This is a genomic window from Limosilactobacillus agrestimuris (assembly GCF_943193105.1).
In the GTDB taxonomy this organism is placed as follows: domain Bacteria; phylum Bacillota; class Bacilli; order Lactobacillales; family Lactobacillaceae; genus Limosilactobacillus; species Limosilactobacillus agrestimuris.
This window is the reverse complement of sequence record NZ_CALPCW010000004.1, coordinates 57672-114291: the sequence shown is the minus strand read 5'-3', so window position 1 is coordinate 114291 and position 56620 is coordinate 57672. Positions and strand designations below refer to the sequence as shown.

Here is a 56620-nt window from a genome sequence, read left to right as displayed (position 1 = left end):
GCAATTAATGACTTAGTAACTGATTAAGCAGTTAGCTAGCATTATGGTAAAATAAAGGTGAAATCTATTAAGGGTTAACTTAATTGTTGGAGGTGTCAATTATGAGTTACCAAAAGATTCTTGTTGGGATTGATGGTTCAAAACAATCAGAAATGGCTTTTACTAAGGCCGTCGATATTGCAAAGAAAAATAGTGCAGCTTTATATTTACTTAGTGTAATCAATGGGGAGCGCTACCCAACAACCAGTCCAAGTGGCTTTGGTTTTGTTGACAAGAGTATTTATGATTCTGCAATTCAAGCGATGAACAAACGCTTAGCTGAAGACAAACAAAAGGCCGAAAAAGCCGGGGTTAAGGAAGTTCACACTGACGTTGAGATTGGAAATGCAAAGGTTGAATTAGCCGAGAAGTTCCCAAAGAATAACGGAATCGATCTAGTTGTAATTGGCGCTACTGGCCTAAACGCAATTGGACGGTTAATTGTTGGGTCTACTGCAGCCTATACCGTTCGGGTCGCTCCATGTGATGTAACGGTAGTAAAAACCGATTTAGATAATAAAAAGTTGGATATTAAAGAAAGTAGTTACCCAGAAATTTAACAGGACGCTGCTTGAAGTAAAAGACTCCAAAGTCCAGTTTTTCGGACCTTGGAGCCTTTTTAGTAAATACTTATTTTAGTAAAGAAATATAGAAAATGAAGAAATTTACATTTTGTATAACGTATGTTCGGCAAAATATGCTAATTGGAACAGATCGTGGTAAAATATGACAGTCGATACTTTATTATTACTGATTCGACGTAAGGAGTATTTAACGATGCGGTTTCAATTAAAACACGTATTATTAGCAATTATTGGATTATTAGTGATTGTAATTGGTATAAATTGGTGGCATCAAGCACACCATTTTAACCGAAATGTTACTGTTAACGGGATTAATGTTGGTGGCTTGACGACTAAGCAAGCTTTTCAGAAGGTTAAAGCAGCTAAGAACACCAATCGTGTTTATCTAAATGGTGATTTGATTTATGATGGCCCAGATAGTGGTTCATCATTAACTGCAACAGATGAAGCAAAGATGAAGAATGTTTTTCATCAGCAATTTTCGTTTTTCCCTTCACGGAAAGTTTATTCGTTACAAATTAAGCCAACTAAGCAGGATCTCAGCCAATATGATGCCAAAAAAGCAATTGTTCAAACGACACTTCAACGGATGAATAAGGGCCGTCAAGCACCGGTTGATGCCTATGCGGAATTACGTAATGGTAAAGTAACAGTCCATAAGGGACAACGGGGAACGAGAATTGATGAGCAACACGTTCTCAAACAACTAAGTTCTCAGGCCTCTAATAGTAAAATTTCTCTTAGTGCCAAACAACAGCAACCACTTTCAACGAATAGTAAAACAGTTCAAAATGAAAAGAAACAGTTGCAAAAGTTAATCGGAAAAAAGGTTAACTATCAGGTTGAGAAGCAGACTTATCATTTAACAACGGCTGATGTGATCACCAGTGCTACCTATAAAGATGGTCAATACCACTATGATACCTCTGCGGTTGATAAAAAAATTAAGCAAATTAATCAAAAACAGGCAACACTAGGAAAAGCATTCAAGTTTAAAACCCCTGAGGGTAAAGAAATAACAACTACTAAAGATGGTAGTTACGGGTGGAAAATTAGCGCAGAACGTGCCGGAAAGACTTTAGTTGATGCGATTGCAGCTGGTAAATCTTCGGTTAATGCGAAGACTGATATTTACGGAATTGGTTATAACCGCCGTGGAACTGGTTATGGTGTAACAGAAAATGACGGAATCGGTAATACCTATGCCGTTATTTCAATTGCTTCACAGCATGCTTGGTTCTATAAGGACGGTAAATGCGTAGATGAAGTTGATGTTGTTACCGGTAAGATGAGTAATAAGGCTGACCAAACACCAAAGGGAGTCTGGTATATTATGTACAAGCAATCACCATCAGTTTTACGCGGAACAAGTGATAATGGTTCTAAGTACAGCAGTAAGGTTCAATATTGGGCTCAATTTACTGATAGTGGTTGTGGTTTCCATGATGCTTCATGGCGGCATAACTGGTCTAAGATTGCTTACTTAAATGATGGTTCCAATGGTTGTGCAAACATGCATCCGAGCGATGCGGCAGGAGCATATAATAGCCTTGAAGTTAATGAACCGGTTATAGTTTGTTAATTAATAAAAGGGGTACGTCTCCAAGAGTATGAATAGGACGTCAAAATTCGGTTTTCCGAATTTTGGCGTCTTTTTTAAAATTTAAAAGTGCGATTTCCAAATTATCCCGTATTTATTAGATAGAGAGTTAAATCGGGAGTGAGATAAATGAAAGATAAAGTGATTTTAGGAACGGTGGTAATGCTAGTATCACTTAATACATCGTTAACTGGATTGGCTAGTCAGGTGGATGAGGCACGGAATGACGCTGAAGTTGCGGTAATTAACCAGGAAGAAGTAAGCGCGCAAAGGTTGCGCAGCCAAGGTGATGAATATACACGTGAATTTCTCATTCAGTTCCATAATGCTACCAAAAAGTATCGGCAAGCTTTTCAATTAGGGATAGCGGATCAAGCAGCAGGACAAACACATTCATTTGATAATCAGGTTGAGCAAGCTGCTTATCAGAAAGGACGAGAACAAGGAAATCAGTGGAGCAAGGAAAACGATGAACAAGAAGAACCACAAATAAAAAGTGGTGGCACAAGTAGGCATTCCCTTGACCAGGAGAAGTACCCACACCGACAACCATTACCAAATCAAGCTCGTTTTATTGCAAGAATCGCTAAGCATGCGCAACAAGTTGGAAAGGAGTTTGACCTATATCCATCCATTATTATTGCTCAAGCAGCCTTAGAAAGTAACTGGGGTTCGAGCGACTTAAGCCTTGCGCCACACCATAACCTGTTTGGAGTTAAAGGGCATTTTGGCGGTCAGGGAACATTAAAACCAACGACTGAATTTATTAATGGACGACCAAGACAAGTTCAAGATATTTTCCGTTCGTATGCTAGTGATATTCAGTCATTACGTGATTATGCTAAAACACTGCAGCAGCCTTTGTACAATCAAGTCCACCGTTCAGCGGTTAAGAATTACCGGGAAGCAACACGAGCGCTTGTCGGGCGTTATGCAACCGATCCAAATTATGATAAGAAATTAAACCAAATTATTGAGAGCTACCAGCTAACAAGATATGATGATTTGAAAAAAGATGGAAGTGAGAGCGGCCTTACTAGGGGATATCAACAATTAGGATTACCGCCTAAAAAACATGTAAAAGCTTCTTCTCATCGTACAGTTTCTGAACATAAGAAAATTTCACCAGTAATTTCGGTTATTGGAGGTGCCGCATCAGCGGGAATGCTTACGGGATTGAAAAAGATACTTATTAGTTAATAAGAGAAAAAGAAGCTCCTCAGATTGACTTCTTAGCCAATTTGAGGAGCTTGCCTTCGTATTAAATTAATTACTCAAATATTAATGCCGAATATCCTTCAAGCGTTCGTCAATCATTGCCAAAACAGTATCGACATTCCGTGGATTCTCTAGATCATATTTTTCAAGATCAATTTTCATTTTTGGACTTGCATCATAGTCCCGGTACCAATCCTTGTAAGCACTCCACATCTTGTAGTAGTAGTCTTTTAATTCGGGATTCTTATCAATTTGTTCGTAATCCCGACCGCGCTTCTTGATCCGATAAAGGATTGTTTCGAAGTCAGTTTCAGAATAAACCATTAGGTCAGGTGCCTTTTTTGGTAACCGTTCAAGATCTGCCATCATATTATCCAATAGCTTCAAGTAAACTTCTAATTCAGTATCACTGATATTTCCTTCTGCATTATTTTCACGGGTGAATAATGCATCTTCATAGATTGACCGATCTAAAACATTATTATCATCGGATAGTGCTTGCTTAATCATTGAAAAACGCTTATTAAGGAAATAAATTTGCAATAAGAACCCATATTGCTTTGGATTTGCGTAATAAAGTGGTAATACTGGGTTTTCGCCTACTGGTTCATAGTAGGCTGTTGTATGTAAATGTTCCGCAATCTTACCAGTTAAGGTGGTTTTTCCGACACCAATCATTCCTGCAGTAATTATCACCATGTTGGCCCCTCTTTACTATATTTTTAAACACAAGAATTATCTTACTACAAAATATAGTGGATTCCTAATCAAATTTTGATATATTTTGTAGTAGAATTTAATCGTTTATCAACTTGTAAGGTTCTATTAATTGAATTTACTTTACTTTTCCTGATAAACTGTTTTTGGTGAATTTTTATTTGACTAATCGAATGACAATTAGGGGGCAATGATTTGGAACAGCCAAATAAGCAAGATGTTAAAATCCAGTTAACCATTGCCAAGCAACAAGGGAAACTGGTTGAAGTGCATAATATTAAGGGAGACGAATATTTTAACGTTGGTTTTATAGTTGGACTCGATAATTATTTTTGCTTAATGATTAGTATTGATTGGGATGGTAAGATCAATGGCTTAATTGCCATCCGGATTGAAAGTATCAGTGCAGTTAATGATCAAACAGATTATTTAACAACAGTTTCGGAAAAGACCAAGGTAGCTCATGAGAACCACTATTTTGATATTTGGCGGGTGCAACAATTCTTGGATGATCATCCAGAGATCACAACCGGAAATATTCTAATAAATGTATTGAGAGATTCTGCTGATAACCACTTACCGGTAGTTATTGGGACAAAAAAATATCAAGGAGTGGATGATTTTTCGGGAATGATTCACGATTTAAATGAAATTACATTGAATCTCCATTACTTCAACGAAAAAGATTTATCTTCTATGTGGACGTATGATATCCTTATTTCCCAGATTGATTATGTGCGATCTCGGGGAACGCAAATGGCAACGACTAAACAGATATTAGAAGATGTCTTTCACCAAGATTAGTTTGCTAAATTATTTATAAATTTCTTGAAATGAGTGTGGAGGGTTAGAGAGTGAAAGCAGAATTAGTTTTAAAGGTGGTTTTACCGCCATTAATTATTTTCGCAATTTTAGTGGCATTGACTATTTGTAAAGTTATTTCCGGATGGTCAATGTATATTTTATGGATCTTAGGATTTGTGATTGCTAACTTATTAGTAACAAGGGTAACAGCGAAGTGGAGTTACCAACGACGGAAGCAACTGCGCCTTCAAGAAAAGAAAAAGGGGAAAAAGAATGAGTAAAGTCTTTTCTCTCATTAGGCGGGGTGGCTTAGTGGCCGTCCTTTTCGTGTGTGTTGGTTTACCATTGACCGCAATGCGAATTGCAGATCGTAGCCATCAAGTTACGATAAAAACGATAATCTTAATCGTAATTTCTTTACTCCTTTATTATTTTATAATCATGTGGGCTCGTCAGGAGTATCATAACCATAATCAGTTACCGATTAGGAAAAAAATTAACCTGAAACTAATTATTGGTGGTTACTTAGTGATATTAGCTAGTGAATATATTCTTGGGGTATTAGACATTGTAATTTATCACCAGGCAGAAACAGCTAATAACCAAAGCCTAATGACAATCTTAGGACGTAACCCGCTAGTAACGGTTGTCTTTGCAGTTTCAGCGGTAGTTTTAACACCGATAGCAGAAGAGTTAGTCTTTCGTGGTGTATTAATGAACTTGTTCTTTAAGCCGAATACTTTTTGGCCAAAAGTAATCTTATCTGGAGTGGTCTTTTCTGCTGGTCATATAAGTACCAATATCATTAGTTTCCTTTTGTACTGTGTAATGGGGATGACTTTAGCTTACGTTTACCGAAAGAGTGGCGATATTCGAAACTCAATGCTATTGCACGGATTAAATAACTTTGTTGCAATGTTATTAATGCTTTCACGGATTTTTTAGTTAGTTATTGAAAACGCTTACTAAAGATGATATATTATTGGTGAGGAAGGAAATGAGGTAAAAGTAAACCTCCCGTTCCAATAGGGCCGAAGGAAGTTATGGAGTAGGTTAGAAGCAACGTAAGAGTAACCGGAAAGATCTTAATTTAAATGGTGGTTACCAGGGTGCACTATCTGGGCGGTAACGAATAAAAAAGCGACTTTGCGGAAGATGAGAATCAAAAATTTGTATTTAGTAATTAAAAGTTCCAGTGCAAAGTGGCAAGACTCCTTCCGTAAGCACTATGAGGAAGTAGACGATAGGACTAATTGATCGTTCCCCTCATCAGTAAAAGTTGGGTTCCAACATTTAGTTTTCTAAGTGTTGGAACCTTTTCTTGTATCGGTTAATGATAGTTAAATTTGGTATAATTGCTATGGAGGTGGTTGGATGTTTCTTTCAACTGAGGATTACCCACAAGCACATAAAGTTCTAGGAGTTGTTAATGCAACGGCTCATTTAATGTTACCAAGTGATGCAATTGATTCGTTTGAATCGCTAGATCAATTATTTACTGAAGTTCAACAGAAATTGCGTGAACGGGCTGCAGAGAAGGATGCAGATGGAATTGTTGGTGTCCGTTTTAATACCAATGTGGCAAACGTTCAAGTGGCTCCAAAGTTTTTAGTACTAACGGGATATGGGACAATGATTCAGTTCATTGAGGATAAATAGGACTTGTAAATTAGTAAGATTCCGGTATAATAAGTTTGTTGTTATTTCTTTAATAACGATGCCCCAGTGGCGGAATTGGCAGACGCGCAACGTTCAGGTCGTTGTATGGGTTTCCATGTACAGGTTCGAATCCTGCCTGGGGCATAAAATTAGCTCGGTAAACATTGATTTACCGAGCTTTTTATTTTGACACAAAATTAATATAGAAAACCTATTTACCAAGGAGGCACCGTCATGAAGGCCTTATCCATTCGTTCAGATTACGCAGCTGAGATAATGCATGGCACGAAAACTGAAGAATACCGTACCTGGTCGACTAAGTACCGGGGTGATCTTCTGATTTGTAACACTGCAAAGAAGATCCACGGCTTTGTTCCTGGTTATGCTCTTTGTGTTGCTAAGATTATTGACGTTGAGCAACGAGAAGATGATAATGGCCGGTATTATGCTTGGAAAATAGCGCCATTTACCAAGAATGGGTCGTACTGGATAGACCCACTTCCAATTAAGGGCCAATTAGGACTTTTTAATGTGGATGATCGGTTAATTAAACGCGCCCCGTTTACAGAAATTCATAGTAGAAGTGCCAAAGAGTGGCTTGAGAAAGTAGTCGCACCACTTCGTTATTAGGAGGGAGGAAATTGCAATTTGTCATTGCTAGTCATAATCAGGATAAAATTAAAGAGCTTCAACGCATCCTGCGTGTCCGCAAAAATGACGCAATCCCGTATACAGAATTGGTTGAAAAAAAGCACTTTCCCTCTGAAGGCAACCGTTCATATACGGAGAATGCAAGTAGGAAAGCACTTTTTATTAGTAAATTTCTTCCGGAACAATTAGTAATTGCTGATGATTCTGGGTTAACTTTAACGTCCCAACCCGAAATTCTCGGGGTCCGGACTGCACGAGATTTAGTTGCTTATCCAACACCCCATGAATATGACCAACATATTATCGAGCTCGTTCAGGGTAGGGATCGCTCATTTAAAATGACAACGGTGCTTGCCTGTGCTTATCAAGGGAGGATCCTTAAAGTAGCACGTGGGGTCCTAGCTGGTCAGATTGCAAGAGCAGAAGAGGGAACAGCTGGAGAAGGATTTAGTAGAATCTTAATTCCTGAAGGTTCAAGCAAAACACTAGCACAGATGACGTTTGATGAATCTTACCCTTATTTGACACGTTCGCGAGCCGCTGAGGAACTTGATCGCTTTCTAAAAGAAGATCACAATTAAAGATAAGCAGAGGTTGATGATCATTCCTCCAAGTACCAATCGTGAGTGATGTGGATTACCAAACGTTACGAGTTTTTCTCGAAAAGCATTTGCGGTAAAAGCAAAGAGAACAATAGAAAAGATTAACCATATCAGGTTAACGAGTAGTTGAGTTTTCCAGGTAAGAAACAGCTGAATGATCTGGCATGTTAACAGAATGAAGAAAAAACACCGGGTAATAATTAAGCAATCATTAACATGTTTTTCCATCTTGGCGTGGAGACCAGTAGTGGAAGAAATTAAGAGAATAATGATCGCAAATAGGATTAACAGATTTAGCATCGGGAAGCTCCTTTCAGAATTTGATTGTAACACTGATGCGAATTCATGGGAGTGAAACGAGTACTTTGCTTGAAAAAATGGCAAAAAAAGTGTATCGTACATTACTGTGTTTACTAAAATAATGAAGAGGTGATAGCCTGTGGCTGATTTTGAAATTGGTGATCTTATTAAGGCAAAGAAGTTCGGTCCAATGGAACATGATTTTACCGGAATTGTTGAAAAAGTATACAATAACTCTGTAATGATTTCGATCCAGGATTTTGAACCCAGTGATAAGAACGGGGTTAATGAATTAAACAGCCGTGCAGTTATTCGGCAAAGTGAAGCCAAGATGATCAAGGCTGTTCCACGTACCGAAAAGAGTGATGACGAAGATGAAGACAGTAGTAAAGATGCTGACAAGAAATCTTCAAAGTCATCTGATGATAAAAAGACAACAAAAAAATCATCAAAAAAGGCTGACAAATAGTTAAATTAGCGATATACTTACTAAGTAATTGTTATTACTTAGTTCATGCGGGTATAGTTTAGTGGTAAAACTTAACCTTCCCAAGGTTGCGTCGCGAGTTCGATTCTCGTTACCCGCTTAAAAATTGGATTGAAAAATAACCTTCAAGGTAAGCCTTGAAGGTTATTTTTTTACTGAACCTCTTTGAGGACCGCGGTAAGTTGTTTTGCTGATGCTTGCATTTTGGCTAGTTCAGTAGGTGATAATTGATATTCAACTACTTGACCGATTCCTTGACGGTTAATAATTGCTGGTGAACCAAGGTAAAGGCCATTGATCCCGTATTGTCCAGTGAGGGGAGCCGAAACTGGAATGACTGTATTTTGGTTTTCAACAATCGCGCACACAATTGTTGAGAGGCATTTGGCGACTCCATAGAAAGTGGCGCCTTTATGTTGAATGATTTTTGCACCAGCCTGCCGAACTTGTTTCTCAATTTCGTCCTTTTCTTCTGGTGTTAATTGGATGATTTCATCTAATGGGCGCCCGTTAATTATGGTTTCATCAAAAGTGACAAACGAAGAATCACCGTGTTCACCAAGAACTTGTGAATCGACCGCATTTACTGAAATATTTAGACGTTGACTAAGAATTAATCGTAGGCGCATCGTATCCAGAGAGGTACCGGTACCGATAACTCGTTCTTTTGGAAAACCAGAAATTTGCTGGGTAAGTGTTGTTAAGAGATCAACCGGGTTACTAGAAATAACAAAAATACCATTGAAACCACTAGCAACGATTGACTCAACAATTCCCTTGAGAATTTTTATATTCTTATGAATTAGGTCTAAGCGACTTTCGCCAGGCTTCCGTGGAACACCAGCGGTAATAACTACGACATCCGCATCATGGGCATCTTCATAATTACCAGCAAAAACATCGGTTGGTCCAGTTAAAGGAGTAATATCAGCAAGGTCAAGCGCATCTCCAATAGCTTTATCGTGGTTTCGAGTAACAATAACGAGTTCATCAACTTCACGATTTGATTGAAGGAGGGAGAACGCAAAGGCAGAGCCGACAGCACCATCCCCAACTAAGACAACTTTATGACGATAATGGTTAATCATTATAATTCCTTCTTCTTTAATTCACGTTGTGCAGCCCAGTGATTAATTGGACCAAATTTATGGCCAACTTCAATTGGGTGTGAAATTGCAGCATAGACCGCATCTTTAGCCCGGAGAACGGCACTCTTAACGTCTGTTCCCTTGGCTAATTCAGCAGCGATAACGGCAGAGAAAGTATCACCGGTACCATTAACGTGGGTGGTATCAAAAAATGGCTTACTTAATTCAAAGTGTGAGCCATCTTCTAATAAGACAACGTCAACTACTTCTTTTTGGTTAGGGTCATTATGTTCCCCCTTAATTACCACGTTCTTTGCTCCCATTTCTTGGAGCTTCTTTGCGGCAATGAACATTTCTTTAGTGTCCTTTAATTCAATGCCAGTTAACTTTTGTGCTTCATAGAAATTAGGTGTAATCACGGTAGCAAGCGGAATGATTCGTTCACGGAAGAGCTCATATGCTGACTGTTCCAGGAGCATTGCACCGTGTTTAGTGATGATTACTGGATCAACCACCAATGGACCAAAGTCAACCTTCGTATACTGATCAGCGACAACATTGATTACGTCATCATTAGCCAGCATCCCTGTTTTGGCAGCTGAAATTTTAAAATCAGCGGATAAGGTCTTAAACTGTTGTTCAATAAAGTCCTTTGGCATTACTTGTGCTGCATCGATTCCGTAAGAATTACCGGAAACAGCTGCGGTAAGAAGGCCGTGACCATAAACACCGTCTGCGAAAAATGCGTGAAGGTCAGCGGGCATCCCTGCACTACCGTCTGAGTCATGACCAGCGATTGTTACTGCTTGTACTTGTTGGTTAATCATGTCTATCAGCAACCTTTCTATAACATGTTTGGGAAAATTGTAACATAAAAGATCGGTGGTGACTCAATAAAGGGCTTGCAAGAACAAGAATTATTGCAAGCATTTGTATTAAAATGAATTGAAAAAATTCTTGTTTACAAACGAATGAATTATGATACACTAGACAAGAAACCAATGATTGAAGAGTAGTAGTAAGAAACGGTTTATCAGCGATCCTGTGATGGTGGGAGTCAGGAATTTCGTTCTTATGAAGGCGTGCTTCATAGGTAAAACTTAATAAATGAGTGGAATTCTAATTCAATTAGAGTGGTACCGCGGGAAAATCTCGTCTCTAGTAAATATTGCTTATTTACTGGGGATTTTTTGTATAGGAGGAATTAATTTATGGACGAAAAATTACAAGTTGCCAATGCCTTAGCTGTTGCATTACCAGACTTAGAGTTAAATGAAATCGAAGAAAAAATTGAACGGCCAAAGGATTCAAATAATGGGGACTATGCCTTCCCAACATTTTTCTTAGCCAAGAGCTTACACAAGGCTCCTCAAATGATTGCTAGTGAATTAATAGAGAAAATTGATCAAAGTGGCTTTGACAAGGTTGTTGTTGCCGGCCCATACATTAACTTCTTCCTTGATAAGGCCAATGTTGGTGCTGATGTCCTTAAGTCAATTTTGAACGATCCTGAACACTATGGTGAAAGTGATCTTGGTCATAAGGCTAACGTAACAATTGACTACTCCTCACCTAACATTGCTAAGCCAATGGGGATGGGACACCTTCGTTCAACCATGATCGGTGAGGCAATTGCCCGGATCCTTGAAAAGGTTAACTACAATTTGATCCGGATTGATTACCTTGGTGATTGGGGAACTCAATTTGGTAAGATGATGGCTGCTTACGAAATGTGGGGTGACAGCCAAGAAGTCCAAGATGGCTTAAAGAACGATCCAATTAATACCCTGCTTCAACTCTATGTTCGGATTAATACCGAAGCCGATGAACACCCAGAATACACAGATGCTGGTCGTGAATGGTTTGCAAAGTTGGAACACGGTGATGAAGAAGCATGGCGTCTTTGGCACTGGTTCCGTGAAATTTCCTTGGAACGGTTCCAACGGGTTTACAAGATGCTGGATGTTAAGTTTGATTCATTTAATGGTGAAGCATTCTCAGCACAAAAGATGGAAGAACCAATCCAACTTCTCCGTGACAAGGGATTGTTAAAGAAGAGTCGTGGTGCTGAAATTGTTGATCTTGATCAATTTAACTTGCCACCATTGTTAATTATCAAGAGTAATGGAACAACTACTTACATCACCCGTGATTTGGCTACTGCCCTGTTCCGGAAGCGGATGTACGGCCATGCTAAGTCACTCTATGTTGTTGGTGCTGAACAAGAAGTATACTTCAAGCAATTACGGATGGCATTGAAGGAACTTGGCTTTAACTGGTGGGACCAAATTGAACATATTTCATTTGGGTTGATGAACTTGAATGGTCAAAAGATGTCAACTCGTAAAGGTAATGTTGTTTCTCTTGAAGACGTTCTTAATGACTCCGTTGACTTGGCACGGAAGCAAATTGCAGAAAAGAACCCTGATTTGAAGAATGCCGATGAAGTTGCTAAGCAGGTTGGTATCGGTGCCGTAATTTTCCATGATTTAAAGAATTACCGGCGGAATGCGGTTAACTTCAAGCTTGAAGACGTTGTTAAGTTTGAAGGGGAAACCGGTCCCTATGTTCAATATGCTCGGGCACGTGCTGAGAGTATTTTGAGGAAGGGCGGTATCCGTGACTTCAGTAATGTTGACTTAACTCAAGTTGGCGATGGTGCTTGGGAATTAATTAGCTTCTTGGGTCAATACGGTGAAGCTGTAAAGCGGGCTGCGCTTAACTATGATCCATCAGTAGTTGCAAAGTATGCTTTGGAACTTGCAAAGAAGTTTAACCAATACTACGCTCACAACCGGATTTTAAATGATGATCCACAACAACCAGCACGGTTGGCATTAACTCAAGCAGTTAGTCACGTTTTGAAGTCAGCATTAGCTCTCCTTGATGTTAAGGCTCCTGACGAAATGTAATAAATGTCATAGCTAGATAAAAGCAACCTAAGATTATCATCTAGGACTAATCTTAGGTTGCTTTATTATTTTAAAATTTAGTTATGCTCAACAAGAAGAAACTACGGTAAAAATATCCTGTGTTAAAATGATTTAGATTTAATGTTATTCAATATGGGGATTAATAAATGAGAAGAGAACCAGAAAAGCCTCCTTTCCGTGAACGGTTACAGGCCTGGCTAAAGCAACTTTGGCAACGGATAAAGGAAATTTTAAAAGAATTATGGCAACGTTTTATACGTTGGTTAAAACAATTTTGGCACCGGTATCAGATAACACGGTGGCTAATTGTTATTTGTTTATCACTGTTTTTAGTAACTAGCATTTACCTGACGTTTGTTGCTAAAACGGCAGATGTTAAAAATCTTGAGGATCGTTTGCAACGGCCAACCATGATTTATGACCGTAATGGTGATTCAGCAGGTAGCCTTTACTCACAAAAAGGAACCTATGTATCCTTGAATAAAATTTCACCGAACGTTCCAGCAGCGGTGATTTCTACAGAGGACCGTAATTTTTACCATGAGCACGGTTTCTCAATTAAGGGTCTCGGCCGGGCCGGATTCTTGCTAATTAAAAATAAGCTACTCCACCGGAACTATATTTCTGGTGGGGGAAGTACTTTAACGCAACAGCTAGTTAAAAATGCCTTTTTGACTCAGCAACAAAGCTTCTCCCGGAAGGCTCGTGAAATCTTTATTGCGGTAGAGGTTGAGAACCAATATAGTAAAAAGAAGATTCTAACGATGTACCTCAACAATGCTTACTTTGGTAACGGTGTATGGGGTGTTCAAGATGCGGCAAGGCGATATTTTGACTGTGATGCTGATGAATTAACCGTTCCTCAAGCAGCAACGTTAGCGGGGATGTTAACGTCACCGGGAATTTATGATCCGGTTGCCCATCCCGACGCAACGAAGCAACGACGGAACCTTGTTTTACAATTAATGGTTGAAAATCATCAACTAAGCCAATCTGCGGCAAACCAATATAAGGAAACGCCATTGGAAGTTAGGAACGGGTATGTTACACCAAATACTTACCGTTATCCGTACTATTTTGATGCTGTAATTTCTGAGGCAATTAGTAAGTACCACCTTTCAGAAAAGGAAATCATGAATAATGGTTATAAGATCTATACAACGTTAGATCAGGATCAGCAACGTTCCATGCAGCAAACTTACGAAGATGACGATAACTTCCCAAGTGATTCGGTTGACGGAACTAAAGTGCAATCAGCATCAGTAGCTATGAATCCCAAGACTGGTGGAATTACAGCAATTGTCGGTGGCCGAGGGAAGCATGTCTTCCGTGGCTTTAACCGGGGAACACAGATGCGGCGACAACCAGGTTCAACAATTAAACCATTGGTCGTTTATGCGCCAGCATTGGAACATGGCTACTTCTATGATTCAACACTTCAGGATAAAAAGCAGTCATACGGCACTAATGATTATACGCCAAAGAACTATGACGATACGTATGCCGGAAGTGTTCCAATGTATAAAGCAGTTTATGAAAGCTTGAATGCTCCAGCGGTCTGGTTGCTGAATAAGATCGGTGTTAATACTGGGTATAAGATGGCCCAGAAGTTTGACTTACCGGTTGAGAAAAGCGACAAAAACTTGGCACTTGCCCTTGGTGGAATGACTAAGGGGGTTTCTCCAGAACAAATTGCCCGGGCTTATTCGACATTTGCGAATGAAGGAAAAATGCCAGATACGCACTATATTACAAAAATTAAAGATGCTTCTGGCAAAACCATTGTTACTGCCAAACCGGCTAAGCCAAAGCGGGTTGTGACTGCTAATACTGCAAAAAACATGACCAGTATGTTAATTGGGGTGTTTGAACACGGGACCGGACAATCAGCTCGTCCAGCAGGTTATACTTTAGCCGGGAAAACAGGGACAACCGAATCTGCAGTTAAGAGTAATAGTGCCGATGATCGTGATAAGTGGATTGTTGGTTATACTCCTGATGTAGTGGTTGCTACTTGGGAAGGGTATGATGACACTAATTCATCGCATGCCCTCCAGGATATTTCAATGAAGAATGTTAATAGCCTTTACAAAGTAGAAATGGCTGGTATCTTGAAAAATACGCCAAATACGAAGTTTAATGTTCAAGATGCTCAGACGCGTGCAACTGCGAATAGTGGAAAGAGTAGTAAAGGTTGGGGCTCATTCTTGAAGAATGGTGGCGACTTAATGAATCGCTTTAACCAATCGGTAAATGATTTTGGTAATCGTGCAGGTCAGTTATGGAATGATGTTCGTTCTTTATTCTGAAAAAATGATGATTAGGCGATAGTATGATACAATCAAATTGTTGAATAAATGAAAAGAGGTTACAAAAAATGGTTAATATTTATGACACCGCTAATGAACTTAGTAATCAACTAAAAGAAACACAAGAATATCAAGGTTTGAAGAAGGCTTTTGATAACTTAAAGGCCCAAAAGGATACTTTTGATACTTTCAAGAAGTTCCAACAAATGCAAGCTAACGCTCAACAAAAGCAAATGGCTGGCCAAAAGTTAACTCAAGACGAAATTAACGCAATCCAAACAATTGCTAAGGAAATGAGTTCTAAGCCTGAAGTACAAACTTTAATGAACCAAGAACGGGCTGTTGATAACATGCTCCAACAACTCAACCGGACAATTACTAGTCCTATTCAAGACATTTACAAGGACGTTATGCCACAAGGCCCACAACTAGCTGACAAGTAACTGTTAATTTAGTTATAAAAATGAAACGGGAAGATGAATGATGACGGTCGTGTCTGAATACTCTTCCCGTTTTTTTATTCAAAGGGTGAAAAGATGAAGTTTATTCATACTGCAGATTTACATTTAGATAGTCCATTTCGGGGACTTGCTGATATGCCAACGCAGATTTGGCAAAAGATTCATCGGTCTACTTTTACAGCATTTGAACGAATTGTTGATAATGCCATTAAAGAACAAGTCGATTTTGTTTTAATTGTTGGTGACATCTATGATCGGGACCACCATAGTGCTGAAGCGGAAGATTTTTTTGTTCGTCAATGTCAACGCTTAAACGAACATCAGATTCCAGTGTACCTAAGTTACGGCAACCATGATTACCAAATAGTTAGTGAAGGGGTAACTTCACTTCCCCAGAACGTTCATGTTTTCGGCAATCAGGTTGAAACCAAAACATTAACACTTTCGAATAAAGAAACGGTATCGATTACTGGATTTAGCTATGGGAAGCGCTGGTTATCAGCTGATCAGGTAGGTAGTTTTCCAAGTAAGACAACCACTGATTGGCATATTGGGATGCTTCATGGGGCACTTGCTCAAAATAATTCCGAACAGGACCACTATGCTCCATTTACGGTAGCAGAGCTTTTACAAAAGAACTATGATTACTGGGCATTAGGTCATATTCATAAACACCAAGTACTTAATGATAATCCTCCGGTTGTTTATCCTGGTGATCCCCAAGGTCGGCATAAAAATGAGGATGGCCAACATGGTTATTACCTTGTTCAAAGTGATTCAAGTAAGCTGAAGGCAGAATTTAAGGCCATTGCACCAATTGAGTGGTGTACGGTTAACGCTAATTTAGATCACTTACAAGCTGCTGATACCATAATTGAAAGATTACAACAGCAAGTTAAGTCGGGTGAGCAGTTTAAGATGATTGCGTTAAATATTCAGCCAACTGGTGAAATGAATGCTCTAACAAAACAGTTAATTACTAACGGAACAATTTTAGAACGGCTTCAGGAACAAATTGCAGAAGAAGATTCGCCAACATGGTGGCCTTATCAAATTAACCTTCTTGAGGAGGCTAATCTTCCCAAGATGACTGATTTAGATCAAGAATATTGGGATCAAGCCGCTAAAGAAGTTTTTAATCAATCGGCAATGGTAGAGTTAGCGGGAAGATTATCAAAGTATGATTTTATTGCTGAACATTTTACAGAACCTTCAATGATTGAAGAATTGCGTCGTGAGGCTAGTCAAGAATTAGGCAAGGAGGACCATCATGAAGATTAAAAGGGTTCACATTGATGGCTTTGGAAAATGGCATGATCAAGACTTTAAATTTACTGATAATCCAGTATTGATTTACGGAGCAAATGAAGCGGGGAAGACAACCTTAGCTGCCTTTATATTGAGTATTCTTTTTGGTTTTGCGGATGGTCGCGGAAAGAATAAGTACCAACAATACCTTCCTAAGGATGGTTCAGGTTACGGCGGCTCACTGACGGTTGATGCAAACCAACACCAGTACGTTATTAAACGGGTTAAGGGAAAAAATGGTGGCAAGGTAACGATCACTAATGAAGAAGGAAAAAAGGAAAGAGCTGATTTCCTCGCCGAATTAATTGGTCCGTTAGATCGAGAACTTTATCAAGCAATTTATAGTTTTAACCAAAATAATATCTTAAATGATGAACTTGACCGGGAACAACTTGAACAACAGTTACAACGACTGGGAGCAGTTGGTAGCCAAGAGTGGCTCCAGCAAATTGCCCGTTTAGAAAAAAGCGCTGACTCACTATATAAGCCACGTGGTAGAAAATTAAGCTTAAACCGTCACTTAAAGGAATACGATGAACTCCATGAACGAGTTAATCAAGCCCAGTCGCAAAGTAGTGATTATCATCGGCTGGTCGAGGAACAGGCCAAAGGGCAGTTTAAGCTAAAGAAGCTCCAACAAGAACAACCTAAACTTAAAGACAAAGTTGAAAAAGTAGAACGCCTTCAACGGTTATGGCCTGTGTTTGAACAATGGCGTAGTCACCAGCAAAAGTCAGAGGCAGGAATAAAGTTAACAGATGAGAAAATAGTTAAGGTTCAGGAAATTCAAAGTCAAGAACGGGAACTGCGAAAACAAATTCAAACACTTGAGCCACAGTTGCTTGAACAGCAAGCAGTTATTAAGGAACTTTCTACTCCTGAAGTAAATGACTATCGACAACAAAGAGTCCACTACCAACAGTTGAAGGATCAATTGTTGACATTGCAAATTCAAGGCAATAACCAGGGAACGGATCGGCAAGCCAAATGGCAAAACGAGCTTAAGCAATTAGAAGAACGATACGGGAATTCTAATTTACTAGCACCGCTTTCTGAACGGGCTGTTAGTGAGCTTGAGGGATTGCTCAATGCTATTTCTCATGAGGCGAATAACCAAAGTCTGTTTATTCCTGGAATTGGGATTGTCCTTTTTATCATTGGACTAATTCTTCACCAGCCGCTGATATGGATTTTAGGAATAATTGCTCTTTGTGCAGCGGGTGGTTTATGGTTCAAGCAACAACAGCATGAAAAGCAACTCGCTGAAGAACAGCATTCACAATTACGGCAATTTGGAGAACGGCATGGTTTATCTTCGTTTCCCACTGATAAATGGTTAGCGATGCAGCCTGATCTTCATCGTTATCAGGATTTAAAAGCTCAGTTAGAACAAGTTGATCAAAGTAAAAGTGAGTTTAATCAACGATTGGAAAGCTTAAAACGTCAGTTACCAATTAAGATGGTAGCCGATTCAATTAACGAGTTAATCAATAGTTATAATCGTTGGCTTGTTGAAATGCAAGATCGTTCACAACAGTTAGCTGGTGCAGAACAAGAACAAACTAGACTACAAAATCACCTTGACCAGTTAAAAGTCCAGCTAACAACTGAACTCAAAAATAAGGAAGCTGAATATAAGTCCTTCAATATTAAAAACGATGATGATTTTAAACGACTTCAGACACAAAAGGTTACGGAGCAGACAAGAAAGGTCACCACTGAGGTTTACGGGCAACAATTAACCAATAATGACCGTAAGCAGTTGGCATATTATACTGATAAGGCTCTCCTAGACAAGGATGTTTCAGTTGCTCACCAGGAATTGGCAGCTAACGAACAAGGGCAGACAGAAATTGAAACAAAATTAGCTCAACTTAAGGTTCAGATTAACTCGCTAGTTCAAGATGGTTCATTTAGTGAATTAAACCAGCAATTAGCCAATTTGCAAACAACAATCTGGCACGAGACAAAACAATGGTTAAGTGAACAATTTGCTATTCGGTGGATTAATGGTGCCTTAAAGCTTGCTTCTCAAGATCGTTATCCGAAGATCCTTCAGCAGGCAGAAAAATTCTTTGCTATTTTGACTAATGATCGTTATCAAAAAATAATGGTAGATGATGATGGAATTAGTACTTTGAGTCAAGAACAGCAGGTCTTTCAGGTACCTGAATTATCACTTGGTACGGCTGAGCAATTGTTTATTTCACTCCGCCTTGGCTTTATTGCGGTCATTAGTGATCAAATTAAATTGCCAATAATGGTAGATGATGGCTTTGTTAACTTTGATAATGTACGTCGTGGTCGCATGCTTGAATTATTAAAGCAAATGGCCACGGAAAATCAGGTAATTTACTTTACCGCAAATGATCAAATTAAAGAATTGGGTTCACCAGTGATTGACCTTGACCGATTAAATAAGAATAAAGTTTGAAAATCATTTAAACATTCTTTATCAAGACAGCGCATCACATATCGAGTGTGGTATATTAGACTGGTAAGTTTTATGAGAATTATAAATAAATCAAGGAAGTGTTTTTGTGAAGTCGAAAAAATTAATTGCAATCATTGCTTGTGCAACATTGGCTCTTCCCTTAGCCGCTTGTGGAAGCAAGGCTGTTGCAACAACTAGTGGTGGAAAGATTACTCAAGAAGAGTACTACAACGAAATGAAGTCAACCACTAATGGTAAACAAGTTCTTCAACAAATGATCTTGGATAAGGTCTTGGATAAGGAATACGGGAAGCAAGTTTCCGATAAGCAGGTTAATGCTCAGTACAATACCTACAAAAACCAATATGGTTCACAATTTAGTGCGGTATTGCAACAACAAGGATTAACCGAAAAGACGTTAAAACAACAAATTCGTTCTAACTTATGCTTGGAAGCAGCCGTTCGGAGTTATACCCATATCACTAACGCTCAGATTAATAAGCAATGGAAAAACTATGAGCCAAAAGTCCAAACTGCCGAAATTCTTGTTGGGAGTAAGGATGATGCTCAAGAAATCATTGATCAGTTAAATAACTCTGATCACCCTTACAAGACCTTTAAGAAGCTAGTTAAGTCTAAATCAACTGATAATTCTACTAAGAAGGCTGACGGAAAGGTTGCTGCCTTTGATAATACTTCTACTTCTGTTGATTCAGCTTACAAGAAGGCAGCCTTTAAGTTAAAGACTGGTGAATTCACTACTGAACCAGTTAAGACGGATGATGGTTATGTTGTTATTTACATGATTGAACACCCTGCTAAGGGAAAGAAGAGCCAACACATCAATGACTTAAGAACCCAAATCGTTCAAGAAAAGATGAACGATCCGAAGTTCTTACACAAGGTTGTTTCAAATGTTCTGAAGAAGGGGAATGTTTCGATTAAGGATAATGACCTGAAGAACATTATGGATGATTACTTAAACAGTAATGCAACTACTACTAAATCAAATAATGGTTCTTCATTAGGAAGTAACTAATTTAATATAAATAAAAGGAAGCTCCTGCTATCCGATTTAGTCGAATGCGGGAACTTCCTTTTATTTCATTTTATCAATAATTTGTTGGATCTTTTCAAGGCGAGGTTGGCTTTTGAATTGCCATTGTTCCACATCATATTTAGCGCTGTCTAGATAGTGGCTAACTCCCTTAGTGGCGCCTTGTAAACGTTGCACATTAGATTGTAATTGTTTAAGTGAGCCGAGAAGAAATTTGATATTATTGATATCTTTTTGAAAATAATTAGTTATTGGTGTTGTCAAAGTGTTGCTTAATTGATTCTTGAATTTCCCTGTATTTAGCGTCATTGTATTCACCTGAATTATCTTTAAAAATCATCTTAAAGTCATCTTGATCAGAGTAGCGAGGGATTAAGTGGATGTGTGAGTGGAAAACGGATTGGTAAGCAACTTTACCGTTATTGTTAAGGACGTTCAATCCCTTGATCTTAGGGTTAGAAGCCTTAACTGCCCGGGCAATCTTTGGAAGACGTGAGAAGACAGCCGCTGCTAATTCCTCGTCATATGCGAATAGGTCAGGAACATGCTTCTTTGGAATAACCAAGGTATGACCAGGGGTGCCTTGTGAAATATCAAGAAATGCCTTTACCACGTTGTCCTCATATACCGTGTAACTTGGGATCTCACCCTTAACAATTTTGCAAAAAATACAATCGTCCATTAATGATCGCTCCTTTTAAAACTTATTGTTACCATAAGTATACCAAAAGTATTCTAAAAAGGAGTTGTCAATAAGTGACCTATGATATAATCAACGCTAGATAAGTCAATAAAAAAGAGGAAAAATAATGGCACTTGAAATTAAAAATCTGGTAGGAGGATATTCCCAAATTCCAGTATTAAAAGATATTAGTTTCCAGGTAAAAGCTGGAGAATTAGTTGGCTTAATTGGCCTTAATGGGGCCGGGAAGTCAACAACGATTAATCATGTTATTGGTTTATTAAGGCCTTTTTCTGGCGAAATTACTCTAAATGGCGTTAATATCCAAAAAGATCCAGTTGATTATAAAAAGCAAATTGCTTATGTTCCAGAAACACCGATCCTCTATGATGAGTTAACGCTTCGGGAACATATTGAATTGACAATTAAGGCTTATGGATTAAAGCATGATGATGCTTGGGAAAGAGCCCACAAGTTGTTAAAAATTTTTCGACTAGATAACAAACTTGACTGGTTCCCGGCTAATTTTTCAAAGGGGATGAAACAGAAGGTAATGATTTGCTGTGCATTGATGATCGATGCTAAATTGTTGATTGTTGATGAACCTTTTTACGGTCTTGATCCTCTAGCGGTTCATGATTTGCTGGAATTAATTGAAGCAAAGAAAAAGGCTGGGACAGCTGTATTAATGTCAACCCATGTTCTTGATACTGCTCAACGTTATTGTGATCGCTTTGTTCTCTTAGCTAATGGGAAAGTTCGTGCTCACGGAACCTTAGAAGAATTACGACAAAAAGCGGATCGACCGGATGAATCGCTGGATGATATTTATCTAAGCTTAGCAAGGAATGATCAAAATGAATAGTTTATTTAGTCAACGTCGTCAAAGACACTTTATGGAACTATTAAAGTATTGGCGATTAGTGTTTAATGATCATTTTGTGATTGCCTTATTCTTCCTCTTCGGTGCATTAGCTTATGGTTATTCGCAATGGTTGCCACAGTTGAATAGTCACTTGTGGTGGCCTCGTTGGCTACTCGTGCTCTGGTTTGTCTTGATTACTCAGGTGGGCAGGCTTGCAACGTTGATTAAGCGACCGGATCCCGTTTTCCTGTTACCGCAAGTGACTGCAATTAAACATTATCTTAAACAAGCAACAACCTATAGTATGATTTTAGGTGTGTTAATGATGCTGGCGCTTTCCGCAGTGGCACTTCCGTTTGCGCTAACCACTGAACGCTTGACTGAAATTGACATTAGCTTGATCCTTATCACGGCGTTGATTACTAAAGTAACCTGGCTTTGGACTGCTAGAAAGGCGATTAGTATTCGATGGGGTGAGCAGCACCGACGAACAACTGCTGAATATTGGGTAAATCCTTTAATCGTCTGGCTTTTTACTTGGCTTGTCGGACCAGCCTGGGGGTTATTGGTAGCCGTAGTTTTACTGGGCGCAATGATTGCTTATTATAGAAATGTAGCAATTGACTGGCGGCTAGCCGTACGGGCAGAACAAGATCGCATGTACAGCATTTACCGTTTATTTAACCTCTTTACTGATGTTCCAAGTGTTCAAGGGAACGTTAAGCAGCGAAAGTGGGCAACTGGATTAATCAGTTTGCTTGAGAATGGTAATCGGCCGTGGGCTTACCTGTATGCGCATGGTTTTATCCGAAACACAGAAGTAAGTGGCTTGGTAATTCGTTTGACCATTGTAGGGATGCTAATTGCTTTCTTTATTCCGGTTAACTGGTTAAATACAGTTGTTGTGCTCCTGTTTGTGTACTTGGTGGCAACCCAAATGATGCCGTTTTATGAGCAATACCAAAATAATGTCTTTACTCATATTTATCCAATTGCTCATCAAGCTCAAGTTAAGGATTTCCAGCGGCTGTTGAGTAAGGTGATTGTGCTTGAGATGTTATTAATTGTAATGGCAAGTGTTGGTCGTGATCTTAATTGGCAACGGTTAATCATAAATCTTATCTTGGGGTTAGGCGAAAGCTATCTTCTAATTAAGTTTTATTTTCAAAATCGAATTAAAAAAATAACAAAGTGAGGAATATTATGCGTGTAAAACATAAAAAATGGGCTGATCCGTTAATGGCGGAACATCCCGAATTACTAGTTGATGATGCAACTCAATTTAAGGGAAAGTGGCAATCCCGTTTTCCTAAAGAACAACCGCTCCACCTTGAAGTGGGGATGGGGAAAGGCCAATTTATTATTGGAATGGCAAAAGCTCACCCAGAAATCAATTTTATTGGTTTGGAGATTCAGCGGACCGTTGCAGCAATTGCTTTGAAAAAAGCACTTCCTGAAAAGTTACCTAACTTACAATTAATTTGTGGTGAAGGGGAAGAACTGACTGGATATTTTGAACCACATGAAATTGATAAGCTCTATTTAAACTTCTCTGATCCATGGCCAAAAAAGCGCCATGCAAAACGACGGTTAACGTATCATACATTTCTTAGTGAATACCAATTAATTTTGCAAACCCAAGGTCAAGTGGAATTAAAGACTGATAATATGGGATTCTTTGAATTCTCTGTTGTAAGTATGAATAACTTTGGAATGAAGTTTGATGGCCTCTGGCTCGATCTTCACAATAGTGATGAGAATGAACATAACGTTGAAACTGAATATGAACATAAATTTGCTTCTAAGGGTCAGCCAATTTATAAGTTGACGGCAACGATGCCGTTGCAAAAATAAATCGGTATAGGGGTGATTCGATGAAACTAATCGTTACAGCGGCTGCAAATAAGTGGTTCAAAAATACGTATGTCCTCCAAGCCGGTGACGGAATTAAATTTTACGGAAAGACTGTTCAACCACATAATGTTAAGCATAGCTCTCGGCAAGGGTTTAGCCCCGAAAAGGACCTTGAAAGGGCAACACTAATAAGGAAAAAGAATGGAATTAACTATCATATTAATTTTGATGATGCCTGGTTCTTTTCTGGCTTAGTAACATTGGTCGATTTTCACTCTGGTGACGAACAACCTTCATTTTATTTTCAGCGGGAAGGATCAGATTTAACCATAAATGAAAGTGACTTTAGCGCTGAAAATGTTGATGCGACTACTAGTGCTTCAAGTAAATTTGAAGATTATTGGGAATAATGTAATAAAAGGAACCGGAGAAGTATTCTCCAGTCCCTTTTTAATTTAGTAAATTTTAATTGTTTAATGACTGTTCAATCCGCTTTAGTGAAAGAAGACTTCCAGTTTTTGCATCTGCAATAAATTGATAGTCAACTGGTTGATCATCTTCTAGACGGGTGATGCCACCTTCGTAAGCCTCGGTTTTAACTGCAAAACGTTGGTATGGGATCCGGTGTTGGTTAATCCAACTGCCAGTAACCTCTCCTTCACGCTTGAAATCATCACGAATTATTTTGAGAATTTGGTCAGCTGAAATACGTCGTTGACCAAACAACTTTCCAGCAAGGAAACCAACTACTCCAGATGCACCGAGGGTAACGGGTAATAACCATGGGTTAAGTGAACTATTAGAATCATTCATTTAATTAATTGCTTCCTTTGTCAGTTAGTATCAAAATTGATAATATTAATTCTAACATTAACGAGGTAAAAAAGCTAATTAGACGCAGTCTTAGCTTCTTAATGATATAATTGCTTCAAATAAATTATGGAGGTAGAAAAATGGAAAAGTTACCACAAATGCAGGAAGAACAACTACTAACTAAGATCAGTGATGGGGATTATGTACTATTTTTTGATGCTAGTTGGTGTCCAGATTGTCACTTTATCAAGCCGGCAATGTCAGAAATTGAAAAAGATTTTCCAGAATATACCTTTATTGAAGTTGATCGTGATGAAAATATCGATCTTGCAGCTGAACTAAATATTTTTGGAATTCCCAGCTTTGTTGTTTATCGTAATGGAAAAGAAATTGGTCGTTTTGTGAATAAAGATCGGAAAACAAAGCAACAAGTGGAAGATTTTTTAAATGATTTGAAGTAAAATGGTAAACGATAAAAAGAATGAAGGGGTCAGTGAAGTGATGGGTTGCGATTCCCTTCATTGTTATTTTGATGGAGAAAGGAAAGTTTGATGTTAATTTCTAGTTATAACCCCCAAGAGATGGGTGATGTTTTAGTTGTTATTACTGGTCCAGATGTAGATGACCAAACTGTAATTTCAAAGGGAACAGTTACGCAAATTACGAATGCTAAGGATGGTAGCTTGCTTGGCTATAATTTCTTTGATGCAAGTGAACTATTACCTGAATTAAAAGATGAACGGGGTCAGGTATTTTTAAGTGATGATCAAGTCGCAAAATTAAATGCGGCATTAAGTGAAGCTGGCTTTACTGAGAAGTTGACAGCTGATCACACACCAAAGTTCGTTGTTGGTTATGTTGAAAAGATTGAGGATCACCCAAAGTCAGATCACCTTAAAATTACCCAAACCCGTGTAGAAGATGGTAAGACCGTCCAAGTTGTCTGTGGTTCTCCTAACGTTAAGGAACACATTAAGGTTGTTGCTGCTCGTCCAGGTGCAATGATGCCAGATGGTAAGATTATTTGGCCAGGTAAGTTAATGGGAGTTGAGAGTGAAGGAATGCTTTGTGGCTTCCGTGAATTACGGCTAAAGAACGCCCCTGACAAGAAGGGCTTATGGATAATCCCTGATGACTGGCAGGAAACTGGTGAAGCAGTTGACTTTGATCGGGCCAATGCTTACTTCCCAGCCGAAAACTAAATTGTCAATTTATTAATAATTGTTTGTGAAAGGAACCAGATTAATGGATAAGAAGACTTATTATTTTATTGGGATTAAAGGTACAGGAATGGCCTCACTCGCCCGGATTCATCATGATAAGGGAAATGAAGTCTTAGGTTCAGATATTGAAAAGGAAACATTTACGCAAGGCCCACTATTAAAGAACGGGATTAAGATCCTTCCATTTGATTCTGCTAACTTAAAGCCAGGAATGATCGTTATTCAAGGAAATGCGTTTGGAGAAGATCATCCGGAAGTGAAAAGAGCTCATGAACTTGGTTTAACAGTGATGAGCTATCCTGAAGCGGTCGAGAATGAAGTTACTAGTCATACCAGTATTGGGATCGCTGGTGCCCATGGTAAGACAAGCACAACCGCACTTTTAGCTCACGTTCTTGATGGTGTTGAACCAACTAGTTACTTAATTGGTGATGGTGTTGGTAAGGGGAATGCTAAGGATCGTTTCTTTGTTTTTGAAGCTGACGAATACCGGGATCATTTCTTGGCTTATCACCCTGACTATGCAATTATGACCAATATTGATTTTGATCACCCTGACTTCTTTAGGGACATTGATGATGTTCGTGCTTCTTTTGAAACATTTGGAAAGCAAGTTAAGAAGGCAATTTTTGCATGGGGCGACGATGAAAACCTCCGGAAATTAGATGTTGATGTTCCAGTATACTATTACGGAACTGGTGAAAATGATGATTTCCGTGCTGAAAATATTCAACGGACTCCTGCGGGTTCAACTTATGATGCCTACTTTAAGGATCAAAAGTTAGGGACTTTCACGATCCATCTTTATGGTGAACATAGTGTGCTTAATAGCTTAGCAGTAATTGCAGTTGCCTACATGGAACATGTTGATATGGCAGATATTAAGCGCGAATTGGCAAACTTTACCGGGGTTAAGCGTCGGTTCAGTGAAACTGATATTGCTGATGAAACCTTGATCGATGATTATGCTCACCACCCAAGCGAAATCAAGGCTACTATTGATGCTGCACGGCAAAAGTACCCAGATCGCCAAGTAATTGCTGTTTTCCAACCACATACTTACTCACGGTTAGCGGCTTATATTGACGGCTTTGCAGAATCGTTAAGACGAGCAGATAAGGTCTTTGTAACTCCAATCTTTGGTTCAATCCGTGAGCATGCTGGTCATGTTTCAAGTGAAGACCTTGAGGCCAAGATTCCTAACAGTGAAGGAATTGATATGGATACGATGACTAAGCTTCTTCACTATCATGATGCAGTAGTCGTCTTTATGGGTGCTGGTGATATTGAGAAGTATGAAGATAAGTATAAGGAATTATTGAGTAAGTAGCTAAAGGGTTGAAGCTTACCATTAAGTTTGTTATTATTTTTGAAAAGTCAAAGATAGTCAAATTAAAAGGAATGATATTAAATGAATAATTTTTCTGAACAGCCGGGACGTCGGGTTGTTACTGATGCCGCAGGGCTTAATCGGTTTTTAACCCGGATGTACGGTAACATGGTAGTAGCAATTCTGGTTTCCGCGTTTTCTGCCTACTTAACAATGAATACTTTCCGTCAACAAGTTTTCGGTTATTTTGGTGCTCATCCGGGAATGACGTGGATTATCCTCCTATTACCAATTGCTCTGTCAATGGGAATTAGCTTTAGTGCTACAAGAAACCCAGTTGGTGCCTTTATAATGTTGATGTTGATTTCGATCATTTACGGTGTTGAATTTGCATTAATTGCTGGTGTTTACACTGGTGCAAGTATTGCTTCCGCATTTGTTTCGTCGTCAGTTATCTTTATTGTAATGGCAGTTTACGGGACAGTAACAAAGCGAGATTTAACCAAGTTTGGTTCACACGCAATGGCAGCCTTGATTGCTTTAATTATTGCGTACATTATTAACATGTTTCTTCAGAGTCCAGCAATTGCTTATATTTTCTCCTTTATTGCGGTAATTATCTTTACCGTTTTGACTGGATGGGATGCGCAAAAGATGAAGCAGATTTATGTTAATTATGGTGACCAGGTATCAGTTACTGGGTTAGCCGTTTTAGGTGCTCTCCAACTGTACTTAGACTTTGTTAACCTCTTCATCTCACTGTTACAAATTTTTGGGATGAACGATAGAAATTAAAAAAATAAAGCTTGGGAAAACATTTTTGCTTTCCCAAGCTTTTTATTTAACCGTTAATGTTCACGACTCTTTTGGTAGTAGTAAAAGACATCAGTTATGAGGATAATTACAACTGCTACCCAAATTGTTTTCATCCGTAAAAAAGGTTGGATGATCGCTGATGAGATTGCCCCTAAAGTAAATGCTAGTACAACAATAAAATAGTTATAAGCAACTCCTAAGTCACTTTTATTATGGTGATAGACATATTCCATTCCTAAAACTACTGACTTTTTGATATTACCGGTAGTAAATACACTGCTGTAACCTGAACCTTCAATTTTACTAAAAGCAGTATTCACTAATGCAAGACCAAAAGAAACTAGACCAACGGATAGGTAAGTTGGAAAGTCTTCCGGCATTGCTCCAATTAGGATACCAATTAGTAAAATCGGAATAAGGCAAAAGATTCGCCAATATTTGAGGTGATGTTTAAAATAAATTGCGATAATGATACCAATAATATAAAGAATAATTGCCCCGCAACGATCGATGATTCCGGTGACATTATGGTTGACAAGGGCAGCTGCGAGGAAGACGATATTCCCGGTTTGCGCTGCTGCAAGTGTATGCCCACATTGAATATAAGTAAAGGCATCGAGAAAGCCCCCACAAAGGGTCATAATGATTGCAAATAGGCGTGCTTCTTCAGCATGGTGAATGTTAAGTAGTTTATACAAGAGATCCCTTCTTTGATGGCAAGGCTCCTTATAGTATCCTTGGATCCACGAACGATAAACTAACGGTGGTGTCTAATTTTTGGTACAATTTATTAAGAATAAAAGAAGGAGCGGTAATTAAATGGCAAAGCAATTATTATTGATTGACGGTAACAGCATTGTTTTTCGGGCATTTTTTGCGATGCATAACCAGATTGATAAGTTTACTAATAAGGATGGACTGCATACTGCAGCGATTTATGGCTTTAAGTTAATGCTTGATCATGTTTTGGAAAATTTCCATCCTGATGCAGCTTTGGTAGCCTTTGATGCTGGGAAGGTTACTTTTCGAACTAAAATGTATGCCGATTATAAAGGCGGACGAAACAAAACCCCAGAAGAACTAACTGAACAGCTTCCCTATGTTCGTGAATTAGTAAGGGATAGTGGACTGCATAGTTATGAATTAAAAGATTATGAAGCTGACGATATCATTGGTACCCTTGCAAAAGAGGGGGATGAAGCCGGCTATGAAACCTTAATTGTCACAGGTGATCGTGATTTAACTCAATTAGCAAGTGATCACACTACCGTTGCTGTTACCCATAAGGGGGTTACCGACACTGAACATTATACGCCTGAACATGTGAAGGAGAAACTAGGGATTACACCAACCCAAATTATTGATATGAAGGCGTTAATGGGAGATAGCTCGGATAATTATCCTGGCGTTACTAAAATTGGTGAAAAAACAGCAATTAAGTTGGTAAAGCAATTTGGTTCCGTTGAAGGCATTTATAAAAACATCGATCAATTGAAAAAGAGCAAAATGAAAGAACACCTCGTTGAAGAAGAGGAGGTTGCCCGACAATGTAAAACACTAGCAACAATTTTGCGTGATGCACCAATTGATATTAAATTAGCCGATCTGAAATATAATGGTCCCCAAACAGAAAAGCTAATTGATTTTTACCAGAAAATGGATTTCCGTTCTTTCCTAAAGAAGATGAATTTTCTGCCAGATGAACAGAAAGTGGAAATCGCCTCAATTAAATATACAGAATTAACTGCTGATAATCTGGAGCTTGTAACACAGTTAGGTAATCGGGGAAGCTTTTACTTGGAAATGCCTGATGCTAATTACCATACATCACCGTTTGCTGGATTTGTTCTTGGCAACGGGGAGCAGTGGTTGGTAAGTCGTGATCCAGAACTATTAAAGACAAAGCAAGTTCGAGAATGGCTTGCTGATTCGGATATTAAGAAGGATGTCTTTAATGCAAAGGCCCAAATTGTTGGTTTGAATCGTCTCGGGCTTGAATTAAAGGGAATTGATTTCGACTTACTTTTAGCATCCTACCTTTTGAATACAAATGATAATAGTAATGATCTAGGAAAACTCGCCCATGAGCATGAATATACCGATGTACAAACTGATGAGGAAGTTTATGGCAAAGGGGTTAAACGGGCAATTCCGGATGAGGATGAGACGTTCTTCAAACACCTTGCTAATAAAGCACGGACGATTGAAAAATTGCGTTCCCAACTATTTAAGCAATTAGATGAAAATGAACAATTACCACTTTATACTGATATCGAATTACCACTAACTCATGTGTTAGCAAAAATGGAAATTGCTGGTGTGCATGTTAACGCGCAAACGTTAAAGGATATGGGGAGTAAGTTAACTGAGCGATTAGCCGAAATCAAGGAACAGATTTACCAGGAAGCCGGGGAAGAATTTAATATTAATTCCACGAAGCAACTTGGTCAAATCCTTTTTGAAAAATTGAAGTTACCCGTAATTAAGAAGACAAAAACTGGGTATTCAACAGCTGTTGATGTTCTTGAAAAGTTAGCTCCGCAAGCACCAATTGTTGAAAATATCCTTCAATACCGACAAATTTCAAAGTTACAATCGACATATATTAAGGGATTACTGAAGGTAATTCATTCTAGCGACCAGAAGATCCATACTCGCTACCTTCAAACCTTGACCCAAACAGGGCGGCTATCATCCGTTGATCCAAACTTACAAAATATTCCGGTTCGGTTACCTGAAGGACGGCGAATTCGTCGGGCATTTGTTCCTAGTCATGATGGATGGCAAATCTTCTCCTCTGATTATTCACAAGTTGAATTGCGGGTTCTTGCCCATATTACGGGAGACCATAACCTTCAGGAGGACTTTAAAAACGGTGAAGATATCCACGCAAGTACTGCTCGCCGGATCTTTCACTTAAAGCCTGAAGAAAAAATTGACCGAAATATGCGGCGGCGCGCTAAGGCAGTTAACTTCGGGATTGTTTACGGGATTAGTGACTATGGATTGGCCCAACGGATTCATGTTAGTCGGAGTCAGGCACATGAGTTTATCCAAAGTTACTTTAAGGAATTTCCTAAAGTAAAGGACTACATTCACGATACAATTGAATTTGCTCGAGAACATGGCTACGTTGAAACGATTACTCACCGTCGTCGCTATTTACCAGATATTAATGCTAAAAACTTTAGTCGGCGATCATTTTCTGAAAGGACAGCAATGAACACCCCAATTCAAGGAAGTGCTGCAGATATCATTAAGATTGCCATGATTAAAATGCAGGACGAACTTGAAAAGCACCATTTAAAGGCTAAAATGTTACTTCAAATTCATGACGAATTGGTCTTTGAGGCACCAAAGGAAGAAATTCCGGTATTGAGTAAACTAGTTCCAGATGTAATGGATTCTGCTGTGAAACTTTCTGTTCCCCTAAAGGTTGATAGTAAATATGGTGATACTTGGTATGATTTAAAAAAGTAGGGAGGTAGTTAAAATGCCTGAATTACCGGAAGTTGAAACAGTCCGTCGTGGCTTGCTGAAGATTGCAGCTGGCCGAAAAATAAATGGGATTGATGTCCATTATGGTAAAACGATTACGAATGATGTTGAAGAATTTCGCCAATCGTTAATTGGGCAGACTATTGAAACAATTGATCGTCGCGGTAAGTACCTCCTCTTTCGTTTTAGCAATGATTTGACAATGGTTTCTCATTTACGGATGGAAGGAAGCTACTATACTCAACCTGTAAATGCGCCAGTTGATAAACATACTCATGTCGTTTTTAAATTTACTGACGGAACAGAGCTTTGTTATCGGGATACCCGAAAGTTTGGTCGAATGACGTTAGTGAAAACTGGTGAGGAAATGACGGTTGGTGGGTTGAAAACAATCGGCCCTGAACCAACTGTTGCAGATTTTAAGCTTGACTACTTCGAAAAGATTTTACGGCGTAGTCGCGGAAAAATAAAACCATTTTTGCTTAACCAACGGCATGTTGCTGGGCTAGGCAACATCTATGTTGATGAAGTCCTTTGGATGAGTGAAATAAATCCCGAACAGCCGGCCAATACCTTAACGAAGGATCAAATCCAAGTTCTTCATGATAATATTATTAAAGAATTAGCGACGGCAACTAAATATAAGGGAACAACAGTCCATACATTTAAAAATGCATTTGGTGATGCAGGGGCTTTCCAAGAACAATTAAATGCGTATGGTCGCAGTGGCGATCGTTGTCCGCGTTGTGGAACGAAAATGGTTAAGATTAAGGTAAATCAACGTGGAACAACTTTCTGTCCTCACTGTCAGCCATTATTGGAGAATGAAAATGACTAAGATAATAGGACTGACTGGAGGAATTGCAAGCGGTAAATCAACCGTTAGTAACCTATTAAGGTTAAGTGGTTACCCCATAATTGATGCGGATCAAATTACCCGCCAATTACAAGCTGCTCATTCGAAAGGGTGGGAACAATTAATTACGGTATTTGGTAAACAAATTCTTAATCCTGATCAAACATTAAATCGGCAAGCTTTAGGGGCCCTTGTTTTTAACGATCAAGAGAAGCTAGATAAATTGAATATGGTGATGCAACCATTAATTTGTGATGAAATTTGGCGGCAAATAAAGCATTATCAAAAGCAGCATATTCCGTATGTTATTCTTGATATTCCATTACTATTTGAAGCTAATTATGCTAATGACTGTGATCTAGTTATAGTGGTAGTAGTTGATCGACAAACGCAACTTCAGCGTTTGATGCAACGAAATGGTTATTCGCAGTTTGAAGCAGAGCAAAGGATTAATTCGCAGATGTCGTTAGCAAAGAAAAAGAGACTGGCTGATATTGTAATTGATAATAGTGGTAATCGGGATGAATTAAAACGGCAAGTTGCCAACTTGATTGATCAAATGCACCATCATAAGTTATGATAAAATGAAACTTATTTATGAGTAAGTAAGGAGGAAGGGGAATTGCGTTGTCCACACTGTCATAAAAATGGTTCACGTGTTGTAGACAGTCGGCCAAGTGAAGACGGAACTTTTATTAGGCGTCGTCGTGAATGTATTCACTGTGGTTTCAGGTTCACTACCTTTGAGCGGTATGAAGAAACCCCATTGTTAGTAATCAAAAAGGACGGGACGCGTCAGGAGTTTAGTCGGCAAAAGATCCTGAATGGAATTGTTAGATCAGCAGAAAAACGTCCTGTTAGCATGGAGCGTTTAACCAAAGTAACTGATAAGATTGAAAAGGAAGTTCGTAGTCTTGGCGAAAACGAGGTTTCTAGTCAAGTTATTGGTAAATTTGTCATGCAAGAATTAAAAGACGTTGACGAGATTGCTTATATTCGCTTTGCGAGTGTTTATCGGCAGTTTAAGGATGTCGATGCCTTTATGAATGAACTTGAATCAATGATGAAAAGTAATGATAAAAAGTAAAGGGGAACGAGGCCAAAATGACTGAAGCTAAATCAATATTTGATCCAAGTGCTGGATATATTGTTACTGCTAGCTATCGGTGGTCAAACTTTGATGAAAATGTTTTTGACCTTTTTTACCAGCCAATTTTAGGCCCGACTTCTTTTGCAATGTTTCATGCACTGCACTCACAAATGAATGAAAGACCAGTAATTAGTGAGCGACAGCTGCAATCACAATTGTTGATCCAATTAAATGCTGGACGTCATGATGCAGTCGAAGCGGTTCAACGATTAGAGGCTGTTGGGATGTTACGAACCTTTCACCAAACGGACCAACTTGGTGAGTTATTTGTGTATGAACTTCAACCAACAATTACGCCAACTGAATTTATCAATGATAATCTTTTAAGCGTATTACTCTTGGATGCTGTTGGAGAAAGTCGCTTTAAGGAACTAAGAAAGTTTGCAAATCGGTACACGTTAGAAGGTTTTCAATCTTCTCTGAAAGAAATTACGCATAATTTCTTTGATGTTTTTCATGTTGATGAACAGCAAATAACCCATTTGCCAGTGGAAATTAGTTCTGCCCGGAAATCGTTAGTGGACGAAAAGCAACCGATGAAAAAAATAGCTTCTATCAATTTTGATTGGCCAACTTTAGTTCAATTGCTAAGAAACCAACCAATTACTGAAACTGATTTAGATGCTAACCGGGAGTTGATTCAAGTTGAACACCAGCTTTATGGAATAGATGAACCAACAATGGCGCGGTTGCTTACCCAGTCAACAGACTTAGCGACAAACAAAATTCAGTCACGGAGATTAAAAAAGATTATTGCCGAAAAGTATCGGATCGATGCCAAAAAATCCAGTAAAGAAAGTGTTGGGGCAGAAAAAGCAGCAAAATCATTAGTAAGTTTTTCTCAAGAAGAGCAGCAATTGATTGAAACATGTAAGTATTACGCACCGATTACTTTTCTCCAACAATTAAAGCAACAAATGGGAGGCTTTGTAACTTCCGGTGAGCGAGCAATAATTCGGAGCTTGATCCAAGAACAGCAGCTAGATGCAGGAGTAGTGAATGTCCTTTCTTGGTACGTAATTGCATCACTCGAGCGTTCAACTCTTCAGGCAAATTATGTTAACGCAATTGCTAATAACTGGATGCGTGCAGGCGTAGCAACAGCTGAGGAAGCTTTGGAACATATTCACAACTTTAACAATAAGAAAACACAGCAACACTCGAAGCGTTCGGCAAACTATTACCGTCAACGGACCGTAACCGTTCGTGAGGAGATGCCAGCTTGGACTAAAGAGGATGAAAAGAAGAGTGAAAAATCGACACCGGAACAGTTGAATAGGCTTCGTCAGCGGTTGGCAAGGCGGAAAAAGATAAATGGTTCTAAAGGGGATGATGGCAAATGAAGTCATTAAGCAAAACGATGAGTGAAATTATGAAACAGCAGAATTTTGAGCCCGCTTATAAGCAAATGATGAGCCAGGTACTTAAGGATCCAGAAGTTGCCGTATTCCTGAAGAAAAATGCTCAGAGGCTTTCACCACAAGCAATTGATCGTGGCGAGGCTAAACTTTATGAATATTACCATGAAAAGCAGTTGATTAGTAAAGGAACGGCTACAGTAGCTCCTGGTTACTCTCCCCAATTAGTTGTTAATGCAGGTCAGATCGATGTGACATATGTTCCAACTAAAAAGTTAATTGAGCAGCAACACCAAGCCCATATTAAACGGTTAGTATCATCGATTAATATGCCAAAGTTTATTCGTAATGCATCATTTGATCGCTTTTACATTGATGATGCTCACCAGACCGAAACGCGCAATGCGGCTTTAAATGCTGCCTTAGACTTTGTTGAACAGTATTCTACGAGCGATTTTCGTCCGGGATTATATCTTTATGGTCGTTTTGGTGTTGGAAAAACCTACCTTCTAGGAGCAATTGCCAATGAACTTGCACGACAAAAGGGTGTTGCGACAACGATGATGCACTTTCCGAGTTTTGTAGTTGAAATGCGTAATTCAATTAAGAACAATAAATTAGGACAAAAACTAGATGCTGTAAAGAAGGCACCAGTGTTAGTCCTTGACGATATTGGCGCCGATGCAATGACAACTTGGGCTCGTGATGATATTCTTGGCGTAATTTTGGAATACCGGATGCAAGAGGAGTTACCGACATTCTTTAGTTCCAACTTTTCAATGGCAGAGCTTCAGGACCATCTAGCAGTAAACGTCAAAGGTGATTCTGAACCGGTAAAGGCAAGCCGGATTATGGAGCGGATCAAGTTCCTTTCACGTCAATATGAGATGGCTGGAGCTAACTTACGAGAAAAAGGGGGAGAAATCTGAATAGATTTATTGCTTTCCCTTGACATTAGCTGAATGCTTTAGTATTCTAGATAGCGTTGAAAGAAAAAGCAGGAGCACCCGCTTCTCGCCTAGGTGATAAGGATTGCCGGGCTGACGAGTTAAATAAAACAATTTCGGGATTGTTTATTATTAGCGGGGTGTAGGTTGCACTCCGCTTTTTTGCTTGATCTTTCGCTAATAAAATTGGAGGTGCGTTGCCATAGCTCAAGATATGATTGTCAATAACGGTATTCGTGCTCGTGAAGTACGGCTTATTGGTCAAGATGGTGAACAATTAGGAATCAAGTCAAAGCGTGAAGCTTTACAATTAGCTGAAGATGCTAACCTTGATTTAGTTCTGGTCGCTCCAAAGGCTCGGCCAGCTGTTGCCCGGATCATGGATTACGGAAAGTACCGTTACGAAATGCAGAAGAAAGAGCGCGAAGCTCGAAAGAAGCAAAAGACTGTAACGGTTAAGGAAATTCGGTTGAGTCCTTCAATCGATACAAACGACTTTAATGTTAAGTTAAAGCGTGTTCGTAAATTTATCGAAAAGGGCGATAAGGTTCGTGTTTCCTTACGATTCCGTGGTCGTGCTATCACTCATAAGGATATCGGTCGTGACATGATTGAAAGAATGGCCAAAGAAACTGAGGACATTGCAACAGTTGTACAACGACCAAAGATGGAAGGGCGGAGTATTTTCTTAACTCTTGCTCCAGCTGCTGATAAAGCAAAAAATTAATTTAAGAAAGTAGGGAATTTTTCTTATGCCAAAGATGAAGACTAACCGTGCCGCTGCAAAGCGTTTTAAGCGTACTGCTAATGGTGGATTCAAGAGTGCTAACTCATTCACCAGCCACCGTTTCCACGGTAAGACCAAGAAGCAACGTCGTCAATTACGTGGCTTGAGCATGATGGACAAGTCCAACGTAAAACGTTACAAGAAGTTATTACCATTTAAGTAAACTTCGTTCGAAATAAGAAAAAACACGTAGGAGGAATTCAACATGCGAGTTAAAGGTGGAACTGTTACGCGCGCACGTCGTAAGCGCATTATGAAATTAGCAAAGGGTTACCGTGGTTCAAAGCACCGTCTTTTCAAGACTGCTAAGGATCAAGTAATGAAGAGCTACACTTATGCTTTCCGTGACCGGAAGGTTAATAAGCGTAAGTTCCGTGAACTTTGGATTGCCCGGATTAACGCTGCTGCACGTATGAATGACATTAGCTACAGCAAGTTAATGCACGGTATGAAGTTAGCTAACATTGACATCAACCGTAAGATGTTGGCTGATTTGGCTGTTAACGATGCTGAAGCATTTAAGGCAATCGTTGATGAAGCAAAAAAGGCTCTTAACTAAGAGTTCTTAAAATGAAGCAACGATCATTGGTGAGCAGCCAGTGGATCGTTGCTTTTTTATTTTCTCTTGTTATCGAGACGTTAAAGAGTAGCAGATAAGTGAAACAATCGTTATAATTAGGATGATAGTAATTATTTGAGAGGTACAACGTTGTTAGAAGAGTTTAAACCAACATGGATGGTAAAGAGTATTTATTCGGTTTCGCCCGAACAATTAAAAGCTCATGGCATTCGTGCTGTTTTTAGTGATTTAGATAATACTTTAATTGCTTGGAATAACCCAGAAGGAACACCGGAATTACATCAATGGATGGCAGAATTAGAGAAAGCTGGGATCCCATTAATTGTTATTTCCAATAATAGTAAGGAACGGGTAGCAAAGGCTGTTGAGACTTTGAAATTGCCATTCATGTCCCGTTCGTTGAAACCTTTAAGCTTCGGAATTACTCGGGCACGAAAGAAGTTAGGCTTATCTAAGGATGAGGTTGTGATGGTTGGTGACCAACTAATGACGGATATGCTAGCTGCTCATCAGGCCGGGGTTCGGAGTATTTTAGTTAAGCCGATTATCAAGACAGATAAGTGGACGACTAAAATGAACCGGTTTTTAGAGAAGTATGTATGGCGGAGTTTACACCGTCATTATCCAGATTTAAAATGGCAGGAGGATTTGAATGACTGAAGAGAAGCAAAATCTTGATGATTTACGGTGTATTGGTTGTGGGGCAAAGATTCAAACCACGGATCCAACTGAAGCAGGATATACACCCCAATCTGCATTAGAAAAGGGCTTAGAGAGTGATGAATTATATTGTCAGCGGTGTTTTAGGCTCCGCCACTATAATGAAATTGCTCCGGTTTCCTTGAGTGATGATGATTTCCTTCGTCTTCTTGGCCAGATCCGTGATGATGATGCCTTAATTGTCTATGTAGTTGATATTTTTGACTTTAACGGGAGTATTATTCCGGGACTTCACCGTTTCGTTGGTTCTAATCCCGTTTTACTTGTGGGCAATAAGGAAGACTTGCTTCCACGTTCATTAAGACGTTCAAAATTACGTGATTGGTTACGACAACAGGCCAATTTAGCTGGCTTGCGACCAATTGATACCGTCCTTGTTTCTGCAAAGAAGAACCACCAAATTGACCATTTGTTAGAATTGATCGATAAGTATCGTCAAGGACGTGACGTTTATTTTGTAGGTGTAACAAATGTTGGGAAGTCAACATTGATTAACCAGATCATTAAGCAACGAACAGGAATTAAGGAACTAATTACGACCTCCCGCTTTCCGGGAACAACATTAGACCGGATTGAAATCCCACTTGATGATGGCCAAAAGTTAATTGATACTCCCGGTATTATTCATCAACACCAAATGGCCCATGTTTTACCAGCTAAGGATTTGAAATATGTTTCACCACAAAAGGAAATTAAGCCACGAACTTACCAATTAGATTCGGGGCAGACTATTTTTATGGGTGGTGTAGCACGGTTTGATTATCTGTCAGGTCCTCATACGGGAATGATTGCTTATTTTGATAATAATCTTCCTTTACACCGGACAAAACTAGCCAATGCTGATCATTTTTACGAGAAACATAATGGTGAATTATTAACACCTCCAACGAAAGATGAATTATCTGATTTTCCACCACTAGAACGTCAAGAATTTCGTTTAACTGAAAAGAGTGATGTTGTTTTTGAAGGATTAGGGTGGATTACCGTTCCAGCTGGAACAACAGTTGCTGCTTGGGTGCCAAAGGGTGTTTCAAGTCTAGTTCGTCGGGCAATGATTTAAAAAAGAGGTACAGAATGGAATTAAGAGGAAAGCAAAAACGATTTTTAAGGGCGCAAGCAAACCATCTTCAACCAATCTTTGCGGTTGGTAAGGAAGGATTAACTCAAAATTGGGTTGATCAATTAGATGGAGCATTGGATCGCCGAGAATTAATTAAGGTAAATATTCTTCAAAATGCTGACGTTACCACAAAAGAGGTTCAGCACTTTATTGAAAGCCAAACTGAAATTCAAGTTGTTCAGATCATTGGTCGGGTATTGGTTCTTTTTAAAGAATCAAAGAATAAGGACGCTCGGGAATTATCTTCAAAGGTAAAAAAGATCTAATTGAGGTGGAGACTTTTGCAACAATGTGGAGTTTTAACTAGTACGGAAACAGTTACTGAGCCCCAAGCAAAATTAATTCATAGTCAACAACGGCAACGGGTGGGCTTATATGGAGGAACATTTAACCCTATTCATAATGCTCACCTATTAGTAGCTGATCAGGTTCAATCCTTATTATGCTTAAATCGAGTTGATTTTATGCCTGATTTCATTCCGCCACATGTTGATAAGAAAACGGCAATTGATGCCCACAAGCGGGTTGAAATGTTGAAGCTGGCAATTAAAAGTAACCCACATTTTGGCATTGAGTTAACTGAACTTGAACGTGGTGGTGTTAGCTATACCTATGACACGATGAAACATCTTTTAGACAAGAATCCACTAACGGAATACTACTTTATTATTGGTGGTGATATGGTGGATTACTTGCCAAAGTGGCACCGGATTAATGATTTGGTTAAACTTCCTCGGTTCCATTTTGTTGGTGTTCGACGTCAAGGAGCTCAGAATGAAACAAATTATCCAGTGATTTGGGTTGATGTTCCAACAGTTGCCTTTAGCTCAACAGATATTCGCCACCGAATTTCTACAGGACAATCGATTAAATATATGGTTCCTGAAAAGGTTGAACAATTTATAAAGGAGCACCGGCTTTATCATGAGTGAAGAAGTAATTACGTACCAAAAACACTATATTCCGTTAACACGGGATGAATTAGTTGAACGGTTGCATCTCGCATTGCGGCCAAAGCGGTTTAATCATGTGCTACGGGTTGAAAAAACCGCCATTGAACTTGCTAAGGCTAATGGAGTTAATTTAGAAAAGGCCAGTATTGCGGGCCTGTGTCACGATTATGCAAAACAACGACCAGATGATGTTTTCGTTCAGGTAATTAAGAAGAAAAAGATGTCTCCTGAATTATTGAACTATGGAAATGCGATCTGGCATGGTGTTGTTGGAGCAGAATTGTTAAAGGATGAATTAGGAATTTGGGATGAAGATATTCTAAATGCTGTTCGTCACCATACTACTGGTGCTGCGATCATGAGTAAGCTAGAACAAATTGTTTATATGGCAGACTACATTGAACCTGCCCGCGATTTTGATGGGGTTCAAAAAGCTCGTGAAATTACTGCTACTGATCTTGGCGCTGGCGTCGCTTATCAGACTAAGCATACTCTTCAATACTTGATTGCAAATAATAAGCCAGTTTATCCAAAGACAATTGAAACTTACAATGCCTGGGTACCAAAGTATGAAAGGAAGATAGATTAAATGGATAGTAAAAAATTATTAGAAATGGCTGTTAAGGCCGGTGATGGTCGCCGGGCCGAAGATATTGTTGCCTTAAAGGTTGACCAGATTAGTCCGATGGCTGATTACTTTGTCATTATGACCGGGGGTTCCGATCGTCAAGTACAAGCAATCGCTAACGCTATTATTGAAAAGGCTCACGAGGAAAAAGTTAATATTGGAAGTGTTGAAGGGAAGAACCATGCACACTGGGTATTAATTGACCTCGGCGATGTTGTTGTTCACGTCTTTCGTGAAGAAACCCGAGCTTTCTATAACTTGGAAAAGTTATGGTCAGATGCACCCCTGGTTAATATTAACGAATGGATTAATGACTAATGATTTACCAGAGTTTTGCCCAACTATATGATCAATTATTTGATCAGGAGCTGTACAAACGCTGGCTTGATTTTACGTTAAAGCAGGGTCAAACTGTTATTTCAGGTAAGTGTTTAGATCTTGCAGGAGGCGCAGGACGTCTAGCTGTCATGCTTACTCAAAAGCGGGTTAATGTTACGGTTGCTGATTTTTCTTCTGAAATGTTAAGCCTTGCACGTCAACATGCTGATGAGGCTGGTGTTGAATTGGAACTTATTGAAGCTGATATGCGCGACCTAAATCGTTTGCCAAAGTACGATTTAATAACTTGTTATGCTGATTCACTAAACTATTTAGAGGATCTTTCTGCAATTCAGATGACTTTCCAGCAGGTTTACAAGCATTTAACTGCTAATGGGATATTCCTCTTTGATATGATTAGCCCGTATAAAACTGATATTGTCTATCCAGGGTATATGTATAATTACGAAGATGCTGATCACCAGCGGGCATTTATGTGGCGAAGTTTTATGGATGATGATGTTGAACATGGGGTGATCCATGATTTAACTTTTTTCAATCAATTAAACGACGGAAAGTACCAACGGGTTGGTGAAACTCATTTTGAACGAGCTTATTCAATGTCAGAACTAGAAGATTCATTAAAGATGGCTGGGTTTAGTCAAATTGAAATTAGTAGTGATTTTGGACAGGAAAAAGCAACTGATGAGGACGAGCGGTGGTTCTTTAAGTGTCGGAAGTAGGGTGTAGAATGCGTGCAGTTGGATTAGTTACCGAGTATAATCCTTTTCATAATGGTCATATTTACCATATTGAACAAGCTAGAAAAATTACGAATGCTGATGTAGTGGTTGCCGTAATGAGTGGTAATTTTACCCAACGTGGTGAGCCCACGATTCTTGATAAATGGCAGCGAACGCAATCAGCATTACAAAATGGGGTAGATTTGGTAGTTGAATTACCTGTTTTTATGGCTGTTCAACCAGCTCACCGTTTTGCGGCTGGGGCATTAGAGTTATTAAATGATTTGCAGGTCTCAGATGTGGTTTTTGGTGCAGAGCATCCGTTATGGGATTTTGCAAAGTTTGTTGAAGCGGAAAAACATTTTAGTCAACGTGGGTTTGAAAAATTTAATGCAACTTATGCTACCCAGTTTAATCAACAACTAAGAAGTTTAACGGGACATAGTTTAACTGATCCCAATGATATTTTGGCTTTTTCATACTATAAGGCTAACCTTGAAAATAGGTATTCGATTCGCTTACACCCAATTAACCGACTGGGAAGCCAGTACCATGACCAAACGATTAAGGGAACAATTGCTAGTGCTAGTGCAATTCGTGAAGCGGTTAGTAAGCATGAAACAATTGACCAAGTTGTTCCTGAACAAACTGTAGATCCGCTTGAAAAAATAAAAAGTCTACCCGGTTGGGAACAACTTTACCCCTTATTAAGGAATTTTCTTATCCAGACGCCGCTAGAACACCTTCAGCAGATTTACCAAATGGCTGAGGGATTAGAGCATCGTTATCGAGAAGCTGCAGAACGTGAATTGACGTTTTCTGGATTTATTCGTCGGGTAAAAACAAAACGCTATACTTACTCTCGATTACTGCGGGTATGTTTGTATACCGTAATGGAGATTACCAATGACCAAGTTTCCCAAGCAAGTGCCCACCCTTACCTTCATGTCCTTGGCTTCAATGAACAAGGGCGTGAATATTTACACCAAATAAAGAAAAGTGTCCAATATCCCTTATTAACGAAAATTAGCCAAAGTGAACATGATGGATTAGTTAACTTAGACTATCGGGCTGGAAAGTTGTATCAAATGTTTACAGGTGTGGAACAAGATGTTAAACACGCACCAGTAATTCTTAAAAAAACGAATTAAAAGTGTCAAGGATAAAACATTGACAAGCAATTTTGTGACTAGTATAATTGTGCTTGTTGCATTAGGAGGTTATGACGATGAAATGGTCAATAGCAGAGTTACATCGTTACTCAGATGAACCGCTACACATTCAGACAACCCTCGATTTAAACAAGATCTTAACAGCATCATTTCCGGACACCATCTTGGCTGTTCAACCAGTTAAGGTTGATGGATATGTTAGTTATGATCAGGGGGATGTTACCGTTAATGCTCATGTTGAGACAACGGTAACTGTACCTTCTAGTCGATCATTAACACCCGTAGCGTTACCGCTTAATTTTTCGTTTACTGAGACGTATATTGATGATCCAGCTCACCTTTCTCGTTATGAAGATGACGAGGATAATGATGAGATTGTCTTTGTCTTAAAGCACGGTGAGAAAATTGATTTTGACGAAGCCGTTGCTGAAAACATTGTTGAGCAGATTCCGTTGCGAGTTCTTTCTGATGATGAACGTAATGGTAAGTCATTACCAAACGGGAAAGGCTGGGAAGTTATCACCGAAGATGACTATAAAGCTAATCAGCAGAATGCTAAAAAAGTTGATCCACGTCTCGCTAAGTTGAAAAAACTATTTCCTGATCAGGATGAAAAAAAGTAGCGGACGGTTAACAACCATTTGTGGATAATTAATTTCTTAGGAGGTGTCAAACATGGCTGTTCCAGCACGGAAGACTTCAAAGACTAAGAAGCGTATGCGTCGGGGTCACATTAAGTTAAGTGTACCTGGTCTTGCACCTTGCCCAAACTGTGGTGAACTTCGCAAGTCACACATGGTATGTCCAAATTGTGGCTACTACGACGGTAAGCAAGTTGTTAACACTAACAACTAAATAACCAAAAAAGACCTTTTCTTAGGCGCCGGACCTGAAAGGGTCTTTTTCTTTTTTAAAATTTAATGCGTAACTTAAAACACTATCATATTAACGCTAGGGTTTATTAGAAAATTGTGATAAAATTATTGTGTTTTGTTAATGTACGAAATAACAATTAATTGTGTAGGTGAAATCAATGAGTCGAATCTTAATTATTGAGGACGAAGAAAATTTAGCAAAGTTTGTCGAAATGGAACTCAAACATGAGGGATACGAGACAGACGTTGAATTAGATGGACGTGCCGGTTTACAAGCAGCACTTAATCAGGATTTTGATCTGATCTTGCTTGATTTAATGCTACCGGAATTAAATGGAATCGAAGTTGCACGACGAGTTCGGGAAATGAAAAATACCCCAATTATTATTATGACGGCTCGTGACTCTGTAATTGATCGGGTATCTGGCTTTGATCATGGCGCAGATGACTATATTGTAAAGCCATTTGCTATTGAAGAACTTTTGGCCCGGGTTCGTGCTCTATTGCGGCGGATTAATATCGAGGACAGTAGTAATAAGGAGCACCAGACAACTGTCCAATATAAGGATTTAACAATTGAAAAAGAAAACCGGGTAGTTCGTCGTGGGGATGAAGTTATTAACCTTACGAAACGAGAATATGAACTACTTTTAATCCTAATGGAAAATATCAATGTTGTAATGTCACGAAAAGATCTTTTGAGCAAGGTCTGGGGTTACGATTCTAAGGTGGAAACGAACGTTGTTGATGTTTATATTCGTTACCTCCGGAATAAGATTGATCGCCCTGGTGAAAAGAGCTACATTCAAACAGTTCGGGGCACAGGATACGTTATTCGTTCCTAGGATTGACTAATGGAAAAAGCGAAGAAGCAAAAGAAATTTTTCTCCTTAAAACTAAAGTGGGCTTTAGGGACTTCGGTTGGTTCCTTCCTAATTTTCTGTATTGTGGCGATGTCATTATTCAGTGCCTTTACTCAGGACCTTTTACACTCTGAACGTGAATTGCTAGATTCTGGAATGAATGTGATTGGCCAGCAGTTAGGTCGAAGTGTTACAACACTGGATAGAGCACAGATTAGTAATATTATTATTCCCGATCGAGAACGGGATAATTTTATTAGTGGTCAGCGTTATAGACGACCGATTATTCAAGAGTTAAGTGATTCTCATTTAATTGTTAATATCTATAATCCACAAAAACAGAATATTTTTAGCACTGGGGAGTCCTTAAGTCATGTTCAACTTTCAAAGGACAAGCAAGTAAGAGAAGTTAAGGGACCTAGTCATAATGTTCTTGCTGGCACTCAGGCAATCTATTCTCGTCATGATCATCGCTTAATTGGTTATTTACAAGTTGAAAATAAGCTAAATGCGTATTATAAGAGTTACAATCAATTTAAGTTAGTCTGCTTTTTTGCGATGCTTCTAGTAGTCCTGACCAGTGGATTATTAGGTTATTTCTTGTCGTACTTCCTCTTACAGCCGTTAGGAGATATTCATGATACGGTTAAGGAAATTAGTAAGGATCCAACAAAGAGTATCCGGGTACCAGCTACCGGGAGAAATGATGAATTAGCAGAGTTAACAGCGATGTTTAATGAAATGCTTGACCGGATGCAGCGATATATCGATCAACAGTCACAGTTTGTTGGTGATGTTAGTCATGAACTGCGGACACCCGTTGCAATCATTCAGGGACATTTGGAAATGCTGCAACGTTGGGGGAAGGATGATCCCAAAGTACTAGATGATTCATTAGCGGCATCCCTCGCTGAGACTAAGCGGATGAAGAATTTGGTTCAGGAAATGCTTGATTTAAGTCGTGCTGAGCAAGTTGAAATTAATTTTCGTAATCAGCGAACAGTTGTTAATGATGTTGTTCACCAGGTATTCAATAATTTCAAAATGCTTTATCCTGAATTTACTTTTACGTTGGATGATGATCTTCACTCACCGGTTATTAGTAATATTTACCGTGACCATTTAGAACAGGTATTAGTAATCCTTTGTGATAATGCAATTAAGTATTCGCAGGAACGAAAGGAAGTCCATATATCTCTTTCTCGGGGGATGAGTACGGTTGAAATTGGGGTTCAAGATTTTGGTGAAGGAATTGCTCCTGAGGATGTAAAAAAGGTTTTCGATCGTTTCTACCGGGTTGATAAGGCGCGAAGTAGAAAAAAGGGTGGCAATGGGTTAGGCCTTTCGATTGCCAAACGGTTAATTGAGGGTTACCATGGTTCGATTGCTCTTGAGAGTTCATTAGGAGCTGGTTCAATTTTTCGGATTATCTTACCGATTGTTGAGGAAGATGATTTAGGGAAGGCTGACACTAGCGGAGAAGATAAAAATTAAATATGAGTTTAAGCACCAAACGAAAAATGTGACTGAAGTGGTAAATAACTTTGGTTTCCATTCTTTGTTTGGTGCTTTTTATAATGTTCCTAACTCAACTCGTTTGATTAAAAGCTAATTTTTGAGCAAAATTAACATCATTTGTACAAAAGAACTTAATTTAGTCTTATAATGTAAGCGGATAACTTAATATTTTTAAGGAATTGGAATAAGGAGTTGAAGATCCGTGGCGACGGAAAAGAAAAAGTTAATTACGACGCCGACGCTAGTTTTGATGATTATTTCCACTATTTATGGATTTGGAAATGTCTCAATTGCTTATGCTCAGATGTCATACGCAGGAATGTTTTGGTATATTGTTGGTGGGATTTGTTTCTTCTTCCCATGTTGCCTAATGATGGCTGAATATGGTTCAGCATTTAATGAGGCTAAGGGGGGGATTTATTCCTGGTTAGCTGGTTCAATTGGGGAAAAACTGGCATTTATCGGGACCTTCATTTGGCTTGCAAGTTGGGTCTTATGGTTAGTTTCGAGTGCTTCTCGACTTTGGATTACCTTATCCGCACTGCTCTTTGGTCGAGATACCACCCAAAGTTGGCGTATTAGCTCACTTGGTTCAACTCAACTAATTGGGGTTTTAGCAATTATCTTTGTCATTATTGTTACCTGGTTGAGTTCACGAGGAATTAATGGGATTACTAAAATTAGTTCTTTTGGTGGCGCGTTTATGATTGCAATGAACTTCATTTTTATTTTTGCTAGTTTAGTTACAATTATTGCTAACCATGGTGTACCAGCACAACCTATTCATGGTTTAAAGACATTCTTTGTTTCGCCTAACCCATCGTTCCAAACACCAATTGCAATTATTTCATTTGTTGTTTACGCCATTTTCGCATATGCTGGAATGGAGAACCTTGGTGGTGTTACTGATAGTATGAAGAACCCCTCCAGAACTTTTCCTAGAGGATTAACAATTGGGGCAATTTTGACCATTGGTAGTTATGTGTTAATGATTGTAATGACCGGGTTTAGTGTTAATTACAACCAGGTAATTGCCAAATCAAGTGTTAATCTTGGGAACGTTACTTATGTTGTATTCCACCGTTTGGGCTATATGATGGGTGTTTCCCTTGGCCTTAGTCATGGAGTAAACCTCTTCTTGGGTGATCTATTCACACGGCTAATAGCTCTTGCCGGGATGATGGGAATGCTTGGTGCAATGTTCGTCCTTGTATATACACCAATTAAGTCATTTATTATGGGATCTAATCCTGATTTATGGCCTGCCCGAGTTACAAAGTTAAACCAGCATGGGATGCCAGCCTTTGCAATGTGGATTCAAGCAATTATTGTTTCAATAATTATCTTCCTGGTTGCCTTTGGTGGTTCTGCTGCTGCAAGCTTTTACCAAATCTTAACTGATATGGGGAATGTTTCTACTTGTGCTCCTTACATTTTCTTGGTTGGGGCCTTTCCAGCGTTCCAGCGGAAGAATATTCCGCATGACTTTGTTGTTTTCAAGAACCGTTTCTGGACAAAGATGTTGGTATGGTTTGTTGAAATTATTGTTTGCTTGGGAATCATCTTTACTTGTATCCAACCAATCTTGGATCGTGACTTCCAAACTGCTTTCTGGACAGCGATTGGACCAATCTTCTTTGGAATTGTTGCCTGGATTCTCTATGATTACACGTCAAAACATGCTCGCGCATAATAATAAAAACTGCTCTAGCAGTCGGTTTTCCGATGCTAGAGCAGTTTTTAGTTTAATAATTATTGGATACTTCCTTCTTGTTGATCGTATCGGTGAATGTGCTGGTAAACTAAAGCAATTCCGATAATGGTAACTATCAGTTCAGTTACTGGTACTGCTGCCCAGACTCCATTAATTCCAAAGAAAAGGGGAAGAATGAAAATCAATGGTAAGAGGATAAGGTAGCCACGAAGGAGCGACAGGGTGAAGGAGGCACGAGCAGAGTTAGTTGCCGTTAAAAACAGAATAAGCAAGTAGTTAAGGGCACTAAAGAAGGCACTCGTGAAATAGATCGGAAGACCAACCGCCGCAAAGTGGACCAGCTGGCTCGATTCTTGAGTATTAAAAATGTTGATGATCGGGTATTTAAACACGATCAAGATAATGAACTCGCTAAGAGCTAATATCAGAGTGATGACTATCCCAAGCTTCAATGCTTGAGACGTATTACTGAAATGGTGTTCACCGTACTCCCGGCTGGCAACTGGCTGAACTCCTAGAGCGACACCATTTGCAATTGCAAGAACCACAATGGCGATATTGGAAATAACTCCGTAAGCGGCAACAGCATAGTTGTTTGCTAGTATTAAGAGAACGTGGTTAAAAAAGAATACACTAACTCCCGTACTGAGTTCATTTAATGCTGCCGCTGCGCCTAAACGTGCTGACCGAATAATTGGTTTCAAAGAAGGGCGAACAAGGTGAAGATGAAGTCGTCGCTCCTTAAAGCGACGGTGAAATGATAAGACCACTAGGCTGATCGCTGGTGAAAAAATAACCGCCAAGGCTGCACCTTCCATTTTGAGGCCTAAACCAAAGATAAAGAACCAGTCAATGATAATCACCGATGTTGTTTCAATTACCGTTGCTAACATGGTTAAGGTCGGATTACCGTCATTGCGGATAAAGTTAATACTAATGTAGTTGCACATTACAAACGGACCACACCAGGCAACAATTCGTACGTAGGTAATTGCTAACTCTCTTGTGGCATTATTGGCTCCAAGAAAATCAACAATACTAACCGAAAATAGGTTAATTAGGAGTGCAAGGACAATTCCGAATATGGCTGCAGAAATCATTAGTGAACTATATAATGACTCTATTCGCTCTGGGTGAAGGATCTTATTTAGGGAAAAGATCGTTGCTCCACCAACTCCAAGGAGCAATCCCAAGGCATTAAAAAAGTTAAAGATTGGTAGGGCTAAATTAAGGGCAGTCAGTCCCAAGGCACCAGCGGCAATCGAAATAAATAGTGTATCGATTAGAACATAAATTGATGTTCCTAACATTGCGATAATATTTCGACTAACGTAGTGAAAAACTTCCTTTGTAATTGACAAAGATAAAACCTCCAGATTGATTTTCCATCCTCCAGAAGACTGGACGCCTGTTTGGAAAGTAAATATAATCTATGACAAAACCCGGCGATTTTGTAGCTCCTATTTCATTAATATTATCTTAGCAAATCCAATTAAGTGTTAACAGGTTGAACCAGGAGCTAAATTAAAATTCCGTTGAGATGATCGACTTCATGCTGGATAATTTCTGCTGGTAAGTCTGAAAGTTGTAAGGACTGTGGTTGCCATTCTTGATTATAAAAAGTGACCTTGATTTGACGATAGCGGGTAACGGGCCGCTTTCCTTGAAGTGAAAGGCATCCTTCTTCTGTTTGGTAAGGAATGAGTTTTTGAGTGATTTGTGGGTTGTACATTACAACATTAAATGGACCTAAAGTTGCGATAATAACGGCCTTATTAACACCAATCATATTGGCAGCCATTCCGATGCACTCGTTTTGGTGTGCCTTTAGAGTGTCCTGAAGATCAATCCCAATATTAAGATCTTGTTTTGTAGCGGGAATAGCCCGTTGTTGTAGAAAGGATTGGTCGTGGTTAATTGCTTTGATCATACTTTACATCTCCTAAGATTTTTTGAATTTGAAGTTGAATAGTAATAATTTGAGGCTGAGAAAAACAATTTGCGTTTTCCCAGCCTCTCTAGTTTTTAATTATTATTTTTGTGGTGGTGTTGTTTACCAGCATTTCGTTGCCGATTAGTTTGTTTTGGTGTATTTGAAGATGCTGGGGCAGCAGATTTCTTTAACTGATCGATTGCTGCAGAAACGTTGTCATTGGTTTTGGCAGTTGAACCGTTAGTCTTTAGAGCATCTGGAACTTTAATCGGGTTCTTTTTAGTTTCTTCTGCAATTTGTTTTCTGATTCGTGGTCGGTAGGCATTAATCATTAGGGTTTGAAGGATGGCAAATAGTCCACCGATGAAAAAGTAGAGCCCTAGACCAGCAGATGAGGTTAATGAAATAAAGAAGGTCATGAATGGACTTAGCCAGATTGCCATTTTCATTTGTTTTTTTTGTTCTTCTGGAACCCCGATTAAGCCAAGATAGCTTTGAACGGCATAAGCAATAAAAGAAAGGATTGCGAAAAGAATACTTGGCTTCCCTAGTGCAATGCCCATGAATGTTGCATGGTAAAGATCCGGGGAATAACGGATAGCAGCGTAAAGGGCAGCAAAAACTGGGAATTGGATCAATAATGGTAAACAACCAATTCCCCCGGTTAGGCTAACATTGTTTTCCCGATATACAGCCATCATTTGAGACCCAACAGCAGCTTGTTCTTCTGGAGTTTTTGCCTCTCGCTGCTTCTTTTGCAGATCCTTTAGTAGTGGTTGGATCTTAGCCATCTTTTCTTGCATGATGGTTGATTTCTTCATTTGTGAGAACATTACTGGTAGTAAGATTGTTCGTACAACCACAACAATGACGATAATTGCCCAACCATAATTGTTTCCAAGGTGACTAGCAAGCCATTCCATTAAATGTTGCATTGGCTTTGCCAGGTAAGTGTACGTCAGGCCGTATGGTTTGCCAGACTTTGTTGTTCTTACACAACCAGTCAATAGTAGTAGAGCAACGGTTAATAGTCCCGCTACCGAAAGTCGTTTTCGTTTCATTAAGATACTCCCTTAGTGTATTTAAGATAATTATTGATTAATATAAAACAGTACATATATTAACATTAAATCCACTAGCAATTCTACTGCTTTAACGCTATTTAATTACAAAAAGCCGGTATTGGACTGTTGGTAAATCTCTAACTTCTAGTTTGGAGACTCTAGCAAATGGTGTTGGTCCCTTTTTAATTAAACTGATAAATTTTTCAAGGTTATGTTTGTCCCCTTCTGCAATAATTTTAACGGTACCATTAGGGAGGTTTTGGACGCTGCCGGTTATGTTTAGCTGGGTAGCGATCTGCATAGTTCCGTAACGGAAGCCAACTCCCTGAACCCGACCATGAGCAATTATTTCAAAACAGTGGACTGTCATAGATTTATTACCATCCCTTAAGAAAACTATAGAAATTATTAACATTAGTGTACACTATAACCATGGTATAATTAATCAAAAGAGGAGACGACAATTAGATGGAAAAACTTACGTCGATTCATAATCAACACGTAAAAAATTGGAAAAAACTACAAACAAAGAAGTATCGTCGCCAAACAGGAACGTACTTGTTAGATGGTTGGCACTTGGTGAGTGAAGCAACTCAGGCCGGAAATCATCTTTTGCAGTTAATTGGGACCGAGGAGCAGCTTCTTGCTCGCCCTGAATTACAAGAACTTAGCGATGAAACATATGAAGTTACTGAGGAAGTGATGCAGCACATTACTGATACAGTTACACCACAAGGAATTGCTGCGGTGGTTTCATTACCCGATGCGCACGAGATTCCAGACTTAAATACTTTGCATGGTGGTTGGCTATTTCTCGATCGAGTTCAAGATCCTGGTAACGTTGGAACAATGGTGCGGACTGCCGATGCCGCAGGTTTTACCGGAGTCGTTGTGAGCCACCGTTCGGCTGATATTTTTGGCCCCAAGGTTGTTCGTTCAATGCAGGGTTCTCAATTTCACTTGAAATTATATGAAGGGGATCTGGAGAAGTGGATCGAAGACTTTAAAGAGGTTGATGCACCGGTTTATGGTACCCAACTTAATCCTCAGGCAAAAAGTTTTCGTGATGTTGAACCCGGCAAAACCTTTGCCCTAGTTATGGGAAATGAAGGCCAGGGGATGAGTCAACAGCTTCTTAATCAAACTACGGATAACCTTTACATCCCAATGAGGGGACAAGCTGAGTCACTTAATGTTGCTATTTCAGCCGGTATCTTAATGTTCCAATTAAATAGAAATTTGTAATGCGTAATGATTTATTTGTTAGCACAAATCTTGTAAAATATCTTTAAGAATTAGAAGAGGAGGATTATATGAAGTCAATTAATGAATGGCGAACCGATTCAGAGTATGTTTCTATTGTTAGTGATTTATTAGCTCAGCCAGCTGTTCAAAAGTTAGCTCAGTATACACAACACCATCACTCGAACCGTCTCCAACATTCGATTGCGGTTTCATTCGATAGTTACCGAATTGCAAAACGAATGCATCTCGATTATCGGAGTGTTGCCCGCGCTGGCTTGTTACATGACCTCTTTTATTATGATTGGCGGACTACCAAATTTGACTTGGGGACCCATGCGTTTATTCACCCACGGGTAGCTTTACGTAATGCTGAAAAGTTAACAAAGTTAAACGCTAAGGAAAAGGACATAATTCTGAAGCACATGTTTGGCGCAACCCTTGCTTTACCGAAATACCGTGAAAGCTGGATTGTTTCACTTGTGGATGATTTTGAGGCAGAACACGAATTCTTTAGTCCGTTACGTGCTAAGCTAGCACGTAAGATTCGTAAGCGTCGCATGAAGTCTGTATGGTAGTTTGTGGAAGGGAGTTGTTACTATGCAACAATTAGCTGAGAAGTCAGCTAATGCTGGTAGTTGTAAGCTTTGTCCAAAATTCACCCATACTTTTTCAATTCTTGGCAAAAAGTGGAATGGTTTGATTATTGAAGCCCTTTTAGTAAAGGATACGATGCGCTTTAAGGATCTTTCCGCTAGTATTGATGGGTGTAGTGATCGGGTTCTTTGCGAACGACTTAAAGAACTTGAGGATGAAAACATTGTTACTCGGAATACTTATAAGAGTGAAAACCGGATTGATTATTCATTAACTAAGCGGGGACAAGAACTGCGTGAAGTGATGAGTACTGTTCATAAGTGGAGTGACAAGTGGAATTAATTTATCCTTGACCTAATAACGGTGCTTAGCTACAATAGTCTGTGATATTAAAAGTGTCGATGGAAACTAGTACCTGGGTGTAACTGTTAGAGAGCCACTATGATTCTGCAATTAGTGGTCAGTGAATACGGGGAATTTCATTTCCGGAGCTGATATGTAATGATATTCCGGTTGATCGCCGTTATTGATTTTGAGTGTGCATTTTTTGCAAACTAGGGTGGTACCGCGAAGCCTCGTCCCTAATCGGACGAGGCTTTTTTATTTACTATAAAGGAGTGAAATTATGGGATTAAAAGAACGACTTGCTGAACTTCGTGAAGAAGGATTGCAGGAAATTAAAGAATCAGAAGATCTGAAAAAGATTAATCAAGTTCGGGTGAAAATGCTCGGGAAAAAGGGACCAATCACAAATGTCCTTCGGGGAATGCGTGATTTAAGTGCTGAGGAACGACCAAAAGTTGGTCAATTTGCTAATAAGGTTCGTGATGAACTAACTGCCGCAATTGAAAATAAACGAGCAGAATTAGAACAAGCTGCAATGAATGCGGAACTAGAGGCTGAAACAGTTGATGTTACCATGCCAGGAACCCCAGTGGCACAAGGTGAACCACATGTTATTCAACAAATCATTGATCAAGTGGTCGACCTGTTTGTTTCAATGGGCTATGAGGTTGCTGTCGGTGATGAAGTTGAACAAGAAGTATATAATTTTGAAAAGTTGAACCTTCCAAAGGATCACCCAGCACGTGATATGCAGGATACTTTCTACGTTACTCCATCTGTTCTGATGCGGACACAAACGTCACCAATGCAAGCACGGATGTTGGAAAAACATGACTTTAGTCAGGGACCATTAAAGATGATCTCACCAGGAAAGGTTTACCGGCGTGATACAGATGACGCTACCCACAGTCACCAATTTAACCAGATTGAAGGGATGGTTGTTGGAAAGCATATTACAATGGCTGATCTAAAGGGAACGTTAAAAGTTGTTGCTCAATCTCTTTTTGGCGACAAGCTTGATGTTCGTTTGCGGCCTAGTTACTTCCCATTTACCGAACCATCAGTAGAAGCTGATATTACTTGCTTTAACTGTATGGGTAAGGGATGCTCCATTTGTAAGCACACTGGTTGGATTGAAGTTCTCGGTGCCGGAATGGTTCACCCAAATGTTTTACGGATGTCTGGTGTTGATCCAGAAGAATTTGGTGGATTTGCCTTTGGATTAGGTCCTGACCGGTTTGCAATGCTGAAGTACGGTGTTACTGATATTCGGAACTTCTACCAAAATGACGTTCGCTTCTTAACTCAATTTGATCGGAAAGGATAACGGCAATGAAAGTTTCATACAATTGGTTAAATGAATATTTAGACCTTGATGTTGAACCACGCGATCTTGCCGAAAAGATTGCGCGGACATCAGTTGATATTAATGATGTTTATTCTTTAAGTGATGGCTTAAAGAAGTTAGTGGTTGGTGAAGTTGAAACCTGTGAACCACACCCTGATTCAGATCACTTACACGTTTGTTCAGTAAACGTTGGTGAGGAAGAACCACTTCAAATCGTGTGTGGTGCGCCGAACGTTGCTGCTGGTCAAAAGGTAATCGTTGCATTGAACGGTGCCCGGATTGCTGATAATCAAAAGATTAAACGTGGTAAGATTCGTGGCGTCGAATCAAATGGAATGCTCTGTGCATTGCAAGAAATTGGCTTTAGTGACCGGATCGCTCCTAAGGCCTATGAAGAGGGAATTTACATTCTCCCTGAAGATGCACAACCAGGTGAGTCAGTATTTAGTTACCTTGGGATGGATGATACGATTATTGATACTGACGTTACTCCTAACCGTGGAGATATGTTGAGTATTTACGGTAACGTTAATGATATTGCCGCTTTTTATAATTTGAAGCCCCACTTTAAGGAAGTTACGGTTGAAGAAAATGATGATCAAGTAACTAGTGATCTCATTAGTGCAGATATTCCGGATGAAAAAATTGCCCCAACATACAAGTTACGGGTTATCAAGGGCGTTAAGATTGCTGATAGTCCATTATGGCTGCAAATTCGTCTTTGGAATTCAGGCGTTCGGCCAATTAATAACGTTGTGGACGTTACAAATTATGTCCTACTTAAGTATGGTCAACCATTGCACAGTTATGATTATGATAAGTTACCAAGTCATGATCTTAGTGTTCGTCATGCTCAAAAGGATGAAAAGTTTGTTACTTTAGACGATGAAGAACAGGTATTAAACGAAAATGATATTGTTGTAACTAGTGAGGATAAGCCAATCGCCCTTGCTGGGACAATGGGTGGTCAAGAGACAGCCGTTTCAGAAGATACCACTACTGTTGCATTGGAAGCAGCTATTTTTGATTCAGTAATGGTTCGTAAGCAGGCTCGCCGTCTCGATCTTCATAGTGAATCATCCATGCGGTTTGAACGGGGAATCAATCCTGAAACGGTTGAAACTGCACTTGATGAAGCTGCCCAATTAATTGCAGAATTAGCTGGCGGAACCGTTACACAGGGGATTGTTACTGGAAGTGAAAAGCCAGCAAAGAGTAAGGGAATTGAACTTTCACTTTCAAAGATTAATCATGTCTTGGGAACCGAACTAAAGATGGAAGATGTTACTGACATCTTTGATCGTTTATCATTCCCTAATAAATTAACAAGTAATGATACGGTCCTTGTAACTGTTCCAGCACGGCGTTGGGATATTAGTTTACCTGCTGACCTCTATGAAGAAGTGGCGCGGATTTATGGTTATGATAACTTGCCAGAAAGCTTACCTGTAATGACTCGTAATCATGGTGGACTTTCACCACGGCAAAAGTTTATTCGTGCTACTCGTCACGATTTTGAAGGAATGGGCTTAAATCAAGCGATTAGTTATTCATTGACTACTGTTGAAAAGGCAAAGCAATTCCAAATTGATCCAGTAGCTGAACCAATGAAGCTGGACTTCCCAATGAGTTCTGATCACGTGGCAACACGGATGAGCATTATTAGTGGATTGTTAATTGATGTTGCTTATAATGTTTCTAGGAACGTTAATAACGTTGCCCTTTACGAAGAGGGACGGGTATTTATTCCTCGTGGTGGTGAACGTCCAGAGGAACAAGAACATGTTGCCGGTGCCCTTACTGGACAGCTATTAAACAATAGTTGGCATATTGCAGATCAGCCTGTCGACTTTTTCCAAGTAAAGGGAATGGTAGAACGTTACCTTCATAATATGGGGATTGCCGGGAAGGTTGAATATGTTGCTGATCATTCCAGAAAAGAAATGCATCCTGGTCGGACAGCTAATATCCTGATTGATGGTGAATTAGTTGGTTTTGTTGGTCAAGTTCACCCTCAAACAGCTAAGGAATATAAGATTCCAGAAACATATGTCTTTGAATTGAACCTCGAACAATTAATGAAAGCAAAGAAAGTTGAAAATGAGTACACGCCAATCAGTAAGTTCCCAACAATTACTCGTGATATTGCCTTGTTAGTTGATACGGATGTTACTAATGAAGAAATTGTTGATCTAATTGAGAAGCGTGGTGGAGCCTTCTTAAAGAGTGTTCACCTATTTGATGTTTACAGTGGAGCTCACCTTCCTTCTGGAAAGAAGTCATTAGCTTACACGTTAACTTATCAAGATACTAAGGCAACCTTGACTGAAGATCAGGTTAACCAAGCCTTTGCTAAGGTAACTAAACGCCTTCAAGACCAATTAAATGCTGAGATCCGCTAATAATGACTAACGATAAGTTACGGCGACAAAATCGGGTCGTTATTATTATCTTGGT

The 56620-nt window shown here is 39.3% G+C and carries 65 protein-coding genes, 2 tRNA genes and 1 other annotated feature (2 of these 68 only partly in view); of the genes, 55 read left to right on the top strand and 12 right to left on the bottom strand.

Translation table 11 applies throughout. The features are described 5' to 3' along the window. The 4 genes from pepV to NFR46_RS04355 all read left to right on the top strand — a co-directional run. Window positions 1-27 carry the end of a dipeptidase PepV gene (gene pepV / locus NFR46_RS04370; RefSeq protein ID WP_251575027.1) on the top strand. 1374 nt of this gene lie to the left of the window's left edge, so 27 of the gene's 1401 nt are visible here — the last part of the coding sequence; its start codon lies beyond the left edge, outside the window; its stop codon occupies window positions 25-27. A gap of 74 nt (window positions 28-101) precedes the next feature. Beyond that, complete coding sequence (locus tag NFR46_RS04365; protein WP_251575023.1) at window positions 102-599, top strand: universal stress protein; 498 nt, start codon at window positions 102-104, stop codon at window positions 597-599. A 217-nt stretch (window positions 600-816) separates the two neighbouring features. Next, window positions 817-2205: a L,D-transpeptidase gene (locus NFR46_RS04360; RefSeq protein ID WP_251575014.1), complete on the top strand. Its 1389-nt coding sequence runs from the start codon at window positions 817-819 to the stop codon at window positions 2203-2205. 147 nt (window positions 2206-2352) lie between these two features. Next, window positions 2353-3423, top strand: a complete 1071-nt coding sequence (locus NFR46_RS04355; protein WP_251575013.1) for a glycoside hydrolase family 73 protein — start codon at window positions 2353-2355, stop codon at window positions 3421-3423. A gap of 81 nt (window positions 3424-3504) precedes the next feature. Here the strand turns inward: NFR46_RS04355 and NFR46_RS04350 are convergent, their stop codons facing one another. Then, on the bottom strand, window positions 3505-4140 hold the full coding sequence (locus NFR46_RS04350) for a deoxynucleoside kinase (protein WP_251575011.1): 636 nt from the start codon (window positions 4138-4140) through the stop codon (window positions 3505-3507). Between the two features lie 213 nt (window positions 4141-4353). Between NFR46_RS04350 and NFR46_RS04345 the strand changes: the two genes are divergently transcribed. From NFR46_RS04345 to NFR46_RS04315, 7 genes are all read left to right on the top strand, one after another. Next, window positions 4354-4962 carry a hypothetical protein gene (locus tag NFR46_RS04345; RefSeq protein ID WP_251575010.1) on the top strand — a complete coding sequence of 203 codons (609 nt, stop codon included), beginning with the start codon at window positions 4354-4356 and terminating at the stop codon, window positions 4960-4962. A 50-nt stretch (window positions 4963-5012) separates the two neighbouring features. After that, window positions 5013-5243, top strand: coding sequence for a hypothetical protein (locus tag NFR46_RS04340; RefSeq protein WP_191684784.1), 231 nt, complete (start codon window positions 5013-5015; stop codon window positions 5241-5243). Continuing rightward, a complete protein-coding gene (locus NFR46_RS04335) occupies window positions 5236-5907 on the top strand; it encodes a CPBP family intramembrane glutamic endopeptidase (protein WP_251575009.1) in 672 nt (223 codons plus the stop codon). Before NFR46_RS04340 ends, NFR46_RS04335 begins: the two co-directional genes overlap by 8 nt. A gap of 429 nt (window positions 5908-6336) precedes the next feature. After that, window positions 6337-6621 carry a YbjQ family protein gene (locus NFR46_RS04330; RefSeq protein WP_251575008.1) on the top strand — a complete coding sequence of 95 codons (285 nt, stop codon included), beginning with the start codon at window positions 6337-6339 and terminating at the stop codon, window positions 6619-6621. A 60-nt stretch (window positions 6622-6681) separates the two neighbouring features. Beyond that, window positions 6682-6765 (top strand) — tRNA-Leu (locus NFR46_RS04325). A gap of 90 nt (window positions 6766-6855) precedes the next feature. Further along, window positions 6856-7251, top strand: coding sequence for an ASCH domain-containing protein (locus NFR46_RS04320; RefSeq protein ID WP_251575006.1), 396 nt, complete (start codon window positions 6856-6858; stop codon window positions 7249-7251). A gap of 11 nt (window positions 7252-7262) precedes the next feature. Continuing rightward, window positions 7263-7853 (top strand): non-canonical purine NTP pyrophosphatase, encoded by a 591-nt coding sequence (locus NFR46_RS04315; protein ID WP_251574998.1) that lies wholly within the window; start codon window positions 7263-7265, stop codon window positions 7851-7853. Here NFR46_RS04315 and NFR46_RS04310 read toward each other — a convergent pair. Further along, on the bottom strand, window positions 7833-8174 hold the full coding sequence (locus NFR46_RS04310; protein ID WP_251574997.1) for a hypothetical protein: 342 nt from the start codon (window positions 8172-8174) through the stop codon (window positions 7833-7835). The genes NFR46_RS04315 and NFR46_RS04310 overlap by 21 nt on opposite strands. A 139-nt stretch (window positions 8175-8313) precedes the next feature. Here NFR46_RS04310 and NFR46_RS04305 point away from each other — a divergent pair, with 139 nt between their 5' ends. Beyond that, window positions 8314-8643 (top strand): hypothetical protein, encoded by a 330-nt coding sequence (locus NFR46_RS04305; protein WP_251574996.1) that lies wholly within the window; start codon window positions 8314-8316, stop codon window positions 8641-8643. Between the two features lie 47 nt (window positions 8644-8690). After that, window positions 8691-8761: transfer RNA gene (locus NFR46_RS04300), tRNA-Gly, on the top strand. Between the two features lie 52 nt (window positions 8762-8813). On the opposite strand, the gene NFR46_RS04295 is transcribed toward NFR46_RS04300, so the two are convergent. Together NFR46_RS04295 and thiD are read right to left on the bottom strand one after the other, a co-directional pair. Beyond that, window positions 8814-9749, bottom strand: a complete 936-nt coding sequence (locus tag NFR46_RS04295) for an L-lactate dehydrogenase (protein ID WP_251574995.1) — start codon at window positions 9747-9749, stop codon at window positions 8814-8816. Further along, entirely contained in the window at window positions 9749-10576 is an 828-nt protein-coding gene (gene thiD / locus NFR46_RS04290; protein WP_251574993.1) for a bifunctional hydroxymethylpyrimidine kinase/phosphomethylpyrimidine kinase, read from the bottom strand. The genes NFR46_RS04295 and thiD overlap by 1 nt, the downstream gene beginning before the upstream one ends. Window positions 10577-10960: 384 nt before the next feature. Between thiD and argS the strand changes: the two genes are divergently transcribed. The 6 genes from argS to NFR46_RS04260 all read left to right on the top strand — a co-directional run bounded on the left by argS (window position 10961) and on the right by NFR46_RS04260 (window position 20233). Further along, window positions 10961-12661 (top strand): arginine--tRNA ligase, encoded by a 1701-nt coding sequence (gene argS, locus NFR46_RS04285; RefSeq protein ID WP_251574991.1) that lies wholly within the window; start codon window positions 10961-10963, stop codon window positions 12659-12661. Window positions 12662-12828: 167 nt separating this feature from the next. Further along, window positions 12829-14991, top strand: a complete 2163-nt coding sequence (locus NFR46_RS04280; protein ID WP_251574990.1) for a PBP1A family penicillin-binding protein — start codon at window positions 12829-12831, stop codon at window positions 14989-14991. Between the two features lie 68 nt (window positions 14992-15059). Continuing rightward, window positions 15060-15434: a YlbF family regulator gene (locus tag NFR46_RS04275; RefSeq protein WP_251574988.1), complete on the top strand. Its 375-nt coding sequence runs from the start codon at window positions 15060-15062 to the stop codon at window positions 15432-15434. Window positions 15435-15527: 93 nt separating this feature from the next. Beyond that, window positions 15528-16733, top strand: a complete 1206-nt coding sequence (locus tag NFR46_RS04270) for a metallophosphoesterase family protein (RefSeq protein ID WP_251574986.1) — start codon at window positions 15528-15530, stop codon at window positions 16731-16733. Beyond that, the gene (locus tag NFR46_RS04265) at window positions 16723-19194 is read left to right on the top strand and encodes an ATP-binding protein (protein ID WP_251574984.1); all 2472 of its coding nucleotides are present in this window, start codon (window positions 16723-16725) and stop codon (window positions 19192-19194) included. The genes NFR46_RS04270 and NFR46_RS04265 overlap by 11 nt, the downstream gene beginning before the upstream one ends. Before the next feature lie 106 nt (window positions 19195-19300). After that, window positions 19301-20233, top strand: coding sequence for a peptidylprolyl isomerase (locus NFR46_RS04260; protein ID WP_251574982.1), 933 nt, complete (start codon window positions 19301-19303; stop codon window positions 20231-20233). Window positions 20234-20293: 60 nt separating this feature from the next. Here NFR46_RS04260 and NFR46_RS09390 read toward each other — a convergent pair whose 3' ends face one another. Both NFR46_RS09390 and NFR46_RS04255 read right to left on the bottom strand, forming a co-directional pair. Beyond that, window positions 20294-20428 carry a hypothetical protein gene (locus NFR46_RS09390; RefSeq protein WP_277612850.1) on the bottom strand — a complete coding sequence of 45 codons (135 nt, stop codon included), beginning with the start codon at window positions 20426-20428 and terminating at the stop codon, window positions 20294-20296. Between the two features lie 67 nt (window positions 20429-20495). Continuing rightward, complete coding sequence (locus NFR46_RS04255) at window positions 20496-20933, bottom strand: HIT family protein (RefSeq protein WP_251574980.1); 438 nt, start codon at window positions 20931-20933, stop codon at window positions 20496-20498. A 127-nt stretch (window positions 20934-21060) separates the two neighbouring features. Here NFR46_RS04255 and NFR46_RS04250 point away from each other — a divergent pair, with 127 nt between their 5' ends. Genes NFR46_RS04250 through NFR46_RS04235 form a run of 4 tightly spaced genes read left to right on the top strand, consistent with a single transcriptional unit; the run spans window position 21061 to window position 24062 of the window. Further along, window positions 21061-21798 carry an ABC transporter ATP-binding protein gene (locus tag NFR46_RS04250; RefSeq protein ID WP_251574978.1) on the top strand — a complete coding sequence of 246 codons (738 nt, stop codon included), beginning with the start codon at window positions 21061-21063 and terminating at the stop codon, window positions 21796-21798. After that, window positions 21791-22993, top strand: coding sequence for an ABC transporter permease (locus NFR46_RS04245; protein WP_251574976.1), 1203 nt, complete (start codon window positions 21791-21793; stop codon window positions 22991-22993). The genes NFR46_RS04250 and NFR46_RS04245 overlap by 8 nt, the downstream gene beginning before the upstream one ends. 8 nt (window positions 22994-23001) lie before the next feature. Then, window positions 23002-23652, top strand: coding sequence for a tRNA (guanosine(46)-N7)-methyltransferase TrmB (gene trmB / locus NFR46_RS04240; RefSeq protein ID WP_251574974.1), 651 nt, complete (start codon window positions 23002-23004; stop codon window positions 23650-23652). Window positions 23653-23672: 20 nt separating this feature from the next. Continuing rightward, window positions 23673-24062 carry a HesB/YadR/YfhF family protein gene (locus NFR46_RS04235; RefSeq protein ID WP_251574973.1) on the top strand — a complete coding sequence of 130 codons (390 nt, stop codon included), beginning with the start codon at window positions 23673-23675 and terminating at the stop codon, window positions 24060-24062. A gap of 55 nt (window positions 24063-24117) precedes the next feature. Here the strand turns inward: NFR46_RS04235 and NFR46_RS04230 are convergent, their stop codons facing one another. Continuing rightward, the gene (locus NFR46_RS04230; protein WP_251574972.1) at window positions 24118-24465 is read right to left on the bottom strand and encodes a PepSY domain-containing protein; all 348 of its coding nucleotides are present in this window, start codon (window positions 24463-24465) and stop codon (window positions 24118-24120) included. 140 nt (window positions 24466-24605) lie between these two features. On the opposite strand from NFR46_RS04230, the gene NFR46_RS04225 reads away from it, so the two are divergent. The 4 genes from NFR46_RS04225 (at window position 24606) to NFR46_RS04210 (ending at window position 27813) form a co-directional block, all read left to right on the top strand. After that, window positions 24606-24926, top strand: coding sequence for a thioredoxin family protein (locus NFR46_RS04225; RefSeq protein WP_251574971.1), 321 nt, complete (start codon window positions 24606-24608; stop codon window positions 24924-24926). A 90-nt stretch (window positions 24927-25016) separates the two neighbouring features. Further along, complete coding sequence (gene ytpR, locus NFR46_RS04220) at window positions 25017-25667, top strand: YtpR family tRNA-binding protein (protein WP_251574970.1); 651 nt, start codon at window positions 25017-25019, stop codon at window positions 25665-25667. A gap of 43 nt (window positions 25668-25710) precedes the next feature. Beyond that, window positions 25711-27018, top strand: a complete 1308-nt coding sequence (murC, locus tag NFR46_RS04215) for a UDP-N-acetylmuramate--L-alanine ligase (RefSeq protein WP_251574969.1) — start codon at window positions 25711-25713, stop codon at window positions 27016-27018. A gap of 81 nt (window positions 27019-27099) precedes the next feature. Beyond that, window positions 27100-27813 carry a Bax inhibitor-1/YccA family protein gene (locus NFR46_RS04210; RefSeq protein ID WP_251574968.1) on the top strand — a complete coding sequence of 238 codons (714 nt, stop codon included), beginning with the start codon at window positions 27100-27102 and terminating at the stop codon, window positions 27811-27813. A 53-nt stretch (window positions 27814-27866) separates the two neighbouring features. Here NFR46_RS04210 and NFR46_RS04205 read toward each other — a convergent pair whose 3' ends face one another. Further along, the gene (locus NFR46_RS04205; protein ID WP_251574967.1) at window positions 27867-28532 is read right to left on the bottom strand and encodes a YoaK family protein; all 666 of its coding nucleotides are present in this window, start codon (window positions 28530-28532) and stop codon (window positions 27867-27869) included. Window positions 28533-28653: 121 nt separating this feature from the next. Between NFR46_RS04205 and polA the strand changes: the two genes are divergently transcribed. The 22 genes from polA (at window position 28654) to yjeM (ending at window position 47613) form a co-directional block, all read left to right on the top strand. Then, the gene (gene polA / locus NFR46_RS04200) at window positions 28654-31314 is read left to right on the top strand and encodes a DNA polymerase I (protein ID WP_251574964.1); all 2661 of its coding nucleotides are present in this window, start codon (window positions 28654-28656) and stop codon (window positions 31312-31314) included. 13 nt (window positions 31315-31327) lie between these two features. Next, on the top strand, window positions 31328-32170 hold the full coding sequence (gene mutM / locus NFR46_RS04195) for a DNA-formamidopyrimidine glycosylase (protein ID WP_251574962.1): 843 nt from the start codon (window positions 31328-31330) through the stop codon (window positions 32168-32170). Beyond that, window positions 32163-32768, top strand: a complete 606-nt coding sequence (gene coaE, locus NFR46_RS04190) for a dephospho-CoA kinase (protein ID WP_251574960.1) — start codon at window positions 32163-32165, stop codon at window positions 32766-32768. Before mutM ends, coaE begins: the two co-directional genes overlap by 8 nt. A gap of 42 nt (window positions 32769-32810) precedes the next feature. After that, window positions 32811-33275: a transcriptional regulator NrdR gene (nrdR, locus tag NFR46_RS04185; protein WP_191684964.1), complete on the top strand. Its 465-nt coding sequence runs from the start codon at window positions 32811-32813 to the stop codon at window positions 33273-33275. Between the two features lie 17 nt (window positions 33276-33292). Then, on the top strand, window positions 33293-34681 hold the full coding sequence (locus tag NFR46_RS04180) for a replication initiation and membrane attachment family protein (protein WP_251574959.1): 1389 nt from the start codon (window positions 33293-33295) through the stop codon (window positions 34679-34681). Continuing rightward, entirely contained in the window at window positions 34678-35625 is a 948-nt protein-coding gene (dnaI, locus tag NFR46_RS04175; protein WP_251574954.1) for a primosomal protein DnaI, read from the top strand. The genes NFR46_RS04180 and dnaI overlap by 4 nt, the downstream gene beginning before the upstream one ends. A gap of 60 nt (window positions 35626-35685) precedes the next feature. Continuing rightward, window positions 35686-35815, top strand: a sequence feature (ribosomal protein L20 leader region). 42 nt (window positions 35816-35857) lie between these two features. Then, on the top strand, window positions 35858-36370 hold the full coding sequence (gene infC, locus NFR46_RS04170) for a translation initiation factor IF-3 (protein WP_003717273.1): 513 nt from the start codon (window positions 35858-35860) through the stop codon (window positions 36368-36370). 25 nt (window positions 36371-36395) lie between these two features. After that, a complete protein-coding gene (rpmI, locus tag NFR46_RS04165; RefSeq protein ID WP_007123449.1) occupies window positions 36396-36593 on the top strand; it encodes a 50S ribosomal protein L35 in 198 nt (65 codons plus the stop codon). A gap of 42 nt (window positions 36594-36635) precedes the next feature. Further along, on the top strand, window positions 36636-36989 hold the full coding sequence (rplT, locus tag NFR46_RS04160) for a 50S ribosomal protein L20 (protein ID WP_251574953.1): 354 nt from the start codon (window positions 36636-36638) through the stop codon (window positions 36987-36989). A gap of 150 nt (window positions 36990-37139) precedes the next feature. After that, a complete protein-coding gene (locus NFR46_RS04155; protein WP_251574952.1) occupies window positions 37140-37670 on the top strand; it encodes a YqeG family HAD IIIA-type phosphatase in 531 nt (176 codons plus the stop codon). Then, window positions 37663-38790 carry a ribosome biogenesis GTPase YqeH gene (gene yqeH / locus NFR46_RS04150; RefSeq protein WP_251574949.1) on the top strand — a complete coding sequence of 376 codons (1128 nt, stop codon included), beginning with the start codon at window positions 37663-37665 and terminating at the stop codon, window positions 38788-38790. Before NFR46_RS04155 ends, yqeH begins: the two co-directional genes overlap by 8 nt. A 14-nt stretch (window positions 38791-38804) precedes the next feature. Further along, window positions 38805-39116 carry a ribosome assembly RNA-binding protein YhbY gene (yhbY, locus tag NFR46_RS04145; protein ID WP_191684973.1) on the top strand — a complete coding sequence of 104 codons (312 nt, stop codon included), beginning with the start codon at window positions 38805-38807 and terminating at the stop codon, window positions 39114-39116. 15 nt (window positions 39117-39131) lie between these two features. Further along, window positions 39132-39782, top strand: a complete 651-nt coding sequence (locus NFR46_RS04140; protein ID WP_251574948.1) for a nicotinate-nucleotide adenylyltransferase — start codon at window positions 39132-39134, stop codon at window positions 39780-39782. After that, window positions 39775-40392 (top strand): bis(5'-nucleosyl)-tetraphosphatase (symmetrical) YqeK, encoded by a 618-nt coding sequence (gene yqeK, locus NFR46_RS04135; RefSeq protein ID WP_251574946.1) that lies wholly within the window; start codon window positions 39775-39777, stop codon window positions 40390-40392. The genes NFR46_RS04140 and yqeK overlap by 8 nt, the downstream gene beginning before the upstream one ends. Then, window positions 40393-40749, top strand: coding sequence for a ribosome silencing factor (gene rsfS, locus NFR46_RS04130; RefSeq protein ID WP_251574945.1), 357 nt, complete (start codon window positions 40393-40395; stop codon window positions 40747-40749). It begins immediately after the preceding gene. Continuing rightward, entirely contained in the window at window positions 40749-41492 is a 744-nt protein-coding gene (locus tag NFR46_RS04125) for a class I SAM-dependent DNA methyltransferase (protein WP_251574943.1), read from the top strand. The genes rsfS and NFR46_RS04125 overlap by 1 nt, the downstream gene beginning before the upstream one ends. A gap of 8 nt (window positions 41493-41500) precedes the next feature. Then, window positions 41501-42643 carry a nucleotidyltransferase gene (locus tag NFR46_RS04120; protein WP_251574940.1) on the top strand — a complete coding sequence of 381 codons (1143 nt, stop codon included), beginning with the start codon at window positions 41501-41503 and terminating at the stop codon, window positions 42641-42643. Window positions 42644-42720: 77 nt separating this feature from the next. Next, window positions 42721-43287, top strand: coding sequence for a YceD family protein (locus NFR46_RS04115; protein WP_251574938.1), 567 nt, complete (start codon window positions 42721-42723; stop codon window positions 43285-43287). 52 nt (window positions 43288-43339) lie between these two features. Next, the gene (rpmF, locus tag NFR46_RS04110; RefSeq protein WP_182581633.1) at window positions 43340-43519 is read left to right on the top strand and encodes a 50S ribosomal protein L32; all 180 of its coding nucleotides are present in this window, start codon (window positions 43340-43342) and stop codon (window positions 43517-43519) included. Window positions 43520-43697: 178 nt separating this feature from the next. Continuing rightward, window positions 43698-44384 (top strand): response regulator transcription factor, encoded by a 687-nt coding sequence (locus NFR46_RS04105; RefSeq protein ID WP_182581632.1) that lies wholly within the window; start codon window positions 43698-43700, stop codon window positions 44382-44384. A gap of 9 nt (window positions 44385-44393) precedes the next feature. Further along, entirely contained in the window at window positions 44394-45896 is a 1503-nt protein-coding gene (locus NFR46_RS04100; protein WP_251574937.1) for a HAMP domain-containing sensor histidine kinase, read from the top strand. Between the two features lie 226 nt (window positions 45897-46122). Further along, complete coding sequence (yjeM, locus tag NFR46_RS04095; protein WP_277612849.1) at window positions 46123-47613, top strand: glutamate/gamma-aminobutyrate family transporter YjeM; 1491 nt, start codon at window positions 46123-46125, stop codon at window positions 47611-47613. Between the two features lie 59 nt (window positions 47614-47672). Here yjeM and NFR46_RS04090 read toward each other — a convergent pair whose 3' ends face one another. From NFR46_RS04090 to NFR46_RS04075, 4 genes are all read right to left on the bottom strand, one after another. Next, window positions 47673-48944: an MATE family efflux transporter gene (locus tag NFR46_RS04090; RefSeq protein ID WP_251575080.1), complete on the bottom strand. Its 1272-nt coding sequence runs from the start codon at window positions 48942-48944 to the stop codon at window positions 47673-47675. A gap of 209 nt (window positions 48945-49153) precedes the next feature. Beyond that, window positions 49154-49564: a peptide deformylase gene (locus NFR46_RS04085; RefSeq protein ID WP_251574936.1), complete on the bottom strand. Its 411-nt coding sequence runs from the start codon at window positions 49562-49564 to the stop codon at window positions 49154-49156. Between the two features lie 95 nt (window positions 49565-49659). Next, window positions 49660-50628 carry a membrane protein insertase YidC gene (gene yidC, locus NFR46_RS04080; RefSeq protein WP_251574935.1) on the bottom strand — a complete coding sequence of 323 codons (969 nt, stop codon included), beginning with the start codon at window positions 50626-50628 and terminating at the stop codon, window positions 49660-49662. A gap of 97 nt (window positions 50629-50725) precedes the next feature. After that, window positions 50726-51001: an acylphosphatase gene (locus NFR46_RS04075; RefSeq protein WP_251574933.1), complete on the bottom strand. Its 276-nt coding sequence runs from the start codon at window positions 50999-51001 to the stop codon at window positions 50726-50728. Between the two features lie 98 nt (window positions 51002-51099). Between NFR46_RS04075 and NFR46_RS04070 the strand changes: the two genes are divergently transcribed. The 6 genes from NFR46_RS04070 to NFR46_RS04045 all read left to right on the top strand — a co-directional run. Continuing rightward, a complete protein-coding gene (locus tag NFR46_RS04070) occupies window positions 51100-51876 on the top strand; it encodes a TrmH family RNA methyltransferase (protein WP_251574932.1) in 777 nt (258 codons plus the stop codon). Window positions 51877-51944: 68 nt separating this feature from the next. Beyond that, the gene (locus NFR46_RS04065; protein ID WP_102169460.1) at window positions 51945-52451 is read left to right on the top strand and encodes an HD domain-containing protein; all 507 of its coding nucleotides are present in this window, start codon (window positions 51945-51947) and stop codon (window positions 52449-52451) included. A gap of 22 nt (window positions 52452-52473) precedes the next feature. Further along, window positions 52474-52812 carry a winged helix-turn-helix transcriptional regulator gene (locus NFR46_RS04060; protein ID WP_251574930.1) on the top strand — a complete coding sequence of 113 codons (339 nt, stop codon included), beginning with the start codon at window positions 52474-52476 and terminating at the stop codon, window positions 52810-52812. Between the two features lie 283 nt (window positions 52813-53095). After that, the gene (gene pheS, locus NFR46_RS04055; RefSeq protein ID WP_251574929.1) at window positions 53096-54142 is read left to right on the top strand and encodes a phenylalanine--tRNA ligase subunit alpha; all 1047 of its coding nucleotides are present in this window, start codon (window positions 53096-53098) and stop codon (window positions 54140-54142) included. A 5-nt stretch (window positions 54143-54147) separates the two neighbouring features. Next, window positions 54148-56565, top strand: coding sequence for a phenylalanine--tRNA ligase subunit beta (gene pheT / locus NFR46_RS04050; protein ID WP_251574926.1), 2418 nt, complete (start codon window positions 54148-54150; stop codon window positions 56563-56565). Between the two features lie 2 nt (window positions 56566-56567). Further along, a protein-coding gene (locus tag NFR46_RS04045) for an MltG/YceG/YrrL family protein (RefSeq protein ID WP_251574925.1) crosses the window boundary here: on the top strand, window positions 56568-56620 show its beginning. Its footprint extends 292 nt past the window's final position; only the first 53 of its 345 coding nucleotides appear in the window; it begins with the start codon at window positions 56568-56570; its stop codon lies beyond the right edge, outside the window.

What these genes read in the sequence shown, in the direction of transcription:
- NFR46_RS04365 (WP_251575023.1), top strand. Translation starts at nt 102, where the DNA reads ATGAGTTACCAAAAGATTCTTGTTGGGATTGATGGTTCAAAACAATCA.
- NFR46_RS04360 (WP_251575014.1), top strand. Translation starts at nt 817, where the DNA reads ATGCGGTTTCAATTAAAACACGTATTATTAGCAATTATTGGATTATTA.
- NFR46_RS04355 (WP_251575013.1), top strand. Translation starts at nt 2,353, where the DNA reads ATGAAAGATAAAGTGATTTTAGGAACGGTGGTAATGCTAGTATCACTT.
- NFR46_RS04350 (WP_251575011.1), bottom strand. Translation starts at nt 4,140, where the DNA reads ATGGTGATAATTACTGCAGGAATGATTGGTGTCGGAAAAACCACCTTA.
- NFR46_RS04335 (WP_251575009.1), top strand. Translation starts at nt 5,236, where the DNA reads ATGAGTAAAGTCTTTTCTCTCATTAGGCGGGGTGGCTTAGTGGCCGTC.
- NFR46_RS04330 (WP_251575008.1), top strand. Translation starts at nt 6,337, where the DNA reads ATGTTTCTTTCAACTGAGGATTACCCACAAGCACATAAAGTTCTAGGA.
- NFR46_RS04320 (WP_251575006.1), top strand. Translation starts at nt 6,856, where the DNA reads ATGAAGGCCTTATCCATTCGTTCAGATTACGCAGCTGAGATAATGCAT.
- NFR46_RS04310 (WP_251574997.1), bottom strand. Translation starts at nt 8,174, where the DNA reads ATGCTAAATCTGTTAATCCTATTTGCGATCATTATTCTCTTAATTTCT.
- NFR46_RS04295 (WP_251574995.1), bottom strand. Translation starts at nt 9,749, where the DNA reads ATGATTAACCATTATCGTCATAAAGTTGTCTTAGTTGGGGATGGTGCT.
- thiD (WP_251574993.1), bottom strand. Translation starts at nt 10,576, where the DNA reads ATGATTAACCAACAAGTACAAGCAGTAACAATCGCTGGTCATGACTCA.
- argS (WP_251574991.1), top strand. Translation starts at nt 10,961, where the DNA reads ATGGACGAAAAATTACAAGTTGCCAATGCCTTAGCTGTTGCATTACCA.
- NFR46_RS04280 (WP_251574990.1), top strand. Translation starts at nt 12,829, where the DNA reads ATGAGAAGAGAACCAGAAAAGCCTCCTTTCCGTGAACGGTTACAGGCC.
- NFR46_RS04275 (WP_251574988.1), top strand. Translation starts at nt 15,060, where the DNA reads ATGGTTAATATTTATGACACCGCTAATGAACTTAGTAATCAACTAAAA.
- NFR46_RS04270 (WP_251574986.1), top strand. Translation starts at nt 15,528, where the DNA reads ATGAAGTTTATTCATACTGCAGATTTACATTTAGATAGTCCATTTCGG.
- NFR46_RS04265 (WP_251574984.1), top strand. Translation starts at nt 16,723, where the DNA reads ATGAAGATTAAAAGGGTTCACATTGATGGCTTTGGAAAATGGCATGAT.
- NFR46_RS04255 (WP_251574980.1), bottom strand. Translation starts at nt 20,933, where the DNA reads ATGGACGATTGTATTTTTTGCAAAATTGTTAAGGGTGAGATCCCAAGT.
- NFR46_RS04250 (WP_251574978.1), top strand. Translation starts at nt 21,061, where the DNA reads ATGGCACTTGAAATTAAAAATCTGGTAGGAGGATATTCCCAAATTCCA.
- NFR46_RS04245 (WP_251574976.1), top strand. Translation starts at nt 21,791, where the DNA reads ATGAATAGTTTATTTAGTCAACGTCGTCAAAGACACTTTATGGAACTA.
- trmB (WP_251574974.1), top strand. Translation starts at nt 23,002, where the DNA reads ATGCGTGTAAAACATAAAAAATGGGCTGATCCGTTAATGGCGGAACAT.
- NFR46_RS04235 (WP_251574973.1), top strand. Translation starts at nt 23,673, where the DNA reads ATGAAACTAATCGTTACAGCGGCTGCAAATAAGTGGTTCAAAAATACG.
- NFR46_RS04230 (WP_251574972.1), bottom strand. Translation starts at nt 24,465, where the DNA reads ATGAATGATTCTAATAGTTCACTTAACCCATGGTTATTACCCGTTACC.
- NFR46_RS04225 (WP_251574971.1), top strand. Translation starts at nt 24,606, where the DNA reads ATGGAAAAGTTACCACAAATGCAGGAAGAACAACTACTAACTAAGATC.
- ytpR (WP_251574970.1), top strand. Translation starts at nt 25,017, where the DNA reads ATGTTAATTTCTAGTTATAACCCCCAAGAGATGGGTGATGTTTTAGTT.
- murC (WP_251574969.1), top strand. Translation starts at nt 25,711, where the DNA reads ATGGATAAGAAGACTTATTATTTTATTGGGATTAAAGGTACAGGAATG.
- NFR46_RS04210 (WP_251574968.1), top strand. Translation starts at nt 27,100, where the DNA reads ATGAATAATTTTTCTGAACAGCCGGGACGTCGGGTTGTTACTGATGCC.
- polA (WP_251574964.1), top strand. Translation starts at nt 28,654, where the DNA reads ATGGCAAAGCAATTATTATTGATTGACGGTAACAGCATTGTTTTTCGG.
- mutM (WP_251574962.1), top strand. Translation starts at nt 31,328, where the DNA reads ATGCCTGAATTACCGGAAGTTGAAACAGTCCGTCGTGGCTTGCTGAAG.
- coaE (WP_251574960.1), top strand. Translation starts at nt 32,163, where the DNA reads ATGACTAAGATAATAGGACTGACTGGAGGAATTGCAAGCGGTAAATCA.
- NFR46_RS04180 (WP_251574959.1), top strand. Translation starts at nt 33,293, where the DNA reads ATGACTGAAGCTAAATCAATATTTGATCCAAGTGCTGGATATATTGTT.
- dnaI (WP_251574954.1), top strand. Translation starts at nt 34,678, where the DNA reads ATGAAGTCATTAAGCAAAACGATGAGTGAAATTATGAAACAGCAGAAT.
- infC (WP_003717273.1), top strand. Translation starts at nt 35,858, where the DNA reads ATGATTGTCAATAACGGTATTCGTGCTCGTGAAGTACGGCTTATTGGT.
- rpmI (WP_007123449.1), top strand. Translation starts at nt 36,396, where the DNA reads ATGCCAAAGATGAAGACTAACCGTGCCGCTGCAAAGCGTTTTAAGCGT.
- rplT (WP_251574953.1), top strand. Translation starts at nt 36,636, where the DNA reads ATGCGAGTTAAAGGTGGAACTGTTACGCGCGCACGTCGTAAGCGCATT.
- yqeH (WP_251574949.1), top strand. Translation starts at nt 37,663, where the DNA reads ATGACTGAAGAGAAGCAAAATCTTGATGATTTACGGTGTATTGGTTGT.
- yhbY (WP_191684973.1), top strand. Translation starts at nt 38,805, where the DNA reads ATGGAATTAAGAGGAAAGCAAAAACGATTTTTAAGGGCGCAAGCAAAC.
- yqeK (WP_251574946.1), top strand. Translation starts at nt 39,775, where the DNA reads ATGAGTGAAGAAGTAATTACGTACCAAAAACACTATATTCCGTTAACA.
- rsfS (WP_251574945.1), top strand. Translation starts at nt 40,393, where the DNA reads ATGGATAGTAAAAAATTATTAGAAATGGCTGTTAAGGCCGGTGATGGT.
- NFR46_RS04125 (WP_251574943.1), top strand. Translation starts at nt 40,749, where the DNA reads ATGATTTACCAGAGTTTTGCCCAACTATATGATCAATTATTTGATCAG.
- NFR46_RS04120 (WP_251574940.1), top strand. Translation starts at nt 41,501, where the DNA reads ATGCGTGCAGTTGGATTAGTTACCGAGTATAATCCTTTTCATAATGGT.
- NFR46_RS04115 (WP_251574938.1), top strand. Translation starts at nt 42,721, where the DNA reads ATGAAATGGTCAATAGCAGAGTTACATCGTTACTCAGATGAACCGCTA.
- rpmF (WP_182581633.1), top strand. Translation starts at nt 43,340, where the DNA reads ATGGCTGTTCCAGCACGGAAGACTTCAAAGACTAAGAAGCGTATGCGT.
- NFR46_RS04105 (WP_182581632.1), top strand. Translation starts at nt 43,698, where the DNA reads ATGAGTCGAATCTTAATTATTGAGGACGAAGAAAATTTAGCAAAGTTT.
- NFR46_RS04100 (WP_251574937.1), top strand. Translation starts at nt 44,394, where the DNA reads ATGGAAAAAGCGAAGAAGCAAAAGAAATTTTTCTCCTTAAAACTAAAG.
- NFR46_RS04090 (WP_251575080.1), bottom strand. Translation starts at nt 48,944, where the DNA reads ATGTTAGGAACATCAATTTATGTTCTAATCGATACACTATTTATTTCG.
- NFR46_RS04085 (WP_251574936.1), bottom strand. Translation starts at nt 49,564, where the DNA reads ATGATCAAAGCAATTAACCACGACCAATCCTTTCTACAACAACGGGCT.
- yidC (WP_251574935.1), bottom strand. Translation starts at nt 50,628, where the DNA reads ATGAAACGAAAACGACTTTCGGTAGCGGGACTATTAACCGTTGCTCTA.
- NFR46_RS04075 (WP_251574933.1), bottom strand. Translation starts at nt 51,001, where the DNA reads ATGACAGTCCACTGTTTTGAAATAATTGCTCATGGTCGGGTTCAGGGA.
- NFR46_RS04070 (WP_251574932.1), top strand. Translation starts at nt 51,100, where the DNA reads ATGGAAAAACTTACGTCGATTCATAATCAACACGTAAAAAATTGGAAA.
- NFR46_RS04065 (WP_102169460.1), top strand. Translation starts at nt 51,945, where the DNA reads ATGAAGTCAATTAATGAATGGCGAACCGATTCAGAGTATGTTTCTATT.
- NFR46_RS04060 (WP_251574930.1), top strand. Translation starts at nt 52,474, where the DNA reads ATGCAACAATTAGCTGAGAAGTCAGCTAATGCTGGTAGTTGTAAGCTT.
- pheS (WP_251574929.1), top strand. Translation starts at nt 53,096, where the DNA reads ATGGGATTAAAAGAACGACTTGCTGAACTTCGTGAAGAAGGATTGCAG.
- pheT (WP_251574926.1), top strand. Translation starts at nt 54,148, where the DNA reads ATGAAAGTTTCATACAATTGGTTAAATGAATATTTAGACCTTGATGTT.